The following is a 57,671-nucleotide window of genomic DNA, read 5'->3' as shown; positions in this document are numbered from 1 at the left end:
CGGCTCCTCATGTTGGGAATTGTATTCATAGAACGCTTTATAAAAAGACGGATTCTGGACAGAATAGACTCTCAGCGTATTTGCTCCTGCTTCCTGGATCAGCTGAAACCAGTGCAGATAGGTTTCTTTGGTGATCGCATAATCTGTAGACCATTCACCAGGAATACCGCTTCCCATATCAATTCCCCTGACTTCAAATGGTTTCCACTTATCTTTGTCCTTTATAAGTATCTCTTTATTCTCAGTCCGGACAAATGTGTTTATATGATTGTCCCGGTCTGAGTCCATATAAAATCCGCCATAAAACACAGCTATAAATCCAATAAATAGAAGCAGAATGATGGCAGATATGCTGATAATAAATCGTTTCATATTTTAATCATTAACCTCATTATACTGCTTTACACGGGAGGATGCTGAATACTGACGCAGAGTCTCAATGTTTTCATCCAACCATTTTCCTCTGTTTCGCAAGTAACCTTTTAACTGTCCTTCAGCGGCAGATCTGCTGTCCAGATTTCTTGATACCGGAACCAGAAGTCCCTTTGCCTGCTGTTCTACACTTCCCCATCGTGCATCGTTTCTTGCAAGAGCTGGTGCGATAAAATCAAGGGTTTCATCGATATAACGATAAAGTGATTCCTCACTTAACAGACCTTTTCGCAAGGAATGATATCGCTGGATGATCCGTTCAGTAAAATCCTCATCTTTGATAAGCATTTCAAACCATAATCGGTTGTTCAGGAAAAATCCAGTATAAGGAAGTTCCTCCTCGAAATAGTTATTACAGGCATTATTAAAATCCCATACACACATATGATACAGATTATCTGTTCCCTTATAAATATAAGTGGAATAGTTTCCGGCATCTGCATTACTGGAAAGCTCATTGATAATAAAGTAATCTACAAAGCTGTCTACATCTATCATAGAAGTGTAGCCATGTTTTTCCCTGTCATAATCATATGATTACTTCCTATTAGGAACACTGTAAATACAAGGCTTTTCGGAGCCTACAAACCAGAAAAATAATATTTGATCTATCACATTACGCAAAAAGCCGTCCGGCATGAAAAACGGGCGGCTTTTTTTGCGTGGATAGACGGAAAGGAGGCACAAAAATAACTACAAAATTTTAGCGTTCAAATTTGTGCAACTTTAACGAAAAGGAGGATCGTAAATGGCCGATGAAAAACTGAACACAGGCCCTGCGGAGAATACTTCCCCGGAGGCCGCCGAGCCTATCACCACACCCGAACAGGCCGCAGCGTCTGAGCCCCAGCAGGAACAGACCGGGCCTGCCATACCTGAGCCCGGCGATGTGGTTGTGTCCTTTGACAAAATCAATGAGCTTATGGCAGAAAAGAGACAGAACGCCCGCGCCGAAGTCGAAAAGGCGGAAACCCCCGAAGCGCCGGAGGTGGCAGCCTCCGGAGAAATACCGCAGCCCGCCAATACGGAGGAACCGAAAAAGCCGCGCCGTGGCCGTCCGCCAAAAGCAGAAAAGGCCGCGACTGAAAATCAAAAATCGGAGAAATCGGCTGGGGCCCGCAAGGGCCGCCCACCCAAGGCGGATAAGACGGCCCCTGACAAGCCCAAGCCGTCCAAACGAGACAAAGTGTCCCGAAGTGACGGAAAGGCCCCGGATGCCAAGGAGCCCATTAAGCCCGCACAGGATACGGCACCGAAGGAAACTGCTACTGCGGAACAGACGGCTCCCGAGCCGACCACACCGCCCCGCCCGGTTGAGGAAGGCAAGCTGGTTTATCTGAAACTTTCCGAGGTTCATCCGTTTCACACATTCCGTCCGCACCCCTTTAAGGTACGGGACGATGCGAAGATGCAGGAAATCGTTGCTTCTATCCGCGTAAACGGTGTAATGGTTCCCGGTCTTGCCCGCCCGGAGAAAGACGGAAACGGCTATGAAATTGTAGCGGGCCATCGCCGTACCCACGGCAGTGAGCTGGCTGGACTGGAGGAAATGCCCTTTATCGTCCGTGAAATGACCGACCACGAAGCGGTTCAGGCCATGAAGGACAGCAACAAGCAGCGTGACGGGATGCTCCCCAGCGAATTGGCCGCGCTGCTGGAACTCGAAGTTGAGGACATCAAGCATCAGGGCGGGCGGCTGAAAGGCGTTGCGGAAGGCGATGTCGGAAAACGCTCGGTTGAGATTGTGGGCGAGGCGCATGAGATGAACTATAAAAAGGTCATGCGCTACTTGCGGCTCAACTCCCTTGTGCCGGAGCTTCTGGATAAGGTAGACGATAAAAAGATGGGCTTCATGCCTGCCGTGGAGCTTTCCTACATCAAACCGAAAAATCAGAGGCTTATTGCTGTTTCCATTGACGGGGAGCAGGCTTCGCCCTCGCTGGCCCAAGCTAAACGGCTCCGGGAGCTGGATAAGGAAGGCAAGCTCAACGGCGATGTCATTGACGGCATCTTATCAGAACAGAAAAAGGAGGATCGAGGCGTGATTATTTCTACTGCGGAACTGGAAAAGTATTTTGGCAAGGAGGTCACTCCCGCCAAAATGAAAGAACAGATTATGTCCCTGCTGGATGACTGGAAAGAAAAACAGCCGCCGGAGCTGGCAAAAGCCCCGAAAAAGCAGGAACTTGACAAGTAACAACTTCGAGACACTTTGTCCCGAGGGCCCCGCCCTCGCGCAGAGGCTCTGGTGGTATATATCCCCCGTCGCCGCCTGTTTTTTAGTACAGCCGGGAGTGGGCCGTCAAGGGTGCAGCGCACCGCCGTTTTCGGCGGCTCGCCCTTGACGGTCTGCCCCGGCTGTGCTATTTCCCCGGCAAGCGGCGGGGGTATATCCTCCAGAGCCGCCCCCTTTCCCAAGACTGGGAAAGGGCGTGGGGTTTGGGTTGAACTTTCTTATTAAAATATCGGAGGTATGAACGATGAAACGACCCCTTGCTTATATCACCGCTGCATGGCTCGGCGGCGATAGTGAAAACGCAGAACTGGCGGCGCAGTATTGCCGCACCGTGTATGAGGCAGGCTTTTCTCCTATTTGTCCACCTTTGTACTTGCCCCTGTTTCTCAACGATGCTGTTCCCGAGGAGCATAAAAGCGGCATCGACATGAGCCGTGACTTGCTCCGCCGTTCTCATGTGCTGGTTGTCTGCGGGCACAGTATGACCGAAGCCATGAAAAATGATATTGCCGTGGCCCAGCGGCTGGGAATTACGGCAACAACCCTTGAGGGCATCCTGACCGTCAAGGGACAGGGCCGCCGCTGATGGCAACCCTGTTTGAAGCCTACGTTACCAACGCCGGAAAGTACAGCGAGGGCCAGCTTGTGGGTGAAACACTGAAATTTCCCACAACCGCCCAGGAGGTGGAGGCTCTCTTGAAACGGATCGGCGTGGATGGCGTCCGCTATCAGGAAATTTTTATTACCTCTTTCGATGGGGATGTGCTGGGGCTCTATGACCATTTGAGCGAGTATGAAAATCTGGACGAGCTTAATCATCTGGCCTGCCTGCTTTCCGAGCTTACCTCATCGGAGCTGGAAACATTGGAGGCCGTCCTCGACAGCGGCGATCACTGTTCCTCGGTGCGGGACATCATCAATCTGACACAAAATCTGGACTGTTACGGTTTTTACCCCGGCGTATCCGATGTGGAAACGCTGGGGCGTATTTATGTGGACGATTTGGAAATGTTGGATGTGCCGGATCAGGTAAAACCGTATTTCGATTATGAGGCGTATGGCCGGGATGCCTGTATCCACGAAAACGGCCATTTTGCCCCGGGCGGCTATGTTGTCAAAGAAAGCGATCATTTCGTGGAAGTGTATCACGGCTTGCAGGATATTCCCAAGGAGCATAAGGTATTCTCTTTCCCGAAGCTCTCTATCCGGGAGCAAATGGCAGCTTATCAGGAAATCATAGACGGTTCTTCTTTGGAGGGCTACCGTCAAATGCAGAAAAAAGACCGTGGGGATCGGTGATGGCACTTCGAGACAAATTGTCCCAAGGAAGGAGGCGGTGTAACTGATTGATGAAGATATTTCCCGGCGCACGATAGCCATATCCGTAAAAACAACCAAGCTGACGGCGCGGGGACTGGCGTATGTGCTGGGCATGGTGAGCCGGAAGATCCGCAAGGCATACCGTGGGCGGCAAGTACCGCATGGAAAACAAAGTGTGCGAAAGCTCATGGCCCACGGTACAGCCACCAACAGCATTGAGCTATCCGGGGATGCCAAGTCCTTTGACCGCGTGGCCCGGAAATGGAATGTAGACTATGCGTTCTATAAAACCGGGCCGGACAAATACCTGCTGTTTTTCAAGGCTGGACAGGCAGACGCAATGACCGCCTGCTTTTCTGAGTATTCCCGGAAGGTGTTAAGCAAAGCAAAATCGAACCGTGTTCCCATCCGGGAACAACTGCAACAGGCGGCAGATCAGCTTTCCAAAGAAAAGCCGAAGCAGAAAGAACGTGCAAAGGAGGTGGCCCATGAGGACAGATAAGATCAGAAAATATCTCATTCCGAACATTCCCTATCTGTTCATCCTGTGGGCGTTCCTCAAGCTGGGAACGGCCTACCGGCTGGCAGCGGGTAACGATTTTTCACATAAGCTCATCGGACTGGGCCAGACGATTGGCCCGGCCTTTGCTGACTTTGCACCCGGTCTTGCCCCGCTGGATTGGCTTATCGGTATTGTAGGAGCCGTTGGTTTCCGGCTGCTGATCTATTTCAAAAGCAAGAACGCTAAGAAGTTTCGGCGGGATGCAGAATACGGCAGCGCCCGGTGGGGAACGGAAAAAGACATCAAACCGTTTGTTGATCCAAGGTTTGAAAACAACGTGATTTTGACCGGGACGGAGTTTCTCACGATGAACACCCGCCCGAAAATCCCCGCAAATGCCAGAAACCTGAATTGCTGCATTATCGGCTCGTCCGGCTCCGGCAAAACCCGCTTCTGGCTTACGCCCCAGCTTTTACAGGCTCATTCCTCTTATGTGGTGGTCGATCCCAAAGGCGGTGTGCTGGGACAGGTCGGAGCTTTCCTGCAAAAACGCGGGTACAAAATCAAGGTATTCAACAGCATAGATTTTTCAAAATCCATGCACTATAACCCGCTGGCGTATATCCGCAACGAGGCCGATATTCTGAAATTCGTGGATGCCCTGATTTCCAACACAAAGGGCGAAGGCAAGGAAGGCGATCCATTCTGGACGAAATCGGAAACGCTTTTGTACTGTGCTCTGATCGCCTACATCATTTTCGAGGGGCCTGCCGAGGATCGGAACATGAATACCCTTGTGGATATGATTTCCGGCATGGAGGTCAAGGAGGATGACGAGGACTTTATGAACGCGGTGGATTATATGTTTGCCGGGCTCGAAAAGCGCAAGCCGGATTGCTTCGCAGTCAAACAGTATAAAAAGTACAAATTGGCCAGCGGCAAGACGGCAAAAAGCATTTTAATTTCCTGCGGTGCGCGGCTGGCTCCCTTTGACATCCCGCAGCTTCGTGAAGTCATGGCCTATGACGAATTGGAGCTTGACCGCATCGGAGATCGGAAAACAGCGGTATTCTTCATCATTTCCGATACCACGCAGACCTACAACTTTTTAGTGGCGCTTGCTTTTTCGCAGATGTTCAACCTCCTGTGTGAACGGGCGGACAATGTTCACGGTGGCCGCCTGCCGCACCATGTACGAGTGCTGTGGGACGAGGCAGCCAACACGGGACAGGTGCCCCAGCTCGAAAAGCTGGTCGCGGTTATCCGCTCCCGCGAGGTGAGTCTTTGCCTGCTGTATCAGCAGTTGGCACAGTGCAAGGCCATTTACGATAAACACGCCGAGACAATCCTCGGCAACATGGACAGCGTGGTGTTCCTCGGTGGCCGCGAAGCCAGCACCATCAAGGAAATATCCGAAAACTGGCTGGGAAAGGCCACAATCAGTATGCAGACCGACAGCCGTTCCCGTGGCCAGTCGGAAAGCTATAGTCAAAATACCCAGCGGCTGGGCCGGGAACTGATGACCCCAGCCGAACTTGCAACCATGCCGGGAGACAAATGTATTTTGCAACTTCGGGGCCTGCCCCCGTTCTTCTCTCCCAAGTATGATCTGAAACGGCATCCGAACTACCGTTATACAGCGGAGGCCGATAAACAGAAAACCGCTTTTGACCTCGACAGGCTCATTAACCGCCGCAGGCGGCCCGGTCTGAACGAGGCGTGTACGATGTATGAGGTGACTGTGCCGGACGATGCGCTCACGGAAGAGGACGAGGACATCCTCAACTATGATGACATCGACGATCCAGACGCCTTTGCATAAACGCTTCGAGACAAAGTGTCCCGAAGTTTGTAACCTGCCGCCTGCAAGGGCGGCTTTTTTGTTACCGGGAAAATCCCGGAGAAATGGAGGCTTATATGGCATTTTTCTCATCTGCAATCGACACTTTACAGACCCTCGTTATTGCTCTCGGTGCTGGCCTTGGCGTGTGGGGCGTGGTTAATCTGCTGGAGGGCTACGGCTCGGATAACCCGGGCTCCAAGTCCCAGGGCATGAAGCAGCTCATGGCGGGCGGCGGCATCATCGTCATTGGCACCACACTGATCCCTCTGCTGTCTGGCCTGTTTTAAGGTAGGCGCTTATGGATTTTCTCACCGACTGGCTCACAAACTGGCTCAAAGAGCTTCTGATTGGCGGGATCATGGGGAACCTCGAAGGTCTTTTTGATACTGTCAATACCCAAGTCGGAGAGATTGCGGCACAGGTAGGGACTACCCCGGCGGCGTGGCACGCCGGGGTTTTCTCCCTGATCCGACAGCTTTCCGAAACGGTGATCCTGCCGATTGCCGGAATGGTGCTGACCTTTGTTGCCACTTATGAGCTCATACAGATGCTTTTGGAAAAGAACAATATGCACGAGGTTGACGTTGCGAACCTCTATAAATGGATGTTCAAAACAGCCTGTGCGATCTTAATCCTGTCAAATACATTCAATATCGTCATGGCTGTGTTCGATGTGTCGCAGAGCGTTATCGCGCAGGCAGGCGGGCTCATTCAAGGCTCTACCGATGTTTCGGCGGATATGCTTGCCGAACTGGAAACCTCGCTGGAGGCGATGGACTTGGGGCCGCTTTTGGGGCTTTGGCTGCAGTCTGCGCTCATTGGATTTACGATGAAGGCGATGGGGATTATCATTTTCGTTTTGGTGCATGGCAGGATGCTGGAAATCTATCTTCTGACCAGTCTGGCCCCCATCCCCGTTGCTACGCTTTCCAACCGGGAGCTTGGCGGCACCGGGCAGAACTACATCAAGTCCCTGTTTGCCGTGGGCTTTCAAGGGCTGCTGATTCTTGTATGTGTTGCAATTTACGCAGTGCTCATTCAAGGCATCGCAACAGGCGGCGATCCCATTGGGGCGATTTGGGGAACTGTGGGCTACACGGTTCTGCTTTGCTTCATGCTCTTTAAGACCGGGAGCATTGCCCAGCGTATCTTTGGCGCTCATTAACAGGAGGTGGTGCTTATGCCGAGAAGATACGGGGCAGACGGAACGCGCTTATGGAATGGAAAAACGCCGGAGGAGTTTACTGAGGCAGACGCTTACCGCTTTATGGCGGAAACAGAGGCCGTCCTGCAAAGAAAAGAGTTGATGGACGACCCCGCCCAGCCTGCTCCGGCAAGCGGAAAGGAGGAATTTTATCTGAGTAAGAAAGACGATGTATTGCTGACCCCGGAGCAGATTGCTGCGGAGGAACGGCGCTGGCTGTTTGATGCTCCCATCGCGGAGCTTGCAGAAGTCAAGGGCGTTAGCATTGATGAGGCAGTAAAAATGCGGACAGATGCTGTCTTGCAGGAGGCGGTTGTTCCGATCACGGTATCTGTCCGCCCGATTGAGCCGCAGGGAAAACTGATCGGCTTCGCCAGCGTCAATTTTGGCGGTGTGGTCATCGACGATTTTAAGGTTGTGGACGGGAAAAACAGGATTTTCCTCGGCGCTCCCTCTAAACCTGATCCTGCCAGCCGGACGGGATACCGGGCTACGGTTCGGATTCCTGACCGAGCCACACAGGAACGGATTAACGCGGCTGGTGTGGAGGCGTATCATGCGGCGGTGGAACAGCTTGTTGCACGGGCCCAGGCGGTACGGCCTGCCCCGATCAAGGAGCAGATGGCCGAGGCTGCAAAGCAAGCGGGAAAAGAAAACGCTGCCCGGCCTGCGCCTGCCAAGGCAAAGGAGGCCCGTAATGACCGATAGCCGCACTTTGGGACAAAGTGTCCCGAAGGAGGGCTTGTTTCTCATGGATGGCATTGAGGGCCTGCGCTCCCTGCCAAAACATAGCGTGGATATGCTGCTGACTGATCCGCCCTACGGCACAACCCGGAATTATTGGGATGTGCCCCTGCCGCTCCCGGAGCTGTGGGAGGCGGTGAAATGGGCGGTCAAGCCGAATGGCGCAGTGCTGTTTTTCGCACAGTGCCCCTTTGACAAGGTGCTGGGCGCATCCAACCTCGCCATGCTCCGCTATGAGTGGGTTTGGTACAAGGAGCGCGGAACGGGCTTCCTCAATGCAAACCGGGCTCCACTGAAAAAGTCCGAGAATATCTTGGTATTTTATCAGAAGTCCCCGGTCTACAATCCTCAGTTTACTTATGGCAAGCCCTATACCCGCGTACATTCCCGAAGCGGTACAAGCTCCAACTATGGGAAATTTGAACGGCAGGGGTCGGAGTCCAACGATGGCCGCCGCTATCCCGGAAATGTGCTTTTTGTGCCTACAGTGTCCGGCGGCATCCACCCCACGCAGAAGCCCGTGGAGCTCTGCGAGTATCTGATCCGCACCTACACCCGCCCCGGCGAACTGGTCGCGGACATTTGCGCGGGCTCCGGCACAACCGCGATTGCAGCCATCAACACAGAACGCCGCTTTGTATGCTTTGAAACGGCCCCGTCCTTTTATGCCGCCGCCAGTGAGCGTATTCGTGCGGCGCAGGCAGTAAAAAGTTCTGGCGAGAAAGGAGTGTAATTATCCAGCAGTATTCTATCATTTACGCCGATCCCCCTTGGCGCTACTCGGCTAAGAAAGTGCAGGGCGCGGCGGAAAATCATTATCCCACTATGAGCATTGAGGATTTATGTGCGTTGCCTGTGGCTGATCTTGCAGCCCCGGACAGCGCACTCTTTTTATGGGCTACTTTCCCGCAGCTCCCGGAGGCGCTCCGGCTGATCGAGGCTTGGGGCTTCACCTACAAAAGCGTTGCTTTCGTCTGGCTGAAAAAGAACAAGAAGGCGGATAGCTGGTTTTACGGCCTTGGCTTCTGGACAAGGGGCAATGCAGAAATCTGCCTGCTGGCAACCAAGGGACATCCAAAGCGGCAGGCTGCCAACATTCATCAATTTATCATTTCCCCGATTGAGGCCCACAGCAAAAAGCCGGACGAGGCCCGCGACAAAATTATTTCCCTGATGGGCGATCTGCCCCGCGTGGAGCTCTTTGCCAGGCAGACCCCGCCCGGTTGGGCTGTATGGGGGAATGAAGTAACACCAACCATCCCGGACTTTGGGACACATTGTCCCGAAGTGCAGAAAGGAGTGTGATCTATGCCCTATGTAAACGTACCAAACGATTTATCCAAAATCAAAACAAAGATGGCTTTCAACCTCACCAAACGCCAGCTTGTCTGCTTCGGCAGCGCGGGCGCGATGGGGATTCCGGCCTATCTGCTGACCCGTGGCACCCTCGGCAATACCGGGGCGATGTTTCTCATGCTGGGAATTATGCTCCCGGCGTTCCTGCTGGCGATGTATGAAAAGGACGGCTTGCCCTTTGAAAAGGTTGTGCGAAACATCATCCGGGCCAAGTTTCTAAGGCCGGGGATCAGGGCCTACCGAACCGAAAACATTTATGCGCCCTTTGCCGGGCCGGGCGCTGGAAAGGAGGATGTGATTGAAAAACACAAAGAACAAAAACGGAGCCGCCGCCAAGGGTAAAGGCCGGGCGACCCTGTCTGCCCAACAGACAATCCCGTATCTGTCCATGCACCCGGACGGTGTGTGCAAGCTCCCGGGCGGGCTCTATACAAAAACCGTGGAATATGAGGACATCAATTACTCCGTGGCATCCACCGAGGATCAGACCGCCATATTCAGCGGATGGAGCTCATTCCTCAACTACTTTGACAGTTCGCTGCCGTTCCAGCTTTCCTTTATCAACCGCCGTTCTCATTCCCGCAGCCGCTATCAGGTCAATATCCCGAAAGCGGATGACAACTATAACAGCGTCCGGGACGAGTTTACCGGGATGCTGAAAAATCAGATTGCCAAGAGCAACAACGGTATTGAACGCTCAAAATACATCACCTTTGGCATACCCGCCGAGGGGATTGCGGAGGCACGGCCCCGTCTGGAGCGTGTGGAGGCTGATGTCATGGGAAACTTTAAGCGGCTGGGCGTTCCCTCGGAGCCTATGGACGGGCGGGCCCGCCTTGCGCTGCTTCATAGCCAGATGCATCCGGGGAGCCGCGAGCCGTTTCGCTTTTCGTGGAAAGACATCCCGCAGACCGGGCTCGGCACAAAAGACTTTATTGCCCCGGACAGTCTCGACTTCCGCCAGTCCCGCACATTCCGCATCGGCCAGTATTGGGGTGCGGTGTCCTATTTGCAGATTATGGCATCGGAGCTTTCGGATAAGTTGCTGGCGGAAATCTTGGAGCTGGATGCGGAAATGACCGTGACCATGCACATTCAGACCGTGGATCAGCTCAAGGCAATTAAGACCATCAAGGGGAAAATCTCGGACATCGGAAAAATGAAAGTGGAGGAACAGAGAAAGGCTGTGCGCTCCGGCTATGACCCGGATATTCTTCCCCCTGACCTGATCACATTCAGCAAGGACGCAGCGGAGCTTTTGGCTGATTTGCAATCCCGCAATGAGCGAATGTTTCTGCTGACCTTTACGGTGGTAAACCTTGCCCCTACTCGCCAGCGGCTGGAAAACGATGTGTTTACCGTGGGCGGCATCGCGCAGAAATACAACTGCGCTCTGCGCCGTCTGGACTGGCAACAGGAACAGGGCTTTGTTTCCTCGTTGGCCCTTGGTTACAACGAGGTAGAAATCCAGCGCGGTATGACCACCAGCTCCACAGCCATTTTTATCCCCTTTATGACAAGGGAGCTCCGCATGGCTGGACAGGCCCTCTACTATGGCATGAACGCACTTTCTCACAATGTCATCATGGCTGACCGCAAAAAGCTGAAATCGGCAAACGGGATGTACTTGGGCTCTACGGGCTCCGGCAAGAGCTTTGCCGCAAAGCGTGAGCTCTTGAATGTGTTTCTCACCATCCCGCAGGATCGGATCATCGTGGTTGACCCGATGGGCGAATACGCTCCGCTGGTGCGAAGGCTGGGCGGCCAGGTGATCGAGATTGCCCCGGACAGCCCGCACCACCTCAATCCGATGGATGTGGAGCTCAATATGGCTGCCGGAGAAAGCCCGCTTTCCATGAAGGCGGATTTTCTTTTGTCCCTGTGCGAGCTGGTGGTCGGCGGCAAGGAAGGCTTGCAGCCCATTGAAAAGACGGTCATTGACCGCTGTGTGCGTTTGGTGTACCGGGAACAGGCGCTCGGACTGGAAACTGCAAAAACACCGCTGTTGCAGGATTTGTACGAAGAGCTCTTACGCCAGCCGGAGCCCGAAGCCCGGCGCGTGGCAACTGCCTTAGAGCTTTATTGCACAGGCTCCCTCAATCTCTTTAACCATCCTACCAACGTCAAGACGGACAGCCGTGTGGTGTGCATCGTTCTGAAAAACATGGGCGAAAACCTTAGAAAGATTGCAATGCACATCACAAACGAGTTTGTTTCGCAGGCGGTGGATCAGAACTTCCACGAGGGCGCGGCAACTTGGTGCTACTTTGACGAGTTTCACATTCTGCTCCGTGATCCACTGACAGCCAGCTACTTTGTGGCGGTCTGGAAAATGCTGCGTAAAAAAGGATGTGTGCCGTCTGCTTTGACGCAGAACGTCAAAGACCTTTTGGCAAGCCGTGAAATCGAGAACATTCTGGACAACACGGATTTTATGATTCTGCTTTCGCAGGCGCAGAGTGACCGTACCATTCTGGCAAAACAGCTCGGTATTTCCGAGCACCAGCTTTCCTATATCACACACAGCAATTCCGGCGAGGGGCTGTTGTTCTATGGAAATGTGACCATCCCGTTTGTGGATCGGTTCCCTCGCGGAGAAATCTATGACCTGCTGACTACCCGCCCGGAGGATATGAAGAATGAAACGAAAAACGAATAAGGCCAAGGAGGAGGCTTGGTCGCAGACCGCCCACGCCCCTGACGAGGAGCAGTCCGGGCCGGAGGCTTCCGACACTTCGGGACAAAGTGTCCCAAAGTCCAAGTTCCGCAAAAAGAGCCAGCAAGAACAGGCTGCGGCAGCAAAGCTCCGTATGGAGTCCCAAGGCGAAAAGCTGGAACAGGCCCGGGAGAAGCTGGCAAAACAAAAGCCGCCGAAAAAGCCCGGCCCGGTAAAACGCATAGGCCGTGTTGCCAGTGGTTCCGTTCACAGCTTCGTGCATGGCAAGATTTTTGAAGTGGAACAGGAAAATGTCGGCACAGAAGGCGCACACCGTTCTGAGCTTGTGGGAGAAACCGCACTGCGGCATGGCTCCCGCTTTGTGCGCCGTAAAGTCCGGGAACATCCGGCAAAAGTGGTACGCAAGGCCGAGGCCCGCTATACCAAGTACACGGCGGACTACCATTTTCACACCGCCGCACAGGAGCACCCGGAGCTGACGAAAAATGCGCTTACCCGCTACTGGCAGAAGCAACGGCTCCGCAGGCAATATCGCAAGCAGGCAAAGGAGGCTGCAAAGCAGGGCGCGGCTGTGGCGGGGAAAACTGCCACAGCCACAGAACGCCTGACCGCCCGGGCAGTGGAATTTGTCAAAAGTCATCCCGCAGGTGCCGTGGTTGCGGTGCTCTGTGTGTTACTCCTGTTTGCTATGCAGTCCTGTTCCTCTACCATGCTTATGCTGGGGAACGCCGGGGCCGGTGCATTAGGGGCCAGCACCTATCCTTGCGAGGATCGGGATATGCTGGCCGCCGAAGCTGCCTACTGTGCGCTGGAAGATGATTTGCAGCATTATCTGGACACCTATGAAAGCACCCATGACTATGACGAATACCACTTCGATCTGGACGAAATCGAACATGACCCCTATGTGCTGCTTTCTCTTTTGTGTGCGCTCCATGAGGGACAATGGACAATAGACGAAGTCCAGGGAACGCTGCAAATGCTGTTTGACCGCCAGTACATTCTCACGGAGGATGTGGTGGTGGAAACCCGGTATCGCACAGAAACCGACACATGGACGGACGAGGACGGCAACTCCCATACAGACACCTATCAGGTGCCTTACGACTATTACATCTGTACGGTCACGCTGGAGAACTTTGATTTATCCCATGTACCCGTGTATGTCATAGGCGAGGATCAGCTTTCCCGGTATGCCATCTATATGGCAACGCTGGGAAACCGCCCCGATCTGTTCCCGGATTCTCCCTATGTGAACAAGTACATTACCGGGAAACCCGGTGACTACGAAGTGCCCGGAGAATATCTGGACGATGAAACCTTTGCTGCAATGCTTGCTGAAGCGCAGAAGTACATCGGCTATCCCTATGTGTGGGGAGGCAGTTCTCCTGCCACTTCCTTTGATTGCTCTGGCTACGTTTCGTGGGTCATCAATCACTCCGGCTGGAATGTGGGCAGGCTGGGAGCCCAGGGGCTCTATAACATCTGTACGCCGACCAGCTCTCCCAAACCCGGTGATCTGGTGTTCTTCAAAGGCACCTATGATACGCCAGGCGTGAGTCATTGCGGGATTTATGTCGGTGATGGAAAAATGCTGCATTGCGGAGATCCCATCGGCTACGCAAATTTGAATACAAGCTACTGGCAATCTCATTTTTACGCCTACGGGCGTTTACCGTGACAGGAGGTTTTGAAATGGCAACTACCAAAAGCATGAAAATTCAGGCCGAGATTGATAAGGTCAAGGCCAAAATCAGTGAACAGCAGGCCCGGCTCAAGGAGCTGGAGCAGAAAAAGCTGGAGGCGGAAAACAGCGAGATCGTGGACATTGTGCGCGGCATGAGCATTTCCCTTACGGAGCTCCCGCTGCTGTTTGAGAAACTGAAGGACGGCGGCACTTTGGGACAAAGTGTCCCGAAGTCCGAAGAAGAAAAGAAGGAGGAAAACTGAATATGAAACACTTTCGTATGTTGGCGGCGGGGCTTTGCTCCGCCGTTCTTTTATGCGGCTCTGCGATTCCAGCCTACGCCTATTCGGACAGTGGGAATGAGAAACCGCCTGTTGTGGAAGAAACTCCGGCCCCGGAGCCTGCACCTACCATTACCCCGGGCGAGGGCTTTTCGGAGGATGGAAACCTTGTGACCCGCGATCTGCTCTATGATGCTGCAACCAACAAACAGTTCATCACGGTGGAAACCAGCGGCGGCAACACCTTTTACATTGTCATTGATTATGACAAGCCTGTGGACGAGGACGGCGAACAGTATCACACCTACTTTCTGAACATGGTGGATGAAGCCGATCTGCTGGCGGCACTGGAGGCCGCTGGCGGAGAGCTTCCGGCCTGCTCCTGCACAGAAAAATGTGCGCCCGGAGCCATCCATACGGATTGCGAGGTCTGCGCGGTCAACATGACCGAGTGTGCTGGCACAGCTCCCGAACCCGCCCCGGTGACGGAACCTGTGGAGGAGCCGGAACCCGAACCCCAGCAAAAAAGCAATACCGGGACACTTCTGCTGATTTTGGCAGTGGCTGTTCTGGGCAGCGGTGCAGGCTGGTACTTCAAAATCTACCGCCCGAAGCATGAAAAAGCTGCTGTACCCGAAGAGGATTACAGCGAGGAACTGGCCGATTATGACGATCCCGAGGACGATGGGCCGCCTTGGGACGAGGACGATACCGAAAGCGAGGATAATGAATGAGATTTACAAATAACCCCTATGAGGGATTTATGAAAGAAAAAAGCTACTTCAAGGGTGTGCCGCCAAGCCTGCCGCCGAAGGGCTCCAGTTGTGACGGCTGCCCTTACTGGCGCGGGATCGGCTGCGTGTTCTGCTACCGGGAGCAGCTTAAACCACCGGGCAACGGGAGGTGATACTGTGGGCCGAGAACTGACCCGGACAGAAAAAGCGGCAATCCGCAGGCTGGTGTCAAAATGGTGTGCCAACTATGACCGGGACTGCGGTTGCCTGCCGCTGGATTGCGAGTGCTATATGTTTGGAAAATGCTGGACGGGGGCTTATTGCCGCTACTTCCGCGAGGCAGTTCTGCCCCTTGATCCGGCGCTGGAGGCTGCGTTGCTGACAGAGGGGCCAAGGCCGGATTTCAAGGCTTGCCCGGTATGTGGCAGAGCCGTGGCTCCTGATGGACGGCAAACCTATTGTTCGGCGGCCTGTGCAAAGGTGGCACACCGCAGACAGCAGCGGGAATATATGCGAAAAAAGCGGGGCTGATGTGTTGACAATTAGGACACCCAAAACCCGCTTGTGACAAGGCTTTTTAAGGCCCTTTTCTGCGGGAGGCGTATGTTTCTACGTCTGGCCCTGTTTCCGTGAGATGCTGTCAACATTTTAACTGCCGGGGCTTTGGGACAATTTGTCCCAAAGTTCTGGCTTTTGTGGAAGGAGATACTATGCCGAAATATTATCCGATCAATGAAGAAGCCGCAAAGCGGGCAAAAGATATGAACAGCTTTTCTGACTATCAGCCGGGCTCCGCTACGGCGGGCTACCGGGCAATGGTCGATGAAGCGTATGCAGCGGCGGAACGCCAGAAAGCGCGTGTCGATCCCATGTACCACGATAAGATTGACGCTCTGGTGGATCGCTATGCCCGGAAACTTGCGGAAAATCTGAATGAACGCAATGTGATTGATGCCCGGGTGCCCTCTATTCTGATCTCCGGGGGCGGCAATTTTCCTGTGGCAAAAAAGCACAAGCAGAACGCCGCCCGGGATCGCAACTATGGAGAGTGTGCGGAGATTTCAAAGCTGCTTGATAAAATCCGCTCTGTTGGTATGGGTGGGATCAGCGCAGACGATGATCTGGCCGTGGAAAAACTGACAAAAAAGCTGGAGGGGCTGGAGTCTCAGCAGACCACCATGAAGGAGGTCAATGCGTATTTTCGGAAACACAAAACGCTGGACGGTTGCCCGGAGCTTACGCCGGAGCAGGCAGAAAAGCTCAAAGCAGATATGGCGCAGTCATGGCACTTGGACAAAAGTAAGCCGTACCCCGCCTATCTGCTTTCCAACAACAACGCCAACATCCGCCGTGTACGCCAGCGCATTGGGGAACTGAGCAGCCGCTCCGAGTTTGCTGGCTGGACATTCCCCGGAGGTGAGGCAAAAATCAACGAGGCTGAAAACCGTTTGCAGCTTATTTTCGAGGAAAAGCCCGATGCCGATCAGCGGCAGGAACTGAAAAGCAACGGCTTTAAGTGGGCTCCCAGCCAAGGGGCATGGCAGCGGCAGCTTAACCAGAACGCCATCCGTGCTGCGGCCCGGATAGACTATCTGCGACCCGAGGACGGTACAAGCCCCTATCAGCTCCAGCCGTTTGTGAAAAGAGAAAACAAAGAAATGTCTCGATGATGGGAGGTGTACTATGGACAAAAATCAAGGCTATGCTATTTTGAAGGCGGTCATGCTGGAAAATGGGCGGGGATTTGCATTGGGCGAACATCCCACCGCGCCATCCCGCTATGTCACATGGGCCTGCTATGATGACAAGGACGGCCAGCGGCAGTATGAATGGGGTCACTATGGAAATGACCGCACCGCGATGGAACAGGATTTTGCAGACCGGGTGCAGGACTATCAGCGTATTTATAACGTGGGGATCAGGCAGACCGAGGCTCCCGGCCTTTACAAGTATTATTCGACCCAGCGGCCTGTGGACATCGGGACATTCCCGAAGCCGCCTTATAACAAGCCGGATGAAATCTTCAATTACGATCAGCGCATCCCGGTGGAAAATGGCTCGTTCCTGGCTTGGGGCTATCTTACCTATACCCGCCCGCTAACGGAAAAACAGGCATCCGACTATGAGCTGCGTCCTGCGCCTGATAATCCCGACAGGCCCCGTCCGATTGCCGAGCAGATGAAAAATGCGGCAAAGTTGGCGGAGGCAGATCGCGGCTCGGAGGCTCCGGCTCCCCAACGGAGGCAGCCTGACCGTGGCGATAGATAAGGAGGTGCGTATATGGAAAAGAAACGTGAACAGGAATTGTCTGTACTGGAGGTGCTGCGCCTGCACCGTGAATTTCATTTGCCGCACCCCGTTCCGGCAGACGAACAGGAAAAGCCGCTGGATAAGGTAAAGGAGCCGCCCCGCGCCTGCCGCAGCCGGGAGCGTGAGGAGCGATGACAAAGAAACGCCGCCGTCCGATCCATCTTCATGTGATGGTGTCGGAGGCGGAGCAGGCTCTGATTCAAGAACGTATGGCGGAGGCTGGCATCCGTAATATGGGAGCCTATATGCGGAAAATGGCCCTGAGTGGGTATGTGCTTCATGTTGACCTTTCGCCTGTTCGTGAGCTGGTTTCGCTCCAGCGGCGCTGCTCCAACAATCTGAACCAAGTGGCAATTCAGGCCAACACCTACGGCGCGATTTATCCCGAAGAACTCGCAGCCTTACAGCGGGACTATGCCGCTTTGTGGGGGCCGCTGTCTGATCTCTTGAAACAGCTCTCCGCGCTGGTAGAGCTCTGATCCATCCGGGGAGTGGTTGATACCGCTCCACGGCTTTTTCTACTTCGGGACAAAGTGTCCCAAAGTAAAAATACTGTTTGCCGGAAGGAGGGATTTTTACGGCGACCACCTACATCCGCCCTTATAAAACAGCGGCGGGAAAAAGTGCAATTCAAACGATGGAGGATCGTTTCACCTATGGCCTGAACCCGGAAAAGCTGGGAGCCGTATCTTCCTATCTCTGCGATCCGAACACGGCCCCCGCCGAGTTTCTTCTGGTAAAAAGTCAATACCTTGCAGAGACAGGCCGGGCCGTATCTCGCGGGGCCCTGTTCTTTCAGATCCGGCAGGCGTTCCTGCCCGGGGAGGTTACGGCGGAAGAAGCAAACCGTATCGGCTATGAAACGGCGATGCGCTGGACAAAGGGAAAGTATCAGTTCTTCGTCTGTACGCATACCGACAAGGCCCATATCCACAATCACATTTATTTCAATGCAACGGCCTTTGACCGCTCCCGGAAGTTCCATAATTTTATCGGCTCCAGTTTTGCCTTGCGGCGGCTCTCTGACCGGGTGTGCATTGAGCACGACCTCTCTGTGATCCAAAATCCAAAACAGCACAGCAAGGGCCGCTTTCTCCACTATGGCCAGTGGATCGGAGAAAAGCCGCCCTCTGCCAAGCAGCGGGTACGGCTGGCTATTCTCGCCGCTTTGGAGAAAAAGCCCACGGACTTTGCCGACTTTCTTCGGCTCATGGAGGAGTCCGGCTTTTCGGTGAAACAGGGGCGCGGCGGTGTCATCTCATTCCTTGCGCCCGGGCAGGAAAAACCGACCCGGCTCCGGGCTTCTACACTGGGAGCCGGATTTGACCCGGAGGACATCAAGGCGGTAATTGCCGGGGAACGTCCGCTCCCCGAGCTACCCGAGGAGCCCACGGTTCCGCCACGGCGAGTTAATCTCATCATCGACATTCAAGAGCGTATGGCCCAGGGCAAAGGCCCGGCCTATGAACGATGGGCCAAGGTCTACAACCTAAAACAGATGGCTGCCGCGCTCCAGTATTTGCAGGAGCATCATCTGACAGACTATGCGGCGCTGACGGCCCGCACCGAGGCTGCTGTGGATCACTTTCACAAGCTGTCTGACGAGCTCCGTACAGCGGAGGAGGCTCTTTCCAAAACCTCGGAGCTGATGGCTGCCACGGTGGACTATGCCAAGACCCGCCCGGTGTTCGATGGGTACAAGGCTGCGCGGTACAGCAAAAAGTATCTGGCCCAGCATGAAGCAGAGCTTGCCACTTACCGGGCGGCAAAGGATACCATGAACACCATACTGAACGGCGCGAAGCTCCCTAAGATTGAAGCACTAAAAAAATCCCGCCGTGAGCTGGCGGGACAAAAGAAAGATCTTTATGCAGAATACCGGGAGACCCAGCGGCAAATGCGGGAGGCCGTAGCAATAAAAGCGAACATTGATCATCTGCTCGGCATAACAGACGAGCGTGAAAATAAGGCCCAGGAACGATAGTGACGGGCCGCAGACTACGGTGTAGCGCACCGGGACTTTGGGACAATTTGTCCCGAAGTACAGCGGGTTTGGGGAGCTCCCCAACAAGCATTTTTGCGGGCCCTGCGCCCTGCAAAAATTTCGGAGTGTGGCCACACCCGAATTGCTTGCCATTTAGCGGAACCCTCGAAAAGTCCCCTAAAAACGAGAAAAACGAAGGCCCTCTTTACTTGACCTCCGTTTCTCTGGCTTTTTGTAGTCCCTCTGCTGTGGCCTCCATGACCGTCAATTCCTTTTCGTCCATTGTATTGAGCAGCCTGTCAATATGCTGGCGGCAGTCGCTTTCGCTATTCTGCCTGTCAGGATAAAAGAATTGGTCTACGGAAATGTCCAGCAAGGTGACGATTTGGTAAAAGGTATTCAGACTTGGATGCTGACCCCGGTTTTCAAAATACATGATAGAGCGTGGGGTACGGTCTACAAGCTGTGCAAGATATTCCTGCGTCCAACCTTTTGCCTCTCTCTTGCGCTTGATCTCCCGGCCTAATGCGTGGAAGTCAAGCCGTCTGGTGTCTTGGTACATTCTCATATCACCCCTATATTATTTTACATTTCGGGTTTGACTATGAGAACGAAACACAATTTTATGTTTTGGTAGTATTTTATTGCCCGTCGGCAAGGTTGCCGATGTTACACGGACAAGGTATAATAACAGAAAGAAAATTTGAAAACTACACTTTAATCACAAAAATCTATGATACGCTATCTTTGGAGGTGTTATTATGCAAAGGATTTTAGTCGTTGAGGACGATTTTGATATTCAAGAACTTTTACAGAATTTTTTACAAGAAGCAGGATATGAAGTAGCTGTTGCAAATGATGGTGTCGAGGCACTATCTTTATTTGCGGGAGAACGATATGACTTGATTGTGTTGGACATTATGCTCCCCAAAATTGACGGTTACGGTGTCTGTGAATTGATACGCAAACAATCTGATGTTCCTATCATCATGCTAACCGCATTAAGCGGAGAAGAAGATCAGATTAAAGGATTGGATTTGCAGGTGGATGACTACATTACAAAACCGTTTTCTATGCCTGTCCTGCTCCGCAAAATTGCGGCTGTACTTCGGCGCAGTAACCGGGGAACAGATGAAAAGTATCAAATCATTACTTATGGCAATTTGCGTTTGAACTGTGACGGCTACACCGCCACAGTGGACGGAACTAATTTTGAACTGACACAAAAGGAATTTGAAATACTGCGGGAACTGTTAACCCATCAAGGTCGGATATTGACCCGGCAGAACTTGTTGGATAAGCTGTGGCGATATGATTTTTATGGGGACGAGCGTGTTGTTGATACCCATATCAAAAATCTACGCAAAAAGTTGGGAATAGATTTCATTCAAACAATCAGAGGGGTGGGATATAAAGTTGATAAAGAGAATTAAAGGCAGTCTGTTTGCTAAAGTCTTTATTCTGACTGTGACAGTTTTGCTCTGCGTGAGCTTTCTTGTCTATGGCGTTTTGGCTTGGTATATGCCTCAAACCTATTCTAACAATCTCAATGCGGCATTAGATGAACAGACAAGCGACTTTATATATGAATTAGAACATATCCGTATGCAGGATAGCGGCGGACTTTTTGATCAGTTTCTTCAAAACACAACGATTAGCATGGTGGAGCTTTATACTGCTGATGGTGTTCTGATGGAAACACCGTCTAACCAAAATAACTTTAACGATGGGATCACCGGGGAGGCTCTTGGCGGAACATCTTATGAAAGTGTGCCGATTATATCCAACAGCTATTACTTCTCATTTGCAGATGATAATAGCCAATATATTTTAACAGTTTATGGAGAAGCCTCTCAAATCGCAGAACTGCGGCAATCATTTGTAAGCGTATTACCGATTTTGTTTTGCGTTATTCTCCTTGTATCATTGGCAACTGCTTGGGGGTATTCTCGTATCATTACAAACCCGGTATTAAAAATCAGTCGGATTTCTAAAGAAATGTCTGATATGCGGCTGGAATGGCAACTTGAGGAACGCCGTTCTGACGAGCTGGGTGTACTGGAGAATAGCTTGAATACGCTGTCCCGGAAACTATCTGCTACCTTGGAGGAGTTGCAAAGTGCAAATCTCCAGCTCCAAAAGGATATTGAACATCAAAAGGCGCTGGAACGGGCACAACAGGATTTCTTTTCTTCCGCTTCCCATGAACTGAAAACCCCTATCACCATTATCAAGGGTCAATTAGAGGGGATGCTATTGGGTATAGGGGCATATAAAGACCACGAAAAGTATCTTGCCCGATCCTTGGAAGTTGCGGCTACGCTTGAAACGATGGTGCAGGAAATATTAACGATTTCAAGGCTGGAAACCAATGTCGATTTCAAAATGGAGCATTTTGATTGCGCTCCCATGATACATGGCTATTTGAGGGAGATTGATGATTTAGTGGCAACAAAAGAGCTGCAAATACATCTTGCTATACAGTCTCCCGCTTTTATCAACGGGAACAAATTACTGATTGAAAAGGTGTTCTCCAATTTGATTTCAAATGCTGTAAAGTATTCGCCGCATGGAGCAAGCGTTGATATTATTTTACAAAATACCAACGGACGCTTTTTGTTCTCCGTAGAGAACACAGGTACACATATACCAGAAGATGATATTCCCAAATTGTTTGACGCTTTTTATCGTATGGAGCAATCCCGCAGTAGAAGAACAGGCGGCAGCGGCTTAGGGCTTTATATGGTTCAAAGAATTTTACAACAACATAACAGCTATTGTGAGGCTTGCAACACAGAAAACGGTGTTAAATTCTTCTTCACGATTTAGCAGACAATCAGCGGCAGGTGAACAACCTGCCGCTTTTTTAACTACACATAAATCACAAACTAATCCCAAAGGTATCCCAAAATGCTTTGCTATACTTGGGGTACATTCAAAGAAAGGATTGGTAAAAACTATGAAACGAATTGCATTATGCGCTGCGTCCGTGCTCTTGTTAGGCTGTTTGGCTGGATGCAGCACGACACCACAGAACAGCCAGGAACAAGGCAATCCCGTTATCAAGGAAGAAATCAGTCAACCTCTTGGCGGCTCTGAGGCGCTGGGAAACAGCGAGGACAGCTCGGCACTCTCCGCCGCAGACAAAGAAAAAATGTTTGCACCTTATGAACAATACGGGATGACCTATGACGCGGTCAAAGATGAACTTACCTATAACGGGAATTTGGTTCGCTGGTTTGAGGACTATTATCCCATCAGTAACAATGAAACCGCCGGTATTGATTTTCTAAATGAGAACGGCACAGTAGATGTGTATGCTGTACGGGATTTAGAGAGCTTTTCAAAAGCGGCTGACGGCTCCGTTGATCCGGCGGGTAAGCTGATTGGCTTAAAAGAGTTTACCCAGCAGGAATTTGACGCACGGGATATTGAGGCGTTGAAAAACAGCACATCCGTTGCTGTGGCAGGAACGCCGCTTGAAGATAGCGAAACTGCAAAGCTCGTTGCAGAGTATGAGGCATTTGGAGTAACCTATGATGCCGAAAAAGATCAGTGGTATTTCAATGGTGAGGAAGTCCGCTATTTCCGGGATGTTCTCACTTCTAATGGTGAAAGTCTCACCAGCGGAAAATTCCGAGGCGAGATGAGAACGCTTGGAAGTGGTGTTGGCACAATAGACATTTATACCGTTCGTGATTACGGCCACTTGAACAGCGAACATCACGGAACATTAACTGGCATCGAGAAATACAGTCAAGAGGAGTTTGACGAGCATACACAGGCCGGAATGTCTGGAAACCAACCCATAGGTAATGCAAGCCATAACTAAACAAACCATTTAACTGCCGCACGACGGCAAAAGAAAAAAAGCCGTCGTAGAGCAGACAATTTGACACGCCCATTTGAAACGGCGGCTTTGATTTTCAGAGCCGCCGTTTCTCTTTGGATATTCAGTAACCCCACGGCGGCCCATAGGAGGGTGTCGCCGTGTCCATCTTACTTTCTCACAATTCCCATGACCTTCACCAGCTAAAAAAAGCATAGCTCCCCCTCCGGGACAGTCTGGCTATGAAGGTACAATATATCAGTACAATTATGATAATGTAATTTCATGCGTCTGCATAGTGTCTTGCTGTGCGGGCGCTTTTTTGTACTTCGAGACAAATTGTCCCGAGGTGCGGGGCGGCTCCCCAGGATGCCGCTCTCCGCCAAGCCCCGTTTCGGTCACTCATCCACCCAACACCGAAACGGAGGTTTATTTATGACTACAATCAATCTGAAGGGTTTTTATTATTGGTACACACAGGATCAGTTTATCGAGGTTTCTGACGAGGTAGCCGAAGTGTTTGTGTCCGATGCCCGACACGAAATGGCCTACCAGCGGCGGCTCTCCCGGCATAAGGCGCAATATTCTCTGGACTGCGATGACGGGATCGAATATTCCGCCTGCCTGCATGAGCCAACGCCCCAGGAGCTACTGGAGCGTATGGAGCTGTTCATCCGTCTATGGAATGCACTCAACTCTTTGCCGGAGATCCAGGGCCGCAGGATTGATGCCCACATCATTCTCGGAAAGAGCATCAAGGAAATTGCCGAGGTCGAGGGCGTACATGAGGAGTCTGTCCGCCAGTCGATCAAGCGTGGCCTTGAGCGCATGAAAAAAACTTTTTGATTTTTTCATTTTCCCCACTTGGAAATGATGAAAAAATGTCTCGATTTATGAAAGGGGATATTCTTCTTTCCGCAGATAAACAGCGGCGGCCCCGGGCATAGTCCGGGGAGCCGGGCGGCGGGTGCGCTGTGACTTTTTCTTTGGAAGAACGAGCGAACAACACCAACACCGCAACTGGGCCGGGCCACCCCACGGCCACGATCCGGCATAGGACAGGCTGGCCGCCTGTCACTCCGGGCCGCCCTCTTATCTGCGAGGGAACGCCGCTCTGAGCATGGTTGTCTTTGGACAGGGCAAGAAAATGGGAGCGGCGTTCTCTATATTTATACTTACATGGAGTGAGGCAAGAGGGCAGCATCGTTCTCCCTTTTAACCTTTGTGTGGATAGGGTAGAACTCCGGTGATTTCACTAAATCACGCACTTAACCGGTACTGGATACCGAAAAGAGCCGAAGGCAACTTTGGCATCTTTTCATGCCCAAATTGTAGAACATTGTGGTATTATGGGATAGAAAAATATTTGAAAAAATATGTGAGATTTGAGTTCAAAAGTTGTGTATATAGGTGAAAGGGTAAGTTTGAAAGTGAGGTGAACACTGATGGATGACGCAAATATAGTCCAGTTATACTGGGATAGGAATGAGCAGGCAATCCCCGCAACAGCAGACAAGTATGAAAGCTACTGTACCTCGATTGCCAAGAACATACTGGGCAACCATGAGGACACAGAGGAATGCGTGAACGATACATACTTGAACGCATGGAACTCCATGCCACCGCATAGGCCGAGCATTCTATCTTCATTCCTTGGGAAAATAGTCCGCAACTTATCGTTTAACCGATACAAGCATAACACTGCCGACAAACGAGGTGGTGGAGAGTTGCCTGTGGTTTTGGAGGAACTTTCAGACCTGGTATCTGGCAAGGATGAGGTTGAACAGGCATTTGACCAAAAGGAACTCACGAAAGCCATTGATACATTTCTGGATAGTCTTTCTCCAGAGAAAAGAAGTATTTTTATCAGCCGATACTGGTACACCGATAACATTTCAGAAATTGCTGTCCGGCACGGCATGAATGATGGGGCAGTATCAATGACCCTTAACCGCCTCCGCCTTAAACTACACAACTACCTTTTAGAAAGGGGCTTTGAACTATGACTAACGAAAAACTGTATGAAGTCCTCGGCGATATCAACGAGAAATATGTCAGCGAGGCAAGGGTATATCAAAAAGCAAAGAAGCCCATCTGGGCTAAATGGGGAGCTATTGCAGCTTGTTTGGTTTTAGTATGCGTTGTGGCAATTCCCTTTTTTTCCCACAACAATAGTGTTACTACTCCGGGTATAGCAGACGCGGCACCGATGATTTATGTTAACGACACCCTGTATAAGCAGTCCACTTCGCAAACATCGTTCAACGAATTGAAAGACGATTTTGTTTATTTAGGCGTCATCGAAAGTGATGTTACCAACTTCCAAGGCACAAATGACGCAGGTAATTATTTGGACGGTATACCCAAGGAAAACTTCCAGGCAAATCACCCTATTGTTGGCTCAGAAGTTTATCAATATGGCGAAAACATCGTCGTTGGGATTGGCGGGAAATACTGGTTGTATGAAAACTATCATAGCACAGACCTCGACGGAAACCCAGACGGGTATGACCCGCTCCCCAATAACCAAACTTCTGCTGAAGAAGTATCAGAACAAGACCCTGCCGCAAACTGAATGAGCTATCTTCATATCGAAAGGACAGCCGAGAAATCGACTGTCCTTTTTCTACGCCCATTTTCCGTCAAATCGACGGATGGATTGGCGGATAGGCTTATATCCACACAAAAGGTAAAAGGGAGGCATCGTTTAGGTGCTGCCCTCTTGCGTTTCCCCACGATATGCGGGAGGCGTATCCTATTTTTGATAAGGAGGTTTTACCGTGAGATTAACGGCAAAGGAACTGGAACAAATGAAAAGCGTTGACATCGGCGCAGTGGCTCCCGAGTCCCTGCCGGATGTGAGCGGTATGGCCTTTGACACCTCTCTCCCCCGGGAGGAGCGGATCGCTCTGTTTTTGCAGGCGGTAGAAAATCCATACTGCTTTTGCATCGGTGGTGTTGGCGTGAAAATTGAATTTGCTGAAAGCGGGCCATCTCTCCAAGACAAGCTGACGGATTTCCTGCTGCGGCAAAGAAGCGGGCTGTAACTTCGGTTACAGCTCGTTTTGCTTCTTCGAGACAAAGTGTCCCGAAGTGGAGGCATCCTTGTTGTCCTCCCCGGACAGAGTTATAATATAAGTGTAATGTGATAGGGAAGGAGGAACAATGGCACGAGCAAAAAACAGAGGGTATCAGCAGAGTTTCTCTCCCTCTTACACAATCCGCCGCTGGCGGCTGGGCATCTATATCCGGCTTTCAAAGGAAGATTTGAAAAAAGGAAAAGACGATAGCAACAGCGTAAAGAACCAGCGTGACCTACTGAACGATTTTTACCGACGCAACATTGACGAGTTTGAAAGCATCACGGAATATGTGGATGATGGTCATACTGGAACGGACGCCAACCGTGAAGATTTTCAACGGCTCTTGGCGGATGTCATGAGTGGTAAAATCAACTGCGTTATAGTAAAAGACCTGTCCCGCTTCGCACGAAATTATAGCGATGCCGGAAGTTTGATCGACAACCTGTTTGTTCAAATGGGTGTTCGCTTTATCAGCCTGGCTGAGAATGTGGACAGCTACAAGAACCCCGACAGCGTTTCAAATATCATCGTTCCCATTACAAACGTGATGAACGATAATTACTGCTATCAGACTTCCAAAAAGATCCGGCAGGTATTTGATTACAAACGGCGCAACGGCCAGTATATCGGAGCATTTGCTCCTTACGGCTATGTAAAGCACCCAAAGGATAAGCACAGACTGATTGTTGATCCTGATGCTGCTGAAAATGTCAAACTCATTTTCACAATGCTTATTCAAGGGTCATCAAAACGTGCTATCGCGCTGTACCTGAACGAACACGGCGTACCGAGCCCCTCGGCTTACAAGGTACAAAAGGGCTTGCCTGTTTCGACAAGAGGGTATGACGATCCTATGTGGGGAGTCCGCATGATCCACTCCATTCTTACCAATCCGACCTACACCGGGGATTTAGCCCAAGGCCGAAGCCGGGTGAAAAGCTACAAGGTACACCAGATTGAAGCTGTTCCACGCGAGGAATGGGTAGAAGTGGCTGGAACGCATGAGGCCATTATCGACTATGAAACTTTCGACAAGGTACAGGCTCTCTTACAGCGTGATACCCGTACTTCCCCGAAAGGCCGTGAGGTACATTTATTCAGCGGCTTTCTGAAATGTGCCGATTGCGGGCGGGCCATTACCCGATGCGTTGGCAAGAATAACAATGTATATTATTCTTGCTCAACCTACAAGAACCGTTCCCGGACAGCCTGCACCATGCACTCAATCAAGCATGAACGGCTGGAGGCTGCTGTTCTGTTCGCTGTACAGCATCAGGTGCATTTGGCTGTTTCCTACTCGGAAATCGTCACACAGATCAATTCCGCTCCAATCAAAAAAAGCCAGTCTTACCGACTGGACGATCTGATAGCTGCAAAAGAGCGGGAACTGACAAAGATAACACGCTACAAGCAATCTCTTTATCAGGACTGGAAAGACGGTGAAATCACCCAGCAGGAATACCGGGATATGAAGGCTGACTATGAACGGCAGACTTCTGATATTTCCGCGGTGCTTACCCGGCTGAACGCTGAACGCGCAGAACTGGCAAACGGTGTGGACAACGAGCATCCTGCACTGGTAGCCTTTATGAAGTATCAGAACATTGAAGCCCTCAACCGTGAAATCTTGGTTGAACTTGTGGACTATATCAAAGTCTATGAAAACGGCAATATCAGCGTGAAATTCAAATTTGCTGACGAGCTCCGCAAGATTGCCGAGTACATTGAAATTAACATTACGGAAGATACCGCAGTAGCGGGCTAACCCCCGCTACAAACCCCTTTGACAGTGTGTTTTCCTAATAGGCGCTAATCATATGAGTACAGAGTTTTTTCAAAATTTGAAAAATCCTGCCGGATTTCTTCTATCAGTCTGGCATCCCTGTTCCTGCTTCCGGGATATTCTATCTGCAGCATGAAGGGGGTTTTGTAGGTATACGTTGTAAAGCTGTTTAAAGCTTCTTCGCCCGCATGCTGATGATCCAGGCGAAGCAGGTATCCGGAAAATGTGCTGCGCTTGGCATTTACACGAAGTCCCAGCCTGGCGCCATCTTTTCCGCCGGTTATCATTTCAGTCATTACATATAGACCTTCATATTCACCATTAAGAATTACTTCGCAGAATCTTACATTTGGCGCATAAGACATCATTTCTCCGGCAAGATTGTAAAACATATAATTTCGTATGGCTGTTTTATCGAGCCAGGGACCGTATAATACCCATTCATGGTGCGCATCCATTCCCATAATGGAAAGCGGATTGTTTTCCCCTTTTTTATCTACAAGTCTGATGGCATAGCTTGGCTTATCAAACTCTCTTGAGGAATTACCTCTCATTCGTATGCGGATTGCAGAAGATACATCTGCCGTTTCATTTGCATGATGGTACTCTTTGCTGTCATTTCCGATTATATCCATCTGAGCAGCAATTGTAGTTTCCCCATCAGCAGCACGTGTATAAATGCGGTTGTTTCCATCATCCTTAATGGGTCTTCCCGGGATTACCACCCCATCTGTATCAATTTTGACAATCGGAAGATATGTACACAGACCGCCATCCGCAGGATCCGTACATGGTTCCTGGGGAATTTCCTGTTCATGCTGATGAATTCTCTCTGTTTTTCGGTAGTCCTTATAAAACAATGGCGCAAAAACGGCAATCAGAATAACCGCAAAGCAGCATGTAAATCCTATTATTTTATATTTCATATCAGTTATAAATCTCATCGCTTTGAGCTACAATATTAACACTTTCAATTTGTCCAAGGTTATAGAAATCATCTGTTAAAGCCGGATGCTGTTTCTGAACTTTTTCCAGTATTTTTCTGGATAATTCATAAATGTACTCAGCATTCTCCTCTGTCGTATTTTTTACCCGAAGAACGGCACCAGTCCCAAAATAACGAAAGACCTGGGATTCTATATTTTCACAGCGGCTTCTTTTTGCACGGATGATCAAAAGCATACGGTTATCACTGCGGATTGCTCCCATGATAAGAAAGATAATAAAAATAGCAGAACTGCCTACTGCAGCAACCAGATAATCTCCAACTCCACAACATATTCCCACAATGATCGTCCAGAAAATATATACAGTATCTCTGGAATCTTTTATTGCAGTTCGAAAACGCACGATAGATAATGCACCGACCATACCAAGCGACAATGCAATATTGTTTCCTATGACAGTCATAACTGTTCCTGTCATAACAGTCAGAACGATTAGTGTTACTCCAAATTTTTTACTGTAAATCGTTCCCTTATGTGAGATCACATATGAAATAAAAATAAACAGACCAATGACAGCACTTACCAGAATATGCATTGTAATTTGCTGCCAGGTCATATCCCCCTGCTGGGCAAGCAGGTTATAAATCGTCTCTTTCATTTCCTTTCCTCCTAAAATCTGTAGTCACAGCCAATTTGTCTTGCCATACAGTATTTGCTCACAGAAAGCTCGCTTTTCTGAACGGGCAGAAGCATATGCTTGATATAGCTTAACAAAAAACCGTTATATTTTACTTCCAACACTACAGCAAAAGGAGACATTACACTGTTTAACACCAGATTTCTATCAAATATATTGAAATTTACTTCATTAGCCCGTATTCCAGAATCAAAAGTTATTCGAATAGAATTTTCCGGCGCGATAAATGCAAATCTGTCATATTCTACAACTGTTTTAGGACGGTATGCCCACATTTCCATAATTGAATAACATTCCTGTCCAAACTCACTGCCACTGTTTAAAAGTACAGAATAATCACCCTCAATGAGAGCCTGCGCTTCCCTTCTGGATAATCTTAATGATCGCTTCCGCTGATAAGGTCCCTGCTTCTGCTTCATTTCAAACAGTGCAAAATCCGCATCAGGACTATATACCCGCAAACGAAACTTCCTTCTTAACTCCAGACCATCTTCCTTTTCCTGAAAATCCCGATTTGACAAAGAATCAAAGTACAAAGAACGTACCTGATAACCATCCGGTCCGTTATGTGAGTCAGTATGAACCACATTTGACAAATAATTCCGAAGTTTTAATGCTTCTGCCTGATTAAGTAGAAATTTCTTTTCTTCCCGCAGTACATCGCGCACAGTATTATTTCCTCCTGCTTTTGCTTTTTAGTAAATACTACAATAGTATACATCCATAATTTTTTTTGTCCATATATGGAATAAAACTTTGTAGTATACAATGAACTCTCGATAAAATCAACATTTATTGACAATATATACCAAAAGATATGATATTTTATAAACAAATATATAAAAATCATAATGGAAATGGGGATTCCTTATGAAATGGGGATGTTGTATGATATCAAACTACCAAAAATATCTTGAAATACTATTAACATTTATCTGTGTGATCGTACTGTATCCACAATCGCCCTATGCCACCGAAGCCATTTCACAGCGTGAAACCATACGCGTGGGATTCTTTGAGATGGACGGATACCATATGCAGGATGAAACCGGAAAACGAAGCGGCTATGGATATGATACCTTACGTCTTATGGCACGCTACTGGAATGTTCATTTTGAATACATCGGCTACGACAAAGCTTGGTTTAATTGCCTGTACGGATTTACGGGAAGATAATCCTTTCAGCTTTGACTTAAACTTCTTCCATGACTACTCCATTCTCCATTACACCGCTTTTCAGATAACGCTTAATCAGCTGCACCACTCGTTCATCCTTTTCATTCCTGCGAAGTAAGTTCATGAGAATTTCATGATTGAGTGTGTCAAAGTATTTTGATAAGTCCAGCTCTGCCCATTCTGTGTCCGATTTTAACGCCCTTATTGCCTCCGTAATCATTTCTTTAAAATCCTGAAGAAAGGCTTGTTTCTTCTCACTCACTTCAGCAGTTCTCTGAGTCTCCTGATATTCCTGTATGACCCCTTTCATATCAATCCGATTGGACTGCAGCTTATTCTGCAAAGCTAACATTTTCTGTATATCGTTGATCTGTGACCACCAAAGAAATATAGACCACACGAGATTGGCTACAGCTTCCGGTGCCTGTCCCCGGAAAAAAATGAGGAGAAGGTACTGTAAGAAATAATTGACTCCCTTAGGAGTAAATATGTAGTAGCAATAATTCATACCTTTTTAGCTGTATTTTGTATCGTAAACAGAAAGAAAATGCACTATAATCCAAGGCAATGAAAGTACTTAAAAAAGTAGTTTCGTTGCCTTGGTTCCATTTTTAGAAAGAATAATACTTAGGTGGGAAAATTCCCAGGCGCTGTGTGGAGTTTTCTGTAAGAAGCCGGGGACAGACCGCACTGTTTCTTGAAAAAGGAAGAAAAGTGGTGAGGGTCTAAGAACCCAAGCTGTGTGGAGATGGCAGAAACAGGAAGAGTGGTGCGGCTTAGCATGGACTGGGCCAGCTTGCATTTCTGGGACAGGTAATACTGGTAGGGAGCAACATGATATACCTCCTGGAACAGGTGGATGAGCCTGGAGCGGGACAGGGAAACGGTATCTGCCAGATGATCCAAGGACAGACTTTCTGTTAAGTGCATATCGATATAATTGCGGATCGCCAGTGCAGTAGGATTGATGGGAACTTTGTTTGCCAGAAAATCCGCAAGCTCCTGAATATATTGATGGAGCAGTACAGCCAGCTTGTCAGCAGAGTGTACAGGGTCGGCGGTAAAGGCATCAAGGATCCGGGTCAGAGGTGTTTCGTTATGGAAGCGGGGGATCAGGGTGACACCGTCTAAGCCGTAATCGGAGAGAAGATGCTGTACCAGACTGCCGCTGACATTGAACCAGATCTTGGTCCAGGGATCAACTTTGTCTGAATAGTAGTGGTGGTAGGTGCCGGCAGTAAGGATATAGGCATCTCCGGCATTTACAGTGAGGATACTGCCGTTTCGCTCGATATGTCCACGGCCGCTTAAAACGTATTCAAACACACACAGGGGTCTGCGATAAACCAGGATCTCATAGGCAGGATCCGGGTAAGTGATACCGGCCATGATGGGAGAAAAGCTTTCCGCGGTAGGGCCGGTGTAGACAGTGTATTTTTCAATCTGTGTGCGTGTAATTTCCTGAGGCATGGTGGTTCCTCCATTTTTTGAAAGCAAATTGCAATAATGTAATAACAGCATTGTAGTAAAAAGGAGCAAGCCTGTCAACTATGGCTTTCACTATATAAAATAAAAATGAAATCAACCCAAATAAATGATCACAGGAGGACAAAATTATGACACAAATACCCAGACCGGAGCATCCCCAGCCCCAGATGAAGAGGGAGCATTGGAAAAACCTGAATGGAGAATGGGATTTTTCCTTTGACTTTGGATGCAGCGGCATAGATCAGAAATGGCAGGAAGGAAAGACAGATTGGGAGAAGAAGATCCTGGTGCCCTTCTGCCCGGAAAGTGATCTGAGCGGAATCGGCTATAAGGACTTTATCCCCGGCGTATGGTATCACCGTACCATCACATTGACAGGGGAGGAGCTGAAGGGAGATCTTCTCTTACACTTCGGCGCAGTGGACTATGATGCAAGAGTATGGATCAATGGAGTAGAGGCAGGCAGACACCAGGGCGGTTATGTTTCCTTTACGTTTAATATTACAAAGCTTGTAAAGGAAGGAGAAAATGACATTACGCTTTTTGCAGCAGATGATGTGAGAGGCGGAAAGCAGCCCAAGGGAAAGCAGAGTCATTTCTTCTACTCCAGAGGCTGTGATTATACCAGAACGACAGGTATCTGGCAGACGGTATGGCTTGAGTGGGTACCGGAAAGCTACATTGAAAAAGTGCAATATTATCCAAACCTGGCAGAGGCAACTCTGGGAATTAAGGCGGTAGTAAAGGGGCAGGGCACACTGGAAGCAAAGGCCTTTTATGGGGGAGAGCCCTGTGGCAGCGTAAGCGCAAAGTCAGAGGGCGGCACCGTTACCATGACACTTCCTTTGTCCCGTCTGGAAAAGTGGGAGCCGGGTCATGGCAGACTGTATGACCTTACATTAACCTATGGAGAAGATAAGGTAGAAAGCTACTTTGGTATGCGTGAGGTAAGACTGGATGGAGAGAAATTCCTCATCAACGATAAGAGCGTGTTCCAAAGACTGGTGCTGGATCAGGGCTTCTATCCGGATGGCATTTACACAGCGCCTACAGAGGAAGCACTTGTCAAGGATGTGGAACTGTCCATGGCTGCAGGCTTCAACGGCGCAAGACTCCATCAGAAGGTATTTGAGCCTCTGTTCTTGTATCACTGCGATAAAGCAGGCTATCTGGTATGGGGCGAGCAGGGCTGTTGGGGACTGGATTACAGCAATCCCGCAGCATTAAAATATTTCCTGCCTGAGTGGATGGAAGCCTTGGAGAGAGACTTCAACCATCCCGCCATCATCGGCTGGTGTCCGTTTAATGAGACATGGGATTATGAGGGAAGAAGGCAGGATGACAGCTTACTGGCCAATGTGTATAAGATGACAAAGCTGTATGACACCACCAGACCCTGCATTGATACCAGCGGAAATTATCATGTGGTGACGGACATCTATGACTTACACAATTATGAGCAGGATCCGGCAAAGTTTGCAGCAACCTACGAGTCCTTTAAACAGGGAGGTGATTTGGAAGATAATCATGGCTACAGGCAGACACCTGTAAAGGGTATCCCTACCTTCATCAGTGAGTATGGCGGTATCAAGTGGGACGAGGAAGGTGTTGAAAAGGATGGCTGGGGCTATGGTGCAGGTCCTGCTACCAAGGAGGAATTCCTGAACCGATATAAGGGACTGACCGATGCCCTTTTGGACAATCCCCATATGTTTGCCTTCTGCTATACCCAGCTGTATGATGTGGAGCAGGAGTTAAACGGTCTGTATACCTATGAACGTAAACCCAAGTTTGATATGGATGTGATAAAGGCAATCAATGCCCGTAAGGCAGCAATCGAGGATTAAAAGCATCTCGCAGAGTATAAAAGAAAGCGTGTGAGAGACATTGGGGTCTGACCCTCTTACAATTTTCTTGGTGAGATAAAAAGCAAGTGCAAAACTTTTAAATGTATAGCTATAAATGAGCAAATTTGAAAAACTGTACAAACAAATCTGCTATACACGGACATTAAGAGGATTAAACAATTTATTGTCCGCTACACTTGGCGGTAAATACCCGTGACTGGACTTGCACCAGCAAGATTAGTGCCATGCTCGGCACACAAAATGACTGCCCCGCCTGCTCAAATGCAGGCAGAACAGTCATCTGATCTTTTTATTCACTTTTTATGAAACAAATTTTCCAACGATCAGACAGATTACAATCGTAATCACCATATCCGGCAGAGTGTTTCCCAGCGGCATGTCGATGTTCATCAGAATTCGGTATACCACAAATCCAATCACCCAGATGATCAGATTCGGAATATGTACGGCCAGGCTGCTCTTGTCCCGTTTCAGCAGGAAAAAGTCGGCAATCTGAATTGCGATCATCGGTGCAAAGACCGAGCCGATCAGATAGAGGAAATCTGTGATGTTGTCCATCGGATATACAATCGCTGCGATGGTTCCAATGACGGTGACAACGATGGCCACATGCTTTCCATTCCATTTGCTTACGACGGTCTCGCTGGAAATTCCTGCGGAGTAGGCATCCAGAAATGTCGTTGTTACTGTTGAAAATACAATAATCAGAAGGCCCGCAATGCCAAGGCCTGCCTTCAGCATGATCTGCGCGATGTCATATTCTCCGGTGATGATCGCTGCTCCCATTCCAATCACATACATCCAGCAGCTGACGATTCCATAGACAACCGCGCTGATGGCCGTTGCTTTGACCGGTTCTTTTGCTTCTCTTGTGTAATCGCTGATCAGCGGCAGCCAGGATAACGGCATCGCAACCGCAAGTTCTACTGCTGCACCGAATGTCATACTGTCATCCGATGGCGCTCCTGCTCCGCCTCCGGCAAAGATGACCTTGCTCAGGATCAGGCTAAGCAGAAATAATGCTGCCATGGCAACCGTGTTGATTTTACCAAGATTCGTGATTCCGATCACAATCCAGAGAATAATCAGGACTCCGATCACAAGGCACCAGATCCATCTGCCCGTATGCATTACGCCGTCTGCGGCGAGCGCTCCGTCATAGATCATGATGGCGGTCCAGCCAACGAGCTGCAATACATTCAGGACAGCAAAAAGGATGCTTCCCTTCTGTCCAAAACTCATTTTTACAGTTTCCATGGCACTTTTTCTGACCCTTCCGCCGATCACGCCCGCCAGAAACAGCATCAGGCATCCGATGATATGGCCGATAAGAATCGCTGCCAGACCTTTTCCCATGCCGAGCGGTGCAAGGTAGGTTCCGGTCAGGATTTCGGCAATCGAGACACCTGCCCCAAACCAGATCAGGCCATTCTCGAACAGGCCGGTACGTTTTTCGTTCATTTTCATGTTCCTCTCTTTGCTTAAATTTTCATACCGGAAACCATTTTAGCACAGAAGGGAAAATGCGGCAATGAATTTACTCTATCCGTTCATCTGACTCCCAATCTTTCTCCAATCATCCCAGCTTTTCAGACCATTCTGCTTCCTTAAAGCCGATCAGCACGGTATCACCATCGATCAGCAGCGGGCGTTTCACCAGCATACCATTCGTGGCAAGAAGCTGCAGCTGTTCCTCTTCGCTCATGGCAGGAAGTTTGTCCTTCAGTTTCATTTCTTTATAAAGAAGGCCGCTGGTATTAAAGAACTTTTTAAGTGGAAAGCCGCTCTTAGAATACCATTCCTTTAACTCACCGCAGGTTGGATTCACATCCACGATGTTGCGCTCGGTATATTCTATTTTCTGTGCATCTAACCATTTTTTCGCTTTCTGGCAGGTTGAGCATTTTGGGTAACATATAAATAACATTTCTCCATCTCCAATCAAATATAATTTATCCATAATCCTGTATCTTTTGCCGGAATCATTTCAGCACAGGAACGGAGGATCGGCAATTATTTTCCTTCTTCCAAGATCAATTCCAGCACCTTCATCAGCTTCGGAATCCAGCCCATCTATCTTATATAGACGAGCTGTTTGAGCTCTTTTGGTCTTTCCTTTTTCACAATTATGCAATAATAATCTATAACTTTGCACATACCAAATCATACAAAGCACTCATAAGTTCTTCCCCGTTCCGGCATTCTGCGACCATCGAAATAACCGCATTCTTGTCCGGAAGGATCATAGAAATCTGAGAATATTTTCCATCCGCCCGGTAGGAATTGTATTCTCCTCTCCAGAAAAGATAACCATAATTGTCTGTATCGGATGCTGCTGTACTTTCTTCTATCCATTTTTCGGATAAAATCTGTTTTCCATTCCATTTTCCCTTATTCAGGTAAAACAATCCGAATTTATGAAGTTCAGAAAGTGTAAGGAACAATCCACCTGCGCCAAAACTGTTTCCAAGAGGATCTGTCTCCCATGTCGGCCGCTTGATTCCAAGATGTTTAAAAAGCCTTGGTGTAAGATAAGAGACCAGATCGCATCCGGAACGTCTCTGTACAAGAATGCCTGCCAGGTAGGGACCAACATTATTATATACAAAATGTGTACCTGGCTTATATTGAAACGGAATCGCCAAAGACATTTTTACCCAGTCATCCTCTTGGTATAATGGCCGCTGTTCTCCCATAAGGCTGCCCTGTTCCTGTCCTAAACACATCGTAAGCAGGTCTCGAACCGTTGCCATTTTCAGATTATCATCGATCACATCGGGTAAATCTTCGGGAAAGGCATCGGTCAGTTTTTCATCCAAGGACAATAATCCCTCCTGGACAGCAAAACCAACTGCACAGGATGTGAAGCTCTTCGTTGCAGAATAGATATTTCTACGGCATTCGGGTTCGCTGTACCATTCATTTATGAGGTCGCCATCTTTTGTGACCTTTATTCCAAGAACGTGAAATGTTTTTGCAGCTCCTATAAAATCAGATATGTCCATAGCTAGGTTCCTCCTTTATTTTTACTATAATAATTTGTAGTATCTTTGCCATGTTGTCTTTCTGAAATTTTTATAAACCTATGTATATTTCCTCCTCATCAACCACTTCTGATCAATACATTTCACCTCACCATCAAACCGAATATGAAGATGAACTCCACCAGATCTCAGATTAATCTTTTCTATGATTCCATCTCCGAATTTCGGATGTGTGATATTGTCTCCAATTTTATATTGAACAACTTCATCCTTCTGCTTCTGTGCTTTCTGCTGGCGCTGATACGTATCTCGAATCGGCACTGTCTTATCATGAATCCGGCTTTTTAATACTTTATCATAGTTATGATCCAACAGCGCCTCTCCTGCCTTATAATAAGGTGTCGGTGCTGCACCTATAAGAGAACAACAATATTTCCACGCACTTCCATGTGTTCCAGCCTGCCATTTATACTTCTCAGGTATCCGCATATTGTACTGCATGTAATGCGCATATTCATGCTTGAATAAATCGATACGGTCCTCTTTTGACAACGGATTGTTGACTCCATACGCAACAAAGAGCAGGGAAAAATGAAAATGTTCCTTTTCATGAGCACTCTGCCTTGTATAGGATCCCAGAGAATCTGTCTCAAATCCAAATGTTACCGGTATTTTTGCTCCGTTCAAATGAAACTTCCGGTCCAGGTCCTGATACAACTTCTGGATTAATGCTGTCAAGATCGGGATTTCTTTCTGTAACTGCTGGCGTAAAAACTGGTTTTCTTGATCATAATAAGTCATTCTTTCATGTTTCCTCCCAGCTTTTCTATTGCCACTTCTTCCATATCTCCGGCTGATAACCGAGCGTAGAAAGTTTTCCATTTCTGACCACCGGCGTCTTAATTACAGATGGATTTTCCAGCACTTTTTGAAGCTTATCCTCATCGGCAATGTATTTAATCAAAGCTAATAAATCTTTGTCTTTGCCATCCCAATTAATCATATTTTCCAGTCCGCCATTTGCCTGAGCTACAGAATTAAATTCCCCTTTACTCATGCCTTTTTCCTTCATATCTCCAAACTGATACTTGATGCCGCGCTCTTTGAAAAAACGCTCGGCTTTCTTTGTATCGTTGCATTTCTTTGTTCCAAATATTTGTATATTCATTGTAATATTCCCTTCTGGAGCCAAAATTGCCGTATGCCATAATCTTGCGTATTATCTTACATACTTTCTTCCTTGATTATACAAGATTTCAGTTCTTACTTTTTAATTCCGACCTTTTGAACCTTTATCTGCCTAGAATCAGCTTTACTGCATCAATCAGATCCTCACTAAATCCTTCGAGCTCATCCATCTTAATAACTCCATCTCCGACTAAATATGCAATATCCCAAATTGCCGTAGATTTCCGAAGTTCAATCAGAACTCCTAGATTTTTCTTGTCCTGCCTAATGCGCTTCTCAAGTGTCCAAAAATGATCTGATGCATTTCCCGTGTTCGCGGGGTCAGGTACCTGTTGCAGATGTCGTCTTGTATAGGATCCCAGAGAATCCGTGTCAAATCCAAAAGTTATCGGGATTTTTGCTCCGTTTAAATGAAACTTCCGGTCCAGTTCCTGATACAAATTCTGGATTAATGCCCTCAAAATCGGGATTTCTTTCTGCAATCGCTAGCGTAAAAACTGGTCTTCTCGATTATCATAAGTCATTATTTTATGTTTCCTCTTGATGTAAGGCGCTGACCCCAATGCTATGAATCTTCTATGTTCTCGGTCACTTAATTATATATTTTGTTCCTCTGCCTTTTCCTTCAACTGCAACCACACCCTTTTCTCCCATGGTTTTAAGTAAATGTGTTGTTTTTGATTTTCCAAATGGGACATATGGTGCAATTTCACTTATTGATTTTAACATCGTCTTACTTAATAATTTGTAAATTACTTTTTCGTCCTCAGTCAAATTAACATTCGTTTCAAATAGCGGCAGCACAATTTTTATAGCATTTTCTGATACCTCAAAATCTGGTTTTATCAGACTCTCTGTATACAGTTGTTTTATTCGTGTAATTCCCGTTCCAAATATCTCTACAAATCCCAATCTGTAAAACACATTTGCAAGATTTCTATTCCTTAAAACAGAAAGTTTACCTGATAAATATTCTTCGGCTGTTATTCCAGCTGGCAATCCACCAGGAGATACAACCTCTATTCTATCATCAAACATAGAAACTCTGATGTGTGAATCAATATCCCATACCCTATGAATTAAAGCATTTGCAATTGCTTCTCTGAAAGCTGCTTGTGGTATTTTCTCCATCGTTTTTCTATCAGCGCCCTGTATGACTTCATATTGGTAATAGTCTTTAAATACAGCAAGTGTTTTTTCATATACATCTAAAACTGATACATTTTCAAAGGTTACTCTTTTTTGAATAATACTGATGTTCTCACCGAACTTAACAAGATCAATTCCGGAAAAATGATTTTTATCTGCTAAAAGTCCTGCTGCATTATTAAAACCATTTACATTGTCATACAGATTCAGTGTCTTTAAAGTATCCTGATTAAAACTTTCAATCTGAATATTTTCTTTTAGTTTATGCTGTAAAAAATCAAAAGATAGCTCCTGATCTTTACACTGTAATTCTTCAAAGCTAATATTTTTTCCTTCTAATACAAGCCTTGAAAATTCAAGTGTGTCTACCTCTATCGTTGCTGTATCATTTCGTTTGTATGCTTTCGATTTATATAAATATGGCTTCTGAAGACCACTTTTTACAGTAAGTTTTATCGTTTGATCATTGTTCTGTAGTTCAAGCATATAATTTGGCTGAGGCGAAATACTGTCATTGATTTTATTTTCGATATCCAGGCAAGCCTGCTTTACATCTGGCAAGCCTTTTACATTTCCATCATCATCTACGCCAAAAAGAATCATTCCGCCATTATAATTCGAAAAGGCACTGACTGTTTTCAAAAAAGTATTCGTAATCGTTTCCTTGAATTCCAATATTCTTGTTTCACGCATAGCAATCATTTCCTTTCCCAGTCTTAATGATTATATTATATGTTTAAATACGCGAAAAATCAATCGTAACTTTTTACGATTGATTTTTCAATTGATTTTGAGTGTATTTTTCTGTTATTCTTCTTCATTTCAATTCACGTCTTCACGGGAGACGACCAAGGCCGCTTCACTTTATAGTAAGTGTTCTACCGGTTGCGATTTTTCTGGGATGGTATAATTTATTTATGTTTTTTTAGATTTTTTTATTTTCTCTTTCGAGTCCCAGACATCCTGACAAATGCTTTCATCATTATTTTTATTTCTTTCTTTCCTGAAACCTGGAACTTTAAATATGCTTTATAAGTTTTTTCCAATATTTTCAAGTTCTTTTATAGAATCCTTGTTTTTTGCAAGTTCATCACTGGCTGTTGCATAATATGATTTTTGGAAAATCATATCCCATGAAAGATATTTCGCCATGCAGTCGAACTGTTTGTCAATTAACTCATACTGGATACTGTCCACCGGGGATCCTCCCACAACGATTGTTCCAACTTTTTTATTTTTCAGCTGCAAACCGCGGCAGTAGCACTTATCAATGATAAGTTTCAACTGCGCAGACATTCCCCACCAATATACCGGAGTAGCAAAAAGAATCACATCTGCAGCAGTAATTTTATCAATCGTGGGATTTGTATCATCCTGATCAATACATCCTTTATAACATTGACAGACCCCACATCCCTTACAAGGTGCTATATGAAGTCTGTCTGGTTGGATGATTTCAATCTCATTCTTTTCTGATGCCCCTTTTATAAATGCGTCAATCGCCGTCAGCGTGTTTCCCCTTCTGGCACTTCCGTTAATAATCACAATTTTCATGTATGTTTCCTCCAGCTTCTGATTTCATGAAATCATTATACCTTTTTTCGCTTATCCTGTCATCACATTTCATCAGATCAGAACCTGTCAAAACCTTTCTCCTTCGCGATTGTCGCACGTGTGCGGCGCTTTGGACGATATGGGCGATACAGGTCTTCTACTGCCACAAGCGTTTCCGCTGCCAGAATCTGTTTCTTTAATTCTTCTGTCAGTCTCTGATTAATATCCAAGCTTTTTAGTTCTTTCCACTTTCATAGGCGTTCTGCACCCGTTCGGTCAGCACTTTTCCACCGTTTGCATACCATTCTATCACAAAAGTATCAAAGTAATCCACTGGTTTCTCCCCACTAATGATCTGAAGAAATGCTTCCTGTTCCAGTTCCTGTAATTCTTGCGGAATTTCTGCATTTACATTTTCCAGAGGCAATGTCGATGTACTTGTTATTCCTGCCTTCTGCAGTTCCCCCACAGCCTGAATTCTTGACGCATACGCCGCCCATCCATTCGCGGTTGTCAGCTGTCCATTCAAGTAAGATTTACATGTATTAAAATAAGACTTTTCCAAACCGCTAAGCTCTGATACATCAAGCGTCTTATCCAGTGCTGCCTGAATATGTTCTGTCGTACGGTAAAGTGCATCCTCATAATCCACATTAATATTCAGTGGCCGGGCCGTCGGATCTACATTAATAGAAAAATAATCATTCACTTCTCTTGCCGCACTATCATTTGCATATCTAGACTGATCAAAAATCGCACTCACATACTTTGCTACAATTTCCGGATGCTCATATCCTTTACGCACCACCACATACATCCACTGGTCATACGATTCAAAAACTGATATCTTCTGCGTCTCATTTACCTGTTCTTTGTCTAAAAGATACGGTTTCCACTCTGCATTTGAATCGACATTATATGCTGCACTCAACGGGTTATTCGGAGCCCACCAGCGTCCATAGATAGCACCGCAATGTCCGGTTTTTAACAGATCATCTATGTTTTCCGTCTTTCGTAGCAGGAATCTCTGGTCGAGTATCTCATCCTCATATAGATTGTGAAGTTTCAAAAGCGCTTCTTTTGTTTCCTGTGTTACTGACCCATAAACTACATTTCCATTTTTATCCAGGATCCAGTGACATGGCATTGCACCGGCATGTATAAAAGTTGCATCCACTCCATAAGTCTGATCCGCACCGGCAACCACGTCTGTACTACAGGCAAGGCCGATTGTCTGACCGTCTCCTGCTGCATCCTGTTCTACAAATGCCCGGATCACTTCCAACGCTTCTCCTACTGTTTCCGGTTCCTTTAATCCCAACTTCTCAATCCAGTCTTTCCGCAGCCAAAGAAGCGGAGTTCCATCGTCAATCACCGTATTCGGAAATGCATATAGCTTTCCATCCACGGTTGCAGACTGTAAAAGAGAATCTCCATAACTTTCATACATTTCTTTGATCGTATCTGTCGTACACTCTTCATACGTTTCTGTAAGTTCTTCGATCAGGCCTGCTTCAATCAGGCGGAGCAGGTTATCTCTTCCCTTCACAACAAGCACGTCTGGAATATCACGATCTTCAATCGCTACATTGACCGCCTCTTCATAAGTATTGCCATCCTGCAATTCAAAGACATCTTCATTCTGAATATTAAGTATTTTCTTCAAATATCTCGTATATGCATTATTTTCGTACGTATCTCCTACAGGAAGATTCGAATTATTCGCCCCTGCAATCTTGCCAAGTGTATAGGTAACAGTCTCAGGATATTTCCCAAGTGGTGTATGCATCGCTTTATACATCAGCTTTCTTTTCACTTTAACTGCATTGCTTGCACCAGACTCACTTTGAGATGCTTTTAACTGTTCCATCTGTCTTTGACTTTCCTTCGTCTCAAAATAGGTTCCGCACCAAAGCATCAGCAATAAAATTAATGCAAGATGGGCTGAGAGAATTCGCTTTTTCATATCGTTTTTCATAACACCTTCGCCTCCGTGTTCTTCGGAATCCGGATAAAGACCCGCGTTCCTTTTCCTGGAGTACTTTCTATCTTCATCTCACCTTTTTCTCCATAAAGGACATGGATTCTGTCACAGACATTTCGCACACCATAACCGGAGGACTGATATGTCAGAATCTGATCCGCCTTCTCCTGCGTCATTCCCGCACCATTGTCCCTGATTTCAAAGAAAATGTGCTCAGCCTCTTCACGAATCGTCAGCCACAACGTCGGATTCTCATTATCTGACACATCAATTCCATGATCGATTGCATTTTCTGCAAGTGGCTGCAGGATCAACTTCGGTATCAGATAATCATTAAGACCATCCGAAATCTGTTCAACCACACGGAACTCGTTATCATGCATAACAAGTTGGATTTTGAGATATGCACGGATGTTATCAATTTCTTTTGCCACTGTGGTCATTGTTTCACCACGATTCAGGCTTGTCCGATAATAAGTAGACAGTGCCAATGTCACATGACTGATTTCATCCTCACCCGCTTCAATTGCTTTCCAGTTGATGATTGAAAGCGAATTATAAAGGAAATGTGGATTGATCTGTGCCTGCAGTGCTCTCATCTCACTGTTCTGAAGCTGGATCTTACTCTCATATACTTCTGAGATCAAATGGTTCATCTGATCCATCATGCGCCGAAATGACCGGATCAGCACACCCACCTCGTCTTTGGATTTACTCTGCACGGTAACTTTACGAAGTCCCATATTGATCAGGTTCATATTTTCAGTCAATAACTCCAACTGCGATACCATACGGAGGGAAAAAACATATCCCAGAAAACTCAGAAGAAGAACACTGATCAAAATAATCGGAATATTTTTGAGCAAAAGCTTATGGATTGCGTTTTCACTTACTGCCTTTGGACGATAGATATAGAAATTCCATCCTGTATCCTTCATTGTCCGCTGTACCAGATAATAATTCTCACTGATATCTTTCGGACTCTCAATATCCTTCGGACGATATTTCTTATCCATAGAACACTCGGCATAGACAATATTTCCATTATCATCCTGAATCATGCCTCCTGTATTATCTGTAAGCTGGCTCATGAATGGTTCAAGAACTTTTTCATAATCCAGACGCATCTCCAACACCGCTTTGATCGTATCATTGTCATAGAATTTCCGACTGGCAATGATTGATTTATTCACACCGCGAGTGATGCTCCACTGCATTAATGTTCCCTCATTCAACCTGGAATACCACTGTTGATTCTCCGCTTCCGACATTGGAAGAAGTGTATCTCCATGTGGCACTTCTATATTGTCAGAATATAATGTAATGCTCTGGATCTCTTTGTGATAGATCGTCGGCATCTGCAACAGTGGATCAGCCACCTTCACATATTTCAAATACTTCTCATAATCCGACTCTGTCTCCACATCAAAAATATTCCTGAGATTTTGAGAATAAGACAGATAATCAACCAGGTTCTTATAGATCTGAGACTGATTCTCAATCGAACTCACTGACTGTTCCAACATTTTCTCCAGATTGTACTGTTCCTTCTCTCGCAATTGATTCATCATGCCATACTGCATGGAAAAAGCAAGGAATCCTACCGGAACCAGTCCTGCAATCAGCATCAAAACAGACAGTTTTTTACGAAATTTCAGATTTTCAAATCGATGGATCAACTTCCGTATTTGTTTTTTCATCCGCCGCTATTCCTTTCCTGCATGCTTCCGGTGTATCTCCGAAAAACTCTCTGAAACTTCTGCAGAAGTATGAGTTATTGGAAAATCCTACTTCTTTCGCAATTTGGGAGATTTTCATATTCGTTGTCTCTAAAAGCTCTTTTGCTTTATTCATTCGCACTTCACGGATAAAACGGTTCAGTGTCATCCCTGTTTCTTCTTTAAATACAGCACTTAAATATCCCGGTGACAGAAAAACCATTGCGGAAAGTGTCTCTGCTCCCAGATCCTTTTCCTTATAATGGTGATAAATATATCCCTTCACGGTTGTAACTTCTGATCGGAACCCATCTTCCTGCTCTTGTATGCAATGTTCATATTCCTGAAGTACTTCTTCTACTATAGCAATCACATCATTAAGGTTTCTGCAACGATATAATCGATCCACTCTCTTTGAAAGCATCTTTTCATCCAGCCCTTCCATCTGGTCGAGCAATTCTTTCATAATTCCAGAAAATACAAACTTTATATACATATCCGAAAATTGCTTATGCGCACGATATTTTTCTTCCAGTCTCTGAAAATCCTGACGGAGATGTGGCAGATCTTTATATTGAATATCTTTCGTAATCTGTTCCATGATTTCAGAATCTTCTGCTGGATCAGCTTTCTTCTCTTCCTGCTTCTCCCCGTGGAAAAACAGATGCTGACGTGGCTGATAGAACTGCTCTTCTAACATTCCTTCCAGCACCTTAAATTCCTCTGCCAGATTTTTTCCATCTTCGATTTCCTCACTGACTGCAAAATAACATTCACTGTCAAACTGGTGCGCAAAAAAACGGTACATTTTCTCTACGATTCCATGATAATCTGCATATTTTTCCGTGAACAAAAAGATGGATTCGTTCGAATTCAGATTCACATAATGAAACTCTCTCTGCACCTCTTCCTTCAGGCTCATCAGGAAATGTTCCTCTTCCGTTTCGAAGAATCCATTTGAGGCACTGACAAGAACCATACGGGTAAATTGGGACAGATCATCTTCCATTCCATCTGTAAGTTTCTTAAACTGAACAAAATCTTCCTCTTTTCCCCCATACAGATATTTCAGTAAAAAGTATTTTTTCAGATAATCTTCTTTCTTTTCCTGCTGCTCTTTTTTCTCTATCTTGGAAGAAATATTTTCCATCACTCGTTGAAAAGTCTTATGGAATTCCTCCGGATCAACCGGCTTCAGAACATAGTCTACAACTCCATACCGCAATGCTTCTCTTGCATAAGAGAAATCATTATATCCGCTGAAGATCACGATTTCCATATCCGGATGATCTTCTCTCACTGCTTTCGTCAGCTCCAGTCCATTCATATAAGGCATCTTTACATCCGAAAATAAAATATCCACATGGTTTGATTCTAATACTCCCAGTGCATCCTTTCCATTCGTTGCTTCTAGGATCTGGAATTCTCCTTCCTCCCTCTTTAACAGAAAGCGGATTCCCCTTCGCTCCAGTTTTTCATCATCCACGATCAATATTGTAATCATTTCCCCACGCCTCCCACACGTTCACTTTACATTTTCACTATTCCTTTTATAACGTCCGAAAACAGCAGGGAATGTTCACTCACTCTCTGCTGTCTTTTTTTAATTTTTATAATTCTATTTTAATTCATTTTTTAGACAATGTCCACACTAGCCTTTAACCGCTCCGGCTACAACGCCTTCGATAATATATCTCTGGCAGAACAGGTAGAAGATGATAATCGGCACAATTGCAAGAACCAGAGTTCCCATCATTGCTCCCATATCTACAGAACCGTATCCACCTTTCAGATACTGAACTGCCATCGGCACTGTCTTATATTTTCTCTGATCCAGTACAAGTGATGGAAGCAGGTAGTCGTTCCAAATCCACATTGCCTGAAGAATTGTAACTGTTACGCAAGTCGGCTTGGCAATCGGAAGTACAATTTTAAAGAATGTCTGGATTGGTGTACATCCATCAATCATTGCAGCCTCTTCAATCTCCAATGGAATGGATTTCATGAACCCGGTAAACATAAAGACGGAAAGTCCTGCACCAAATCCAAGGTAGATCACAACCAGTCCCCACGGATTTCCCATATGAAGCATATTTGCGATCTTGGATAATGTAAACATTTCCATCTGGAATGGCACGATCATTGCAAACAGGCAAAGCATGTAAAGGATCTTTGTAAATTTTGTCTTCACGCGGCAGATATACCATGCACACATGGAGCAACATAAGATAATCACTGCTACAGATAAGATTGTGATAAATAAACTCCATCCAAATGCCTGAATCAGCTGTGTCTGCTTAATACCACGGATATAGTTCTCTAATCCGACATACATCTTTCCGGTCGGTATCTTGAACGGTGCTTTACTGATATAGGCTTTTTTCTTAAAGGAGTTGATAAATACCAGTATGATCGGATACAGATACAGCAGGCTGAGTAGTGTAAAAATAACGGTTAATAATGTACCATGTTTTACTTTTTTATTCATTACTGCTGCACCTCCTTTGATGTTGTCAGTTTATTCTGGATCAATGCAATCACTCCTACGATAATAAAGAAGATAACTGCTTTCGCCTGTCCTACACCTTCCCAGCCAGTTCTTCCATAGAATGTATTATAGATATTCAGGGCAAGCATTTCTGACATCTTGTCCGGTCCACCGTTTGTCAATGCAAGGTTCTGGTCGAAAAGTTTAAATCCGTTTGTAAGTGTCAGGAAAGTACAGATTGTAATGGATGGCATAACCATCGGAATTGTAACATATCTTAAAAGCTGTACTTTATTCGCTCCATCAATCTGTGCTGCCTCGATCAGCTCTCCAGGAATATTCTGGATTCCTGAGATGTAGATGATCATCATGTATCCAACCTGCTGCCAGAGCATCAGGATAACCAATCCCCAGAAACCATATTTTGAAGAATATGTAAGTGTTTTCTGGAAATGTGCCAGAATACCATTTAATAACAGCTGCCATACATATCCAAGTACAATACCACCGATCAGGTTCGGCATAAAAAATACAGTACGGAAAATATTGGTTCCCTTAATATTCTTTGTCAAAAGCATTGCTACCGCAAATGCAAAAATGTTGATCAATAATACTGTCACAATTGTAAATAATGCGGTAAACCAAAGAGAGTGAAGAAAATCTCCGTCTCCAAGGATCTTTGCATAGTTGCTAAGTCCAATAAATTTAGCGTCTGTCACCGTTGTGAACTTGCAGAACGAAAGATATACGCCTAACACAAACGGTGCAAGGAAACCTATCGTGAATGCAATCAGCGTCGGTAATACAAATACCGGAAAATATCTCTTTATTGCTTTTTGCATGTTCTTCTCCTCCTGTCTTTCTTTTCTGTAAAAAGCCTTTCTGCGCCTTTGCTTTTCACAATTCTAATTACAAAATTTCAGCCTGCCCCGGTATGCTCGTTGGCAGGCTGTTTGATCTTCTTCTCTATTTCACAGCCTTTTTATCTGCCTATCCTGTGAAAAGTCTTTTTTATTCGTTTGCTGCTGCGTATTCTTCAGCCCATCCATCAACAAATGCTGTCTGTACACTATCCCATGCGCCTGTACCCTGTGCATAGTTCAGAAGAGCTCCACCAAGATTGTTTTTCCAGTTCTCAGATGGCATTGTTGTAAAGTTCCAGCTTACTGGTGTCTTTCCTGCCTCTGTATACTCAGCATTTGCTTTTACAAGCGGGTTGTCCGGAAGGTAATCTGAGAATGTTGTGAACGGTGTTACAAATCCCATCTCGTTAGCCAGCATGTCACGACCTTCATCGCTCTCAACTACCCATTTCATAAAATCAAGTGTTGCCTGAATGTCTTCTTCTGAAGCGTTCTTATTTACACACCAGTAGTTCTCAGATCCTGTACAAAGTCCCTGATTTTCTTCTCCATCAACTCCGATGTAGATTGGAAGCATTCCCATATCTTCATCTGCTACTTCATTATCTTTGATATCATTGTAAGCCCATGTACCATTCTGATAGAATACTGCTTCGCCAAGTGCAAATTCACTTGCTGCGTCATCTCCTGTCTTAGAAGAAATCATAGATGGCTCACATGTAGAGTTGTTCAGATACAGATCCCAGATCTGTTTGTAGTTGTCAAGGTATGTTCCTTTGATTGCATCTGTGCTGTCAATTCCGTCTGCCTTATACTCATAGTAGATTGGAAGATTTGCAAGGTGTGTCTTGAATCTCCAGTCAGAGGAAGAATCCATTCCTGCTGAAGTAAAAGCTCCTTCTACTCCAAGATCATCTTTGTGTGCCTGAATCTCTTCTGCAACTGTCTTAAGTGCCTGGAAGTTATTCAGATCATCAATTGATTTGATACTTGCATCCGGCAATTCGAAGTATTTGTTCAGAAGAGCTTTGTTGTAGATCAGACCATAAGTCTCAATAACATAAGCGATTCCATCTACTGCGTCGCCATCTTTTAATATATAATCGTCAGACTCGACATCTTTATAAACATCGCTGTCTGAAAGGTCATAGCAATAATTTTTCCATGTAGCAAGTCCAACCGGTCCGTTTACCTGGAACAATGTTGGTGCCTCATCTTTTGCCATCTCTGATTTCAACTGTGACTCGTAAGTTCCTGATGCTGCTGTCTGTACATCAACCTGAACACCCGTCTCATCTGTATACTCTTTTGCAAGTTCTACCCACTGGTCAGCCTGCTCTGGTTTAAAGTTCAGATAATAAACTTTTCCGGATGACTTATCTCCTTTCGCTGTTTCATCTCCGCTTGATGTGGCTCCACATCCTGCAAGCATTCCTCCTGCCATTGAAGCTGCAAGTACAAGTGCAAGAATCTTTTTCTTCTTCATAATTGAATCCTCCTTTTATGATTACTTTTCTTTGTTTTTCTTGATGATGTTATTATAAGAAAAAGTTCCAAAATAAGATATAATAAAATTCCAAGAAACATAACACTATTTCAAGATTATTGTAATTTTTGAAGATTTTGTGTATGATACAAGAGTTCGCCAAGAACCAAAAATGAAGTTTGAAACAAATAAGTAGAGAACAGCCACGAAATAGAGGGCATAGCAAACAAACCACCGGATTAGCTGGTTTTGAAAATTGAATATATAAACGCAACACCTAATTAGGAGACCGGCGAAGGCTCATCTTTAATGAGATACCCTCGTTGCCTTAGAAGATTAAGTGCCTGTGAAGTTGTAAGAACTTTTTCTTTTTTCACAGGACGTGATTCAAGAAAACCATCGGATGTATAAGGTTTTAAATCTGTGAGTATGTGCCAGATAGCGGTCAGGATCATACGGCAGCGTGCAATAATGGCTTTCTTGTGGCCACGACGTGTTTTGATACGCTTATAGCGGGTGGTAAATTCAAAATGTTTCTTCGATTTGATTAAAGCATTTGCAATCTGTACCAGAACTGGTTTAAAATAAGAACCAGTACAGGAAATCCGAGTGGATTTGATTTTACGGTCGCTCTTATCATTTCGGGGACAACATCCAGCCCAGGAGACGAGGTGTTTTGCTGTGAGGAAGACAGGCATATCACCACCAATCTCTGAAAGCACCTGAATTGCAGTCATTGGATTCTTATCGAATCCAGGAACCGTTCTTATTAAGTTTAAAGCAGCCTCGTATTTATCACTGAGACGAAGGATTTCCTGTTCTACTTCTGAAATGTGCTTTTGAAGTTCGTCTATGTGATCAAGGCACTGTCTGAGCTTTACATCCTGTTCTTTCGAGATATTACCATCAACGGCCGCCTGAATTTCTTCTATTGGAGTTTTACAGCGGCTGTCAACAAAGGGTGACACATCAAATTTTTCCCCAGGGTGCTGCAAAATCTGTTCCGTAATGGAACGGGAAGATTTCCCGAATACATCAGAAAAGACATCATCAAGCTTCAGATTGGAAACAGTAAGACAATTTTGGGCACGATTCTTCTCACCGGTAATCATACAGGTGAGTTTGAAACGGTATCTTACGAGATCCCTGAGTTCTCTGATGTCAGCAGGTGGAATAAAAGAAGGTTTCACCATGCCGCACATGTATAGATCACAGATCCATTTGGCATCTTTGCGGTCGGTCTTGTTTCCTTTCATGGGTTTGGTGTATTTCGGATGGGATAGAGTAACCCGGATTTTGTGTTGCTCTAAGATATTGAAAACAGGGATCCAATACTTGCCGGTAGATTCCATACAGACATCGTTACAGTTGTATTTAGCAAGCCAGACACACAGCTGATGCAAACCTTTAGAAAAGGAAGAAAAGCGAGCCTGCTTATACTCTGTACGATTATTGGAATCCGTGATACCGATACAGGCATAAATCCATGTTTTGTGGACATCAAGTCCACAGCAGTTAAATTTAAAAATTTTAAAAGACAAGTAACTACCTCCTGATAGCATAATGATAAAACGGACAGTGACTGGTCATCCGGCGAGATCGAGTCGACTTCGGAAGAGATAAGTTTCCGGGCTACAGTTATGCGCCACTCATTGATGCCTTAACGGATGACCGACAACATATAAATATGCGAGGTTGCCGCTATACAGCCCCGCCACTCACCTCCACGTGTTCTGTAGTGTGTCAGTCTTATGGAACCATCATATCAGAAGGGAACAAAAATAGAAAGTGAAGGTAACCAACACGTTTCATGGCGCATTGGTGGCTTTCGCAGAAAGACGGGAAATAAATATGGATAAATCCATGTTCATAATAATTCTTTCTCCATAGTCAGATAGTGCAGCTAACCTAAACCAAAACAAAAAACTTCATAAACAACGTCATGGCGAAGCCCCCTTCGCTCTTTTGTTATGTCATTTTTTATTTCCAGCCCATTATACACTATTTCTGACGATTTGAGAAATTTCCTATAAAGCAAAAAAGGCTCGGTGGGTGCAACACCGAGCTTTCGTTTTTCTATTAGAAACTATCTGACAAATCAGAGCTTTAGCAGGTTGCAAGAAATAGATCGGCTTTAGGTTCTGCAACCGAACGGTTAATATAAACAAGATTGAATTCACCAGTGATCTCCATGTCCTCCACTCTAAATGTTGCCAAGTCATTTCGGCAGTGGCTAATTGGTTCATATGCAAAAGTAATCAAATGATCCATTGCAACCAAGTCGCAAATAATAGAAAAATTACTGATGGACGAATGCCGACTGAAGCTGTCCAGTGAATAACCTCTTGCGGCCACGGCTTGTTCCTGAAGCATGTGTGTTCCGGAACCTTTCTCACGCACAAGCAGGCTTTCCTGAAGAACTTCCTCAAGAGAAACGGTTCTGCCTGCAAAAGAATGACGGCGGCTGCATATGCCCAAAAAGCTCTCTTTTTTATAGAGGCGGTGCGGATACTTTTCTTTATCGAACACGCCTTCAATTATTGCAAAGTCCACAGGCATCTGCGGTGGCTCTGCCATTGCCGCTATCGCCCCCACCATCGACGCGGACGACAACGACGTTGCCTACGCCATGTCCGCCACCTTCCTATTTGACATGGCGATGATCGTGCTGTTTCCCATCATGGGCCGGGCACTGGGTATGACGGATCAGGCCTTTGGCATCTGGGCAGGTACGGCGGTGAGCGGCACCAAGACTGCCAGCAAGTTCCTGATGGTCTGCGCACTGGCTGCCATCGGATTGAATACCTCCTTCGCCAGCATGAAGAAGGCTGGCATCCGCCCCATGATTCACGGTTTCATCATTTCTGCGCTGGTTGTAATTGTGGCGCTGCTAGTGGAGATGGGCATGGGAATCGTGTAAGAAAGCTACAAGACAATTGAGCAAAGCCACAGTTCAAAACAAAACTGTGGCTTTTGTCTTTGGATTGAGGAATGGCGTTACGTATTTGCTCGAATTACGCAGCTGATGGATGATGCAATTCTGAATTTCCGTCTTGGGAAATACAGCCCCAATCGCCGCAGAGAATCCCGTCAGGTTATCCGTGCAGGCAATGAAAATGTCCTCCACGCCTCGTTTTTTAGCCCGTTGAGTACCGTTGCCCAGTACTTGGCACTTTCGTTTTCTCCTACCCACATCCCCAACACGTCTTTTTTAAGGGCACAACGCACATATCCTTGCTCACTCTTTTTTCATTTTCTTGTTACGGTCTTTCGGGGCAACAGCCCCATCAAATCGCTTGTAAAGCGATTGTGCTTTCGAAAAAAGCATGATACGATATTGCCATAAGCAGTGATGTTGCAACACATAGCTACAATCTACAATAGTGAAAGGAGACGATCTCACCAATGCGATGCTCCCTTGTTTCCAACAAAATAATCCAAGCCCGTGAACGTTTGGGACTCACACAGCAGCAGTTAGCGGAAAAGCTTTGTGTAACCAACAAAGCCGTTTCCAAGTGGGAATGTGGCGTCACACTTCCTGACATCTCGCTTTTGGTGCCTCTATGCCGTGTTCTGGGTCTGACGGTGCAGGAACTGCTGGATGAATACGACGGCAAATTCGGTAATACCCCCGGCTGCCAGACCACGGAAGATCCTGCGCAGGACACGCTGTTTGCGGCGCAGCAGCACAGCCATTACCTGTATATCGATCTCAAAACCACCTCTACGGTGTCGCCCCATTTGTTTGGCCACAACCTGGAGCATACCAGAGCCAGCATCATGGATGGTCTCAGCGCCCAGATGATCCGCAACCGGAAGTTTGCCGGCGCTGCGGCGCGCAACGGCGTAGCGCTGGACTGGGAAGGCATCGGCGAATGCGTGTACTTTGCCAATGAACACCGCCTTCCCGGTAGCAACGCAAACGAAGCTTATGTATGTCATTACGCGCACAACGGCATGTGGCGGCGTAACGAATGTCAGTCCCAGATGATTCAGAACCCAATTCCGAATCAGGTGAGCGGTATCCGTCAAAAAGAGCTCTTCCTTCAAAAGGACAGGAGCTATCCGTTTGCCGTCGTTGTCAAAGTACAGCAGCCGCTGGATGTGCGCGTCGCGCTCACCAACGCCGATGGTACGCAGATTTATGCGGAAACCGTTTTTCCTGTTCAGCCCGTTCTAGCGAAGGAGGATGCACAGGAAGAGGTGGATGAATGGCAGCGCTTTGAGACGATTCTGACCCCCGGCGTCGACGATGCGCATGCCGTGATAAGCATTACCTACACGGAGCAGGCACAACTGCTCATCGGCGCAGTTTCCATGATGCCGGACAATCATTTCCATACCATGCGCAGGGACACCGTGGAAAAGCTCAAGGAAATCGGCGTGCGTCTGCTGCGCTGGCCGGGTGGCAACTTTGCCGGCGAATATCGCTGGCAGGATATGTTCCTGCATCCCGACAGGCGCGCTCCCATGGAGGGCTACATGGAAAATGAAACGCAGCCCTTTACACACGGCTATGACATGCATGAAATAGACACCGACGATTTTATTGCACTGTGCCGTGAGATCGGCGCGGAGCCCTTCCTCACCATCAATGCCGCCTGGGATTCCCCCGAAGTATGCGCCGCCTGGGTGGAATACTGCAACGGCCCTGCCGAGAGCAAATACGGCAGGCTGCGTGCCCAGCGCGGTCATCAGGAGCCCTACAATGTCAAATGGTGGTCGCTGGGCAACGAAATGGGTTATGGCCACATGGAGGGCGCAAATACGCCGGATGGATACGCATCGCTGGTGGAAACGCATGCGCGTGCCATGCTGAAGGTTACGCCGGATCTGAAATTTGTTTCTTCCGGCCCCTATCCGAATCAGGAGTGGGTAGATGTTTCCATCAAGAAGCTGGCTCCCATTGCGCCATACGTTTCTCTGCATACGTACAATTCAGTCCATTGGGACTTCACCTCTCCGGAGGGCATGGAGCGCTGCTATAACGAAATGATCCGCATGCCCATCCACAATCTAGGAATCCTGCGCAGGCTGCATGACATGCTCCCGGAAAAGACATTCATCTCCTACGATGAATGGAATCTGTGGAAAACATGGTGCCGCAATCCTTCCTCCATGGAGGGCATCTTCACTGCGCAGATGCTGCACATGTTCATGCATGAAAGCGAAAAACAGCGCATGCCCATGGCCTGCTACTTTGAGCCGGTTAACGAAGGCGCCATGCAGGTGCATCCGGATCATACCGAGCTGACGGCAACCGGTCAGGCCTTTGCGCTGCTCTCCCGGCATGCCGGCGGAAAGCTGTGTACGGTAGATGGTGTAGAAGACTTTGAAGTCGTTGCCACCATCGATGATCATCATGTGCTGACCCTGACGATGCTCAACCTGAACTGGCAGGAGGAAACTACTTACTCTCTGAATAAATGCGGAACAATTCTGGAAAACAAGGTACTTCAGGCCGAAAATCTGTTGCCTGGTACCCCGTTTACGGAAAATCCCCTGATGATTCATGTCAAGGATGATATTATCAAGGCGAAGCTTCCACCCCGCAGCGTTGCCTGTATCAGTATTTCACTCGTCGAATAACATACACGGAATGCAAAAAAAAATAAAATGAAAACAGCAAGTCGCTCACAGCATGAAAGGAGTAATTTTATGAAAAATGGAAAGTTGACGGTTGCCATCGTGGGCATGGGTTTCGGCAGCTGCTTCCTGCCCATCTATCTGAAGCATCCGGATGTGGAGCATGTCATTATGGTGGATACCAATCCGGACCAGCTGAAGGCGCTGGCAGATATGTACCTGCTGGACGAAAGCTACTACACCACCGACTTTGAAGCGGTATTGCAGAACCCGGATGTGGATGCGGTCCATCTGGTCATTCCGCCCGCGCTGCATGCGCCCATGTCGGTTCAGGTGCTCAACGCAGGCAAGCACTGCGCCTGCACCATCCCCATGGGTATGTCCATGAAGGAGCTGGAAGACGTTATCAAGGCGCGGAAGGCTTCCGGCAAACACTATATGTTCATGGAAACTTCCGTCTACACCCGCGAGTATCTGTATGTGAAGGAGCTGTACGAATCCGGCGCAATGGGCAAGCTGCAGTATATGCGCTGCGCCCACTATCAGGATATGGAGGGCTGGCCCTCTTACTGGGACGGCTTCCCGCCCCTGGCACATCCCACCCATGCCATCGGCCCCTGTTTTGCTCTGGCAGGGCAGCGTCCGGTCAGCGTCTTCGGCAGAGGCTCCGGCAAGGTCCGTCCGGAACTGGAAAAGCAGTACGGCTGCCCCTTCGCCTTTGAGTCTGCTCTGGTGGCCTTGGAGGATGGCGAGACGACCGTTGAAATGGAGCGCTTCCTGTACCATGTCGCCCGTGGCTACAGCGAATGCTTTAATATCTATGGTGAAAACAAGTCCTTTGAGTGGGATCAGCTCAACGGCGACAAACATGTGATGTTCAGCCGGGATCTGGTTTGGGAGAACGAGAACCGCGGCGGCAAGATCGATGAGGAATACGTTCAGGTCCCCGATTATGCCCATCTGCTTCCGGACGTCATTGGCCGGTTTACCTACGAAGTGGCCTATGACGAGGTCAATCCCCATCTGTCCTTCAAGCAGGGCGGCGGTCATGGCGGTTCCCATCCGCATCTGGTCCATGAGTTCGTTACCAGCATTCTGGAAGACAGAACTCCCTTCCCCTCCGATATCGATGCGGCCTACTGGACCGGCGTTGGTCTCCTGGCCCACGAAAGCGCCATGGAAGGCGGCACCGTAAAGTCGCTGCCCAAGTACGAAGAGCTGTAACGGGAGCCGGTAAAAACGCAGTCTCCCCAAAAAAGCCGAACCAATCGTTCTGCCTCAAATTGTCCATACAGCCAAGAGGGTTTGCCTTGATTTTGCCCAGCAATGCATCTTCAGCAAAGACCGCGGTCAAGGCTTCTCCCACAATAAAAAAGTGTCTGCGACACTCTCAACTCCCCTAACCCCTCATTCATGAGGGGAAGGGGTTTTCTTATCTCCTTCTTTATTGTAAAATTCTATTATGAATATATTACAATCCATCTTTACCGATTATTATGAACTCCATCCTCGTCCTGCTGTCATTGAAAATGTCAACAAGATGATTCATTGTGGTGACCCTTCTTACGGTGGTGCCATGTATGGCTGTCCTCACTGTGGAAATCTTAAATTTGTTCCCTTTCGCTGTAAAAGCCGTTTTTGCCCTTCCTGCGGAAACAAATACAACCAGCTTCGTTCTTTTCATATGTCCTGTAAGCTTGTTTCTTGCGTTCATCGCCATTGTGTTTTCACTATCCCAGCGGAACTTCGCGTTTATTTTCTCGAAGACAGGACTCTCTTAGATTGTTTATTTCATTCTGTTCGTGATGTTGTTTTACGCATGTTTTCCAAAATGAATAAAACCGAAAACTTTACTCCTGGGCTTATCTGTATTCTTCACACTTTTGGGCGTGATTTAAAATGGAATCCTCATATCCACGATCTCATCTCCGAGGGTGGGGCTGGTAACATCACTCCTTGGCGTCCTGTCAAACACTTTGATTACAGTTTCCTTCGTAATGCTTTCCGCAAAGTCCTGCTTGAACGACTTACCTCCCGCATTGGTCCGACTTTTCGCAAAGTCAAAAATGAAATGTACACGAAACACGCTGACGGCTTTTATGTCCGTGCAAAGCCAAATCTTTGCACTCCTGATATCACCATTAAATACATCAGCCGATACCTCGGCAGACCTGTTATTGCCACATCGCGTATTGATACTTATGACGGCAAAAATGTAACCTTTCATTACACCAGACACGAAGACAATAAAACTGTTACTGAAACCATTCCTGCTTTGAACTTCATTCAAAAACTCATTGTCCACATCTCCGAAAAACATTTTAAAATGCTTCGCTACTATGGGATATATGCCAAACATCATAAGCAGGAAATGAAGCTCCGTAAATGTATTTCTGCCGAAAAACAATGTTTCCTACATTCTAGTTAGCAACCACCTGTTCAACTGGTGGTTTATTATTAGCCCTCCAAAGGGCTATTGTTACTGCTCGC

Annotated in this window: 57 protein-coding genes and 4 pseudogenes (1 of these 61 running past the window's edge); 35 read left to right on the top strand and 26 right to left on the bottom strand. The window is 47.1% G+C overall.

Annotated features, from left to right (window positions below):
• Together DW743_RS13205 and DW743_RS13200 are read right to left on the bottom strand one after the other, a co-directional pair.
• Positions 1-177 carry the 5' portion of a hypothetical protein gene (locus DW743_RS13205; RefSeq protein ID WP_242991207.1) on the bottom strand. The gene continues 1,803 nt to the left of window position 1, outside the view, so only the first 177 of its 1,980 coding nucleotides appear in the window; its start codon is at positions 175-177; its stop codon lies beyond the left edge, outside the window.
• A gap of 198 nt (positions 178-375) precedes the next feature.
• Positions 376-936: pseudogene (locus tag DW743_RS13200) on the bottom strand (CotH kinase family protein); the annotation flags it as partial.
• Between the two features lie 244 nt (positions 937-1,180).
• Here DW743_RS13200 and DW743_RS13195 point away from each other — a divergent pair.
• From DW743_RS13195 to DW743_RS13100, 21 genes are all read left to right on the top strand, one after another.
• Positions 1,181-2,629 (top strand): ParB/RepB/Spo0J family partition protein, encoded by a 1,449-nt coding sequence (locus DW743_RS13195; protein WP_117761836.1) that lies wholly within the window; start codon positions 1,181-1,183, stop codon positions 2,627-2,629.
• 283 nt (positions 2,630-2,912) lie between these two features.
• Positions 2,913-3,254, top strand: a complete 342-nt coding sequence (locus DW743_RS13190) for a DUF7768 domain-containing protein (protein ID WP_003020223.1) — start codon at positions 2,913-2,915, stop codon at positions 3,252-3,254.
• On the top strand, positions 3,254-3,967 hold the full coding sequence (locus tag DW743_RS13185) for an antirestriction protein ArdA (protein ID WP_117761835.1): 714 nt from the start codon (positions 3,254-3,256) through the stop codon (positions 3,965-3,967). The genes DW743_RS13190 and DW743_RS13185 overlap by 1 nt, the downstream gene beginning before the upstream one ends.
• Before the next feature lie 133 nt (positions 3,968-4,100).
• A complete protein-coding gene (locus DW743_RS13180) occupies positions 4,101-4,490 on the top strand; it encodes a PcfB family protein (RefSeq protein ID WP_442857840.1) in 390 nt (129 codons plus the stop codon).
• A complete protein-coding gene (locus DW743_RS13175) occupies positions 4,477-6,312 on the top strand; it encodes a VirD4-like conjugal transfer protein, CD1115 family (protein ID WP_117761833.1) in 1,836 nt (611 codons plus the stop codon). The genes DW743_RS13180 and DW743_RS13175 overlap by 14 nt, the downstream gene beginning before the upstream one ends.
• A 95-nt stretch (positions 6,313-6,407) precedes the next feature.
• A complete protein-coding gene (locus DW743_RS13170; protein WP_044963257.1) occupies positions 6,408-6,620 on the top strand; it encodes a Maff2 family mobile element protein in 213 nt (70 codons plus the stop codon).
• An 11-nt stretch (positions 6,621-6,631) separates the two neighbouring features.
• The gene (locus tag DW743_RS13165) at positions 6,632-7,498 is read left to right on the top strand and encodes a VirB6/TrbL-like conjugal transfer protein, CD1112 family (protein WP_117761832.1); all 867 of its coding nucleotides are present in this window, start codon (positions 6,632-6,634) and stop codon (positions 7,496-7,498) included.
• A gap of 15 nt (positions 7,499-7,513) precedes the next feature.
• A complete protein-coding gene (locus DW743_RS13160; RefSeq protein WP_117761831.1) occupies positions 7,514-8,245 on the top strand; it encodes a septation protein SpoVG family protein in 732 nt (243 codons plus the stop codon).
• Positions 8,235-9,014, top strand: coding sequence for a DNA-methyltransferase (locus DW743_RS13155; RefSeq protein WP_117761830.1), 780 nt, complete (start codon positions 8,235-8,237; stop codon positions 9,012-9,014). Before DW743_RS13160 ends, DW743_RS13155 begins: the two co-directional genes overlap by 11 nt.
• Before the next feature lie 2 nt (positions 9,015-9,016).
• Entirely contained in the window at positions 9,017-9,586 is a 570-nt protein-coding gene (locus DW743_RS13150) for an MT-A70 family methyltransferase (RefSeq protein WP_330418107.1), read from the top strand.
• Between the two features lie 3 nt (positions 9,587-9,589).
• Positions 9,590-9,979, top strand: coding sequence for a PrgI family protein (locus tag DW743_RS13145; protein ID WP_117761828.1), 390 nt, complete (start codon positions 9,590-9,592; stop codon positions 9,977-9,979).
• Positions 9,936-12,296 (top strand): VirB4-like conjugal transfer ATPase, CD1110 family, encoded by a 2,361-nt coding sequence (locus tag DW743_RS13140; protein WP_199608563.1) that lies wholly within the window; start codon positions 9,936-9,938, stop codon positions 12,294-12,296. Before DW743_RS13145 ends, DW743_RS13140 begins: the two co-directional genes overlap by 44 nt.
• Positions 12,277-13,995, top strand: coding sequence for a C40 family peptidase (locus DW743_RS13135; RefSeq protein ID WP_110104194.1), 1,719 nt, complete (start codon positions 12,277-12,279; stop codon positions 13,993-13,995). Before DW743_RS13140 ends, DW743_RS13135 begins: the two co-directional genes overlap by 20 nt.
• 14 nt (positions 13,996-14,009) lie before the next feature.
• On the top strand, positions 14,010-14,264 hold the full coding sequence (locus tag DW743_RS13130; protein WP_014080213.1) for a DUF4315 family protein: 255 nt from the start codon (positions 14,010-14,012) through the stop codon (positions 14,262-14,264).
• Positions 14,265-14,266: 2 nt separating this feature from the next.
• Positions 14,267-15,016: a DUF4366 domain-containing protein gene (locus DW743_RS13125; protein WP_117761827.1), complete on the top strand. Its 750-nt coding sequence runs from the start codon at positions 14,267-14,269 to the stop codon at positions 15,014-15,016.
• A 177-nt stretch (positions 15,017-15,193) separates the two neighbouring features.
• Positions 15,194-15,547 carry a cysteine-rich VLP domain-containing protein gene (locus tag DW743_RS13120; RefSeq protein ID WP_110104192.1) on the top strand — a complete coding sequence of 118 codons (354 nt, stop codon included), beginning with the start codon at positions 15,194-15,196 and terminating at the stop codon, positions 15,545-15,547.
• Between the two features lie 179 nt (positions 15,548-15,726).
• Positions 15,727-16,686, top strand: a complete 960-nt coding sequence (locus DW743_RS13115) for a hypothetical protein (protein ID WP_117761826.1) — start codon at positions 15,727-15,729, stop codon at positions 16,684-16,686.
• A gap of 13 nt (positions 16,687-16,699) precedes the next feature.
• Positions 16,700-17,284, top strand: coding sequence for a hypothetical protein (locus DW743_RS13110; protein ID WP_015553305.1), 585 nt, complete (start codon positions 16,700-16,702; stop codon positions 17,282-17,284).
• Positions 17,285-17,296: 12 nt separating this feature from the next.
• Positions 17,297-17,461 (top strand): hypothetical protein, encoded by a 165-nt coding sequence (locus DW743_RS18165; RefSeq protein WP_014080207.1) that lies wholly within the window; start codon positions 17,297-17,299, stop codon positions 17,459-17,461.
• Positions 17,458-17,805, top strand: coding sequence for a plasmid mobilization protein (locus DW743_RS13105; protein ID WP_003020363.1), 348 nt, complete (start codon positions 17,458-17,460; stop codon positions 17,803-17,805). The genes DW743_RS18165 and DW743_RS13105 overlap by 4 nt, the downstream gene beginning before the upstream one ends.
• A gap of 158 nt (positions 17,806-17,963) precedes the next feature.
• Positions 17,964-19,310, top strand: coding sequence for a relaxase/mobilization nuclease domain-containing protein (locus DW743_RS13100; RefSeq protein WP_199608564.1), 1,347 nt, complete (start codon positions 17,964-17,966; stop codon positions 19,308-19,310).
• A 205-nt stretch (positions 19,311-19,515) separates the two neighbouring features.
• Here DW743_RS13100 and DW743_RS13095 read toward each other — a convergent pair whose 3' ends face one another.
• Positions 19,516-19,872: a helix-turn-helix transcriptional regulator gene (locus tag DW743_RS13095; protein ID WP_117761824.1), complete on the bottom strand. Its 357-nt coding sequence runs from the start codon at positions 19,870-19,872 to the stop codon at positions 19,516-19,518.
• 199 nt (positions 19,873-20,071) lie between these two features.
• On the opposite strand from DW743_RS13095, the gene DW743_RS13090 reads away from it, so the two are divergent.
• The 8 genes from DW743_RS13090 to DW743_RS13055 all read left to right on the top strand — a co-directional run bounded on the left by DW743_RS13090 (position 20,072) and on the right by DW743_RS13055 (position 27,987).
• Entirely contained in the window at positions 20,072-20,743 is a 672-nt protein-coding gene (locus DW743_RS13090) for a response regulator transcription factor (RefSeq protein ID WP_117567781.1), read from the top strand.
• Positions 20,727-22,139 carry a sensor histidine kinase gene (locus DW743_RS13085; RefSeq protein WP_117761823.1) on the top strand — a complete coding sequence of 471 codons (1,413 nt, stop codon included), beginning with the start codon at positions 20,727-20,729 and terminating at the stop codon, positions 22,137-22,139. Before DW743_RS13090 ends, DW743_RS13085 begins: the two co-directional genes overlap by 17 nt.
• 130 nt (positions 22,140-22,269) lie before the next feature.
• Complete coding sequence (locus DW743_RS13080) at positions 22,270-23,142, top strand: hypothetical protein (protein WP_117761822.1); 873 nt, start codon at positions 22,270-22,272, stop codon at positions 23,140-23,142.
• Positions 23,143-23,574: 432 nt separating this feature from the next.
• Positions 23,575-23,985 (top strand): sigma-70 family RNA polymerase sigma factor, encoded by a 411-nt coding sequence (locus tag DW743_RS13075; protein ID WP_117761821.1) that lies wholly within the window; start codon positions 23,575-23,577, stop codon positions 23,983-23,985.
• A 599-nt stretch (positions 23,986-24,584) separates the two neighbouring features.
• Positions 24,585-25,145 (top strand): RNA polymerase sigma factor, encoded by a 561-nt coding sequence (locus DW743_RS13070; protein WP_117761820.1) that lies wholly within the window; start codon positions 24,585-24,587, stop codon positions 25,143-25,145.
• The gene (locus DW743_RS13065) at positions 25,142-25,714 is read left to right on the top strand and encodes an entericidin like toxin protein (RefSeq protein WP_117761819.1); all 573 of its coding nucleotides are present in this window, start codon (positions 25,142-25,144) and stop codon (positions 25,712-25,714) included. The genes DW743_RS13070 and DW743_RS13065 overlap by 4 nt, the downstream gene beginning before the upstream one ends.
• Positions 25,715-25,919: 205 nt before the next feature.
• Positions 25,920-26,186: a DUF6870 family protein gene (locus tag DW743_RS13060; RefSeq protein ID WP_117761818.1), complete on the top strand. Its 267-nt coding sequence runs from the start codon at positions 25,920-25,922 to the stop codon at positions 26,184-26,186.
• A gap of 118 nt (positions 26,187-26,304) precedes the next feature.
• Entirely contained in the window at positions 26,305-27,987 is a 1,683-nt protein-coding gene (locus DW743_RS13055) for a recombinase family protein (RefSeq protein WP_117761817.1), read from the top strand.
• Between the two features lie 44 nt (positions 27,988-28,031).
• Here the strand turns inward: DW743_RS13055 and DW743_RS13050 are convergent, their stop codons facing one another.
• The 3 genes from DW743_RS13050 to DW743_RS13040 are packed head-to-tail and all read right to left on the bottom strand — an operon-like array spanning position 28,032 to position 30,317.
• Positions 28,032-28,931, bottom strand: coding sequence for a CotH kinase family protein (locus DW743_RS13050; RefSeq protein ID WP_158568573.1), 900 nt, complete (start codon positions 28,929-28,931; stop codon positions 28,032-28,034).
• A gap of 1 nt (position 28,932) precedes the next feature.
• The gene (locus DW743_RS13045) at positions 28,933-29,610 is read right to left on the bottom strand and encodes a DUF4956 domain-containing protein (RefSeq protein ID WP_117510841.1); all 678 of its coding nucleotides are present in this window, start codon (positions 29,608-29,610) and stop codon (positions 28,933-28,935) included.
• Between the two features lie 11 nt (positions 29,611-29,621).
• On the bottom strand, positions 29,622-30,317 hold the full coding sequence (locus DW743_RS13040) for a polyphosphate polymerase domain-containing protein (protein WP_117510843.1): 696 nt from the start codon (positions 30,315-30,317) through the stop codon (positions 29,622-29,624).
• A gap of 220 nt (positions 30,318-30,537) precedes the next feature.
• Here DW743_RS13040 and DW743_RS17880 point away from each other — a divergent pair, with 220 nt between their 5' ends.
• Positions 30,538-30,825, top strand: a complete 288-nt coding sequence (locus tag DW743_RS17880) for a hypothetical protein (RefSeq protein ID WP_118700397.1) — start codon at positions 30,538-30,540, stop codon at positions 30,823-30,825.
• Positions 30,826-30,850: 25 nt separating this feature from the next.
• On the opposite strand, the pseudogene DW743_RS18960 reads toward DW743_RS17880, so the two are convergent.
• Together DW743_RS18960 and DW743_RS13030 are read right to left on the bottom strand one after the other, a co-directional pair.
• Positions 30,851-30,994, bottom strand: a pseudogene (locus DW743_RS18960) (group II intron reverse transcriptase/maturase); the annotation flags it as partial.
• Positions 30,995-31,452: 458 nt separating this feature from the next.
• Entirely contained in the window at positions 31,453-32,295 is an 843-nt protein-coding gene (locus DW743_RS13030; RefSeq protein ID WP_055228666.1) for an AraC family transcriptional regulator, read from the bottom strand.
• A gap of 146 nt (positions 32,296-32,441) precedes the next feature.
• Here DW743_RS13030 and DW743_RS13025 point away from each other — a divergent pair, with 146 nt between their 5' ends.
• The gene (locus DW743_RS13025) at positions 32,442-34,160 is read left to right on the top strand and encodes a glycoside hydrolase family 2 protein (protein ID WP_117510845.1); all 1,719 of its coding nucleotides are present in this window, start codon (positions 32,442-32,444) and stop codon (positions 34,158-34,160) included.
• Positions 34,161-34,481: 321 nt separating this feature from the next.
• Here DW743_RS13025 and cytX read toward each other — a convergent pair whose 3' ends face one another.
• The 17 genes from cytX to DW743_RS12935 all read right to left on the bottom strand — a co-directional run bounded on the left by cytX (position 34,482) and on the right by DW743_RS12935 (position 52,172).
• Complete coding sequence (gene cytX / locus DW743_RS13020) at positions 34,482-35,642, bottom strand: putative hydroxymethylpyrimidine transporter CytX (RefSeq protein ID WP_022462800.1); 1,161 nt, start codon at positions 35,640-35,642, stop codon at positions 34,482-34,484.
• Positions 35,643-35,757: 115 nt separating this feature from the next.
• The gene (locus DW743_RS13015; protein WP_022462799.1) at positions 35,758-36,108 is read right to left on the bottom strand and encodes an arsenate reductase family protein; all 351 of its coding nucleotides are present in this window, start codon (positions 36,106-36,108) and stop codon (positions 35,758-35,760) included.
• 214 nt (positions 36,109-36,322) lie between these two features.
• On the bottom strand, positions 36,323-37,186 hold the full coding sequence (locus DW743_RS13010; RefSeq protein ID WP_055228665.1) for a serine hydrolase domain-containing protein: 864 nt from the start codon (positions 37,184-37,186) through the stop codon (positions 36,323-36,325).
• Between the two features lie 78 nt (positions 37,187-37,264).
• Positions 37,265-37,966: a hypothetical protein gene (locus tag DW743_RS13005; RefSeq protein ID WP_117761815.1), complete on the bottom strand. Its 702-nt coding sequence runs from the start codon at positions 37,964-37,966 to the stop codon at positions 37,265-37,267.
• Positions 37,967-37,991: 25 nt separating this feature from the next.
• A complete protein-coding gene (locus tag DW743_RS13000; RefSeq protein WP_117761814.1) occupies positions 37,992-38,333 on the bottom strand; it encodes an arsenate reductase family protein in 342 nt (113 codons plus the stop codon).
• Between the two features lie 124 nt (positions 38,334-38,457).
• Positions 38,458-38,814 (bottom strand): hypothetical protein, encoded by a 357-nt coding sequence (locus DW743_RS12995; RefSeq protein ID WP_330411380.1) that lies wholly within the window; start codon positions 38,812-38,814, stop codon positions 38,458-38,460.
• A gap of 127 nt (positions 38,815-38,941) precedes the next feature.
• Complete coding sequence (locus tag DW743_RS12985) at positions 38,942-40,195, bottom strand: ATP-binding protein (protein ID WP_117761813.1); 1,254 nt, start codon at positions 40,193-40,195, stop codon at positions 38,942-38,944.
• A 336-nt stretch (positions 40,196-40,531) separates the two neighbouring features.
• Positions 40,532-41,056: a flavodoxin family protein gene (locus DW743_RS12980; RefSeq protein ID WP_117510850.1), complete on the bottom strand. Its 525-nt coding sequence runs from the start codon at positions 41,054-41,056 to the stop codon at positions 40,532-40,534.
• Positions 41,057-41,133: 77 nt separating this feature from the next.
• Positions 41,134-41,286, bottom strand: coding sequence for a Tex-like N-terminal domain-containing protein (locus DW743_RS12975; protein WP_330410166.1), 153 nt, complete (start codon positions 41,284-41,286; stop codon positions 41,134-41,136).
• A gap of 5 nt (positions 41,287-41,291) precedes the next feature.
• The gene (locus DW743_RS12970) at positions 41,292-43,034 is read right to left on the bottom strand and encodes an extracellular solute-binding protein (protein WP_117761812.1); all 1,743 of its coding nucleotides are present in this window, start codon (positions 43,032-43,034) and stop codon (positions 41,292-41,294) included.
• A complete protein-coding gene (locus DW743_RS12965; protein WP_117761811.1) occupies positions 43,031-44,740 on the bottom strand; it encodes a sensor histidine kinase in 1,710 nt (569 codons plus the stop codon). The genes DW743_RS12970 and DW743_RS12965 overlap by 4 nt, the downstream gene beginning before the upstream one ends.
• Positions 44,703-46,262 carry a response regulator transcription factor gene (locus DW743_RS12960; RefSeq protein WP_117761810.1) on the bottom strand — a complete coding sequence of 520 codons (1,560 nt, stop codon included), beginning with the start codon at positions 46,260-46,262 and terminating at the stop codon, positions 44,703-44,705. Before DW743_RS12960 ends, DW743_RS12965 begins: the two co-directional genes overlap by 38 nt.
• Positions 46,263-46,409: 147 nt before the next feature.
• The gene (locus tag DW743_RS12955) at positions 46,410-47,246 is read right to left on the bottom strand and encodes a carbohydrate ABC transporter permease (RefSeq protein WP_117761809.1); all 837 of its coding nucleotides are present in this window, start codon (positions 47,244-47,246) and stop codon (positions 46,410-46,412) included.
• Complete coding sequence (locus DW743_RS12950; RefSeq protein WP_117761808.1) at positions 47,246-48,088, bottom strand: carbohydrate ABC transporter permease; 843 nt, start codon at positions 48,086-48,088, stop codon at positions 47,246-47,248. The genes DW743_RS12955 and DW743_RS12950 overlap by 1 nt, the downstream gene beginning before the upstream one ends.
• Positions 48,089-48,257: 169 nt before the next feature.
• On the bottom strand, positions 48,258-49,595 hold the full coding sequence (locus tag DW743_RS12945; RefSeq protein WP_055222161.1) for an ABC transporter substrate-binding protein: 1,338 nt from the start codon (positions 49,593-49,595) through the stop codon (positions 48,258-48,260).
• Positions 49,596-49,876: 281 nt separating this feature from the next.
• Positions 49,877-51,136, bottom strand: a complete 1,260-nt coding sequence (locus tag DW743_RS12940) for an IS110 family transposase (RefSeq protein WP_117761807.1) — start codon at positions 51,134-51,136, stop codon at positions 49,877-49,879.
• Positions 51,137-51,701: 565 nt separating this feature from the next.
• On the bottom strand, positions 51,702-52,172 hold the full coding sequence (locus tag DW743_RS12935) for a LysR substrate-binding domain-containing protein (RefSeq protein ID WP_158565833.1): 471 nt from the start codon (positions 52,170-52,172) through the stop codon (positions 51,702-51,704).
• On the opposite strand from DW743_RS12935, the gene DW743_RS12930 reads away from it, so the two are divergent.
• Positions 52,132-52,515: a putative sulfate exporter family transporter gene (locus DW743_RS12930; RefSeq protein ID WP_117761805.1), complete on the top strand. Its 384-nt coding sequence runs from the start codon at positions 52,132-52,134 to the stop codon at positions 52,513-52,515. The two genes, DW743_RS12935 and DW743_RS12930, sit on opposite strands and share 41 nt — an antisense overlap.
• A 78-nt stretch (positions 52,516-52,593) precedes the next feature.
• Here the strand turns inward: DW743_RS12930 and DW743_RS12925 are convergent.
• A pseudogene (locus tag DW743_RS12925) lies at positions 52,594-52,805 on the bottom strand (transposase); the annotation flags it as partial.
• A 195-nt stretch (positions 52,806-53,000) separates the two neighbouring features.
• On the opposite strand from DW743_RS12925, the gene DW743_RS12920 reads away from it, so the two are divergent.
• The 3 genes and pseudogenes from DW743_RS12920 to DW743_RS12910 all read left to right on the top strand — a co-directional run.
• On the top strand, positions 53,001-55,184 hold the full coding sequence (locus tag DW743_RS12920; protein WP_117761804.1) for a helix-turn-helix domain-containing protein: 2,184 nt from the start codon (positions 53,001-53,003) through the stop codon (positions 55,182-55,184).
• A 69-nt stretch (positions 55,185-55,253) separates the two neighbouring features.
• The gene (locus DW743_RS12915) at positions 55,254-56,405 is read left to right on the top strand and encodes a Gfo/Idh/MocA family protein (protein WP_117510865.1); all 1,152 of its coding nucleotides are present in this window, start codon (positions 55,254-55,256) and stop codon (positions 56,403-56,405) included.
• 238 nt (positions 56,406-56,643) lie between these two features.
• A pseudogene (locus DW743_RS12910) lies at positions 56,644-57,597 on the top strand (IS91 family transposase); the annotation flags it as partial.
• Between the last annotated feature and the right edge of the window lie 74 nt (positions 57,598-57,671).

The sequence above is a fragment of the Blautia sp. AM28-27 genome (assembly GCF_003480905.1).
In the GTDB taxonomy this organism is placed as follows: Bacteria; Bacillota; Clostridia; order Lachnospirales; family Lachnospiraceae; genus Fusicatenibacter; species Fusicatenibacter saccharivorans.
This window is presented reverse-complemented; position numbering and strand designations above follow the sequence as displayed.

Coding starts and splice junctions, on each gene's coding strand:
- DW743_RS13135 (WP_110104194.1), top strand. CDS start 12,277: ATGAAACGAAAAACGAATAAGGCCAAGGAGGAGGCTTGGTCGCAGACC.
- DW743_RS18165 (WP_014080207.1), top strand. CDS start 17,297: ATGGAAAAGAAACGTGAACAGGAATTGTCTGTACTGGAGGTGCTGCGC.
- DW743_RS13190 (WP_003020223.1), top strand. CDS start 2,913: ATGAAACGACCCCTTGCTTATATCACCGCTGCATGGCTCGGCGGCGAT.
- DW743_RS13155 (WP_117761830.1), top strand. CDS start 8,235: ATGACCGATAGCCGCACTTTGGGACAAAGTGTCCCGAAGGAGGGCTTG.
- DW743_RS13075 (WP_117761821.1), top strand. CDS start 23,575: ATGACTACAATCAATCTGAAGGGTTTTTATTATTGGTACACACAGGAT.
- DW743_RS13115 (WP_117761826.1), top strand. CDS start 15,727: ATGCCGAAATATTATCCGATCAATGAAGAAGCCGCAAAGCGGGCAAAA.
- DW743_RS13095 (WP_117761824.1), bottom strand. CDS start 19,872: ATGTACCAAGACACCAGACGGCTTGACTTCCACGCATTAGGCCGGGAG.
- cytX (WP_022462800.1), bottom strand. CDS start 35,642: ATGAACGAAAAACGTACCGGCCTGTTCGAGAATGGCCTGATCTGGTTT.
- DW743_RS13065 (WP_117761819.1), top strand. CDS start 25,142: ATGACTAACGAAAAACTGTATGAAGTCCTCGGCGATATCAACGAGAAA.
- DW743_RS12955 (WP_117761809.1), bottom strand. CDS start 47,246: ATGAATAAAAAAGTAAAACATGGTACATTATTAACCGTTATTTTTACA.
- DW743_RS13025 (WP_117510845.1), top strand. CDS start 32,442: ATGACACAAATACCCAGACCGGAGCATCCCCAGCCCCAGATGAAGAGG.
- DW743_RS12950 (WP_117761808.1), bottom strand. CDS start 48,088: ATGCAAAAAGCAATAAAGAGATATTTTCCGGTATTTGTATTACCGACG.
- DW743_RS13170 (WP_044963257.1), top strand. CDS start 6,408: ATGGCATTTTTCTCATCTGCAATCGACACTTTACAGACCCTCGTTATT.
- DW743_RS13000 (WP_117761814.1), bottom strand. CDS start 38,333: ATGAATATACAAATATTTGGAACAAAGAAATGCAACGATACAAAGAAA.
- DW743_RS12920 (WP_117761804.1), top strand. CDS start 53,001: ATGCGATGCTCCCTTGTTTCCAACAAAATAATCCAAGCCCGTGAACGT.
- DW743_RS13010 (WP_055228665.1), bottom strand. CDS start 37,186: ATGGACATATCTGATTTTATAGGAGCTGCAAAAACATTTCACGTTCTT.
- DW743_RS13130 (WP_014080213.1), top strand. CDS start 14,010: ATGGCAACTACCAAAAGCATGAAAATTCAGGCCGAGATTGATAAGGTC.
- DW743_RS13070 (WP_117761820.1), top strand. CDS start 24,585: ATGGATGACGCAAATATAGTCCAGTTATACTGGGATAGGAATGAGCAG.
- DW743_RS13180 (WP_442857840.1), top strand. CDS start 4,101: ATGGTGAGCCGGAAGATCCGCAAGGCATACCGTGGGCGGCAAGTACCG.
- DW743_RS13055 (WP_117761817.1), top strand. CDS start 26,305: ATGGCACGAGCAAAAAACAGAGGGTATCAGCAGAGTTTCTCTCCCTCT.
- DW743_RS12980 (WP_117510850.1), bottom strand. CDS start 41,056: ATGAAAATTGTGATTATTAACGGAAGTGCCAGAAGGGGAAACACGCTG.
- DW743_RS13145 (WP_117761828.1), top strand. CDS start 9,590: ATGCCCTATGTAAACGTACCAAACGATTTATCCAAAATCAAAACAAAG.
- DW743_RS12935 (WP_158565833.1), bottom strand. CDS start 52,172: ATGGCAGAGCCACCGCAGATGCCTGTGGACTTTGCAATAATTGAAGGC.
- DW743_RS12965 (WP_117761811.1), bottom strand. CDS start 44,740: ATGAAAAAACAAATACGGAAGTTGATCCATCGATTTGAAAATCTGAAA.
- DW743_RS13090 (WP_117567781.1), top strand. CDS start 20,072: ATGCAAAGGATTTTAGTCGTTGAGGACGATTTTGATATTCAAGAACTT.
- DW743_RS13030 (WP_055228666.1), bottom strand. CDS start 32,295: ATGCCTCAGGAAATTACACGCACACAGATTGAAAAATACACTGTCTAC.
- DW743_RS12915 (WP_117510865.1), top strand. CDS start 55,254: ATGAAAAATGGAAAGTTGACGGTTGCCATCGTGGGCATGGGTTTCGGC.
- DW743_RS13165 (WP_117761832.1), top strand. CDS start 6,632: ATGGATTTTCTCACCGACTGGCTCACAAACTGGCTCAAAGAGCTTCTG.
- DW743_RS13125 (WP_117761827.1), top strand. CDS start 14,267: ATGAAACACTTTCGTATGTTGGCGGCGGGGCTTTGCTCCGCCGTTCTT.
- DW743_RS13105 (WP_003020363.1), top strand. CDS start 17,458: ATGACAAAGAAACGCCGCCGTCCGATCCATCTTCATGTGATGGTGTCG.
- DW743_RS13195 (WP_117761836.1), top strand. CDS start 1,181: ATGGCCGATGAAAAACTGAACACAGGCCCTGCGGAGAATACTTCCCCG.
- DW743_RS13050 (WP_158568573.1), bottom strand. CDS start 28,931: ATGAAATATAAAATAATAGGATTTACATGCTGCTTTGCGGTTATTCTG.
- DW743_RS13080 (WP_117761822.1), top strand. CDS start 22,270: ATGAAACGAATTGCATTATGCGCTGCGTCCGTGCTCTTGTTAGGCTGT.
- DW743_RS13185 (WP_117761835.1), top strand. CDS start 3,254: ATGGCAACCCTGTTTGAAGCCTACGTTACCAACGCCGGAAAGTACAGC.
- DW743_RS12985 (WP_117761813.1), bottom strand. CDS start 40,195: ATGCGTGAAACAAGAATATTGGAATTCAAGGAAACGATTACGAATACT.
- DW743_RS17880 (WP_118700397.1), top strand. CDS start 30,538: ATGATATCAAACTACCAAAAATATCTTGAAATACTATTAACATTTATC.
- DW743_RS12960 (WP_117761810.1), bottom strand. CDS start 46,262: ATGATTACAATATTGATCGTGGATGATGAAAAACTGGAGCGAAGGGGA.
- DW743_RS13045 (WP_117510841.1), bottom strand. CDS start 29,610: ATGAAAGAGACGATTTATAACCTGCTTGCCCAGCAGGGGGATATGACC.
- DW743_RS13005 (WP_117761815.1), bottom strand. CDS start 37,966: ATGACTTATTATGATCAAGAAAACCAGTTTTTACGCCAGCAGTTACAG.
- DW743_RS13100 (WP_199608564.1), top strand. CDS start 17,964: ATGGAGGATCGTTTCACCTATGGCCTGAACCCGGAAAAGCTGGGAGCC.
- DW743_RS13175 (WP_117761833.1), top strand. CDS start 4,477: ATGAGGACAGATAAGATCAGAAAATATCTCATTCCGAACATTCCCTAT.
- DW743_RS13015 (WP_022462799.1), bottom strand. CDS start 36,108: ATGTTATTTATATGTTACCCAAAATGCTCAACCTGCCAGAAAGCGAAA.
- DW743_RS12945 (WP_055222161.1), bottom strand. CDS start 49,595: ATGAAGAAGAAAAAGATTCTTGCACTTGTACTTGCAGCTTCAATGGCA.
- DW743_RS12970 (WP_117761812.1), bottom strand. CDS start 43,034: ATGAAAAACGATATGAAAAAGCGAATTCTCTCAGCCCATCTTGCATTA.
- DW743_RS13110 (WP_015553305.1), top strand. CDS start 16,700: ATGGACAAAAATCAAGGCTATGCTATTTTGAAGGCGGTCATGCTGGAA.
- DW743_RS13160 (WP_117761831.1), top strand. CDS start 7,514: ATGCCGAGAAGATACGGGGCAGACGGAACGCGCTTATGGAATGGAAAA.